This is a genomic window from Pseudomonas sp. 5Vm1k (assembly GCF_056161485.1).
Window position 1 is genome coordinate 226,331 of the sequence record NZ_JBSPCZ010000006.1, and the last position, 57,671, is coordinate 284,001.

Annotated in this window: 38 protein-coding genes (2 of these 38 running past the window's edge); 17 read left to right on the top strand and 21 right to left on the bottom strand. The window is 60.4% G+C overall.

Annotated features, from left to right (window positions below; all coding sequences use genetic code 11):
- From ACWIKB_RS14500 to ACWIKB_RS14515, 4 genes are all read right to left on the bottom strand, one after another.
- Positions 1-2,832, bottom strand: partial view of an Ig-like domain-containing protein gene (locus tag ACWIKB_RS14500; protein WP_475267635.1) — the 5' portion only. Its footprint begins 1,485 nt before the window's first position; only the first 2,832 of its 4,317 coding nucleotides appear in the window; the start codon lies at positions 2,830-2,832; the stop codon falls past the left edge of the window.
- Positions 2,825-6,916, bottom strand: coding sequence for a Tc toxin subunit A-related protein (locus ACWIKB_RS14505; RefSeq protein WP_475267637.1), 4,092 nt, complete (start codon positions 6,914-6,916; stop codon positions 2,825-2,827). Before ACWIKB_RS14505 ends, ACWIKB_RS14500 begins: the two co-directional genes overlap by 8 nt.
- A 48-nt stretch (positions 6,917-6,964) precedes the next feature.
- Complete coding sequence (locus ACWIKB_RS14510; protein WP_475267638.1) at positions 6,965-10,567, bottom strand: Tc toxin subunit A; 3,603 nt, start codon at positions 10,565-10,567, stop codon at positions 6,965-6,967.
- 138 nt (positions 10,568-10,705) lie between these two features.
- The gene (locus tag ACWIKB_RS14515) at positions 10,706-13,849 is read right to left on the bottom strand and encodes an Ig-like domain-containing protein (RefSeq protein ID WP_475267639.1); all 3,144 of its coding nucleotides are present in this window, start codon (positions 13,847-13,849) and stop codon (positions 10,706-10,708) included.
- A gap of 457 nt (positions 13,850-14,306) precedes the next feature.
- On the opposite strand from ACWIKB_RS14515, the gene ACWIKB_RS14520 reads away from it, so the two are divergent.
- Positions 14,307-14,672: a DUF6124 family protein gene (locus tag ACWIKB_RS14520; protein ID WP_475267641.1), complete on the top strand. Its 366-nt coding sequence runs from the start codon at positions 14,307-14,309 to the stop codon at positions 14,670-14,672.
- A gap of 114 nt (positions 14,673-14,786) precedes the next feature.
- Here the strand turns inward: ACWIKB_RS14520 and ACWIKB_RS14525 are convergent, their stop codons facing one another.
- Together ACWIKB_RS14525 and ACWIKB_RS14530 are read right to left on the bottom strand one after the other, a co-directional pair.
- On the bottom strand, positions 14,787-15,146 hold the full coding sequence (locus ACWIKB_RS14525) for a PilZ domain-containing protein (RefSeq protein ID WP_475267642.1): 360 nt from the start codon (positions 15,144-15,146) through the stop codon (positions 14,787-14,789).
- 249 nt (positions 15,147-15,395) lie between these two features.
- Positions 15,396-15,782 (bottom strand): tetratricopeptide repeat protein, encoded by a 387-nt coding sequence (locus ACWIKB_RS14530; protein ID WP_475267644.1) that lies wholly within the window; start codon positions 15,780-15,782, stop codon positions 15,396-15,398.
- 157 nt (positions 15,783-15,939) lie between these two features.
- On the opposite strand from ACWIKB_RS14530, the gene pyk reads away from it, so the two are divergent.
- On the top strand, positions 15,940-17,391 hold the full coding sequence (gene pyk, locus ACWIKB_RS14535; RefSeq protein WP_054045066.1) for a pyruvate kinase: 1,452 nt from the start codon (positions 15,940-15,942) through the stop codon (positions 17,389-17,391).
- 192 nt (positions 17,392-17,583) lie between these two features.
- Here the strand turns inward: pyk and ACWIKB_RS14540 are convergent, their stop codons facing one another.
- The 3 genes from ACWIKB_RS14540 to ACWIKB_RS14550 are packed head-to-tail and all read right to left on the bottom strand — an operon-like array spanning position 17,584 to position 20,399.
- Positions 17,584-18,333 carry an enoyl-CoA hydratase-related protein gene (locus ACWIKB_RS14540; protein WP_475267645.1) on the bottom strand — a complete coding sequence of 250 codons (750 nt, stop codon included), beginning with the start codon at positions 18,331-18,333 and terminating at the stop codon, positions 17,584-17,586.
- Positions 18,334-18,364: 31 nt separating this feature from the next.
- Complete coding sequence (locus ACWIKB_RS14545; protein WP_475267646.1) at positions 18,365-19,300, bottom strand: iron-sulfur-binding ferredoxin reductase; 936 nt, start codon at positions 19,298-19,300, stop codon at positions 18,365-18,367.
- Positions 19,293-20,399 carry a GGDEF domain-containing protein gene (locus ACWIKB_RS14550; RefSeq protein WP_475267647.1) on the bottom strand — a complete coding sequence of 369 codons (1,107 nt, stop codon included), beginning with the start codon at positions 20,397-20,399 and terminating at the stop codon, positions 19,293-19,295. Before ACWIKB_RS14550 ends, ACWIKB_RS14545 begins: the two co-directional genes overlap by 8 nt.
- 471 nt (positions 20,400-20,870) lie before the next feature.
- Here ACWIKB_RS14550 and ACWIKB_RS14555 point away from each other — a divergent pair, with 471 nt between their 5' ends.
- The 7 genes from ACWIKB_RS14555 (at position 20,871) to ACWIKB_RS14585 (ending at position 37,706) form a co-directional block, all read left to right on the top strand.
- The gene (locus tag ACWIKB_RS14555) at positions 20,871-22,394 is read left to right on the top strand and encodes a fumarate hydratase (protein ID WP_003214142.1); all 1,524 of its coding nucleotides are present in this window, start codon (positions 20,871-20,873) and stop codon (positions 22,392-22,394) included.
- A 341-nt stretch (positions 22,395-22,735) separates the two neighbouring features.
- A complete protein-coding gene (locus ACWIKB_RS14560; RefSeq protein WP_475267648.1) occupies positions 22,736-27,196 on the top strand; it encodes a SpvB/TcaC N-terminal domain-containing protein in 4,461 nt (1,486 codons plus the stop codon).
- Complete coding sequence (locus ACWIKB_RS14565) at positions 27,193-30,039, top strand: RHS repeat-associated core domain-containing protein (RefSeq protein ID WP_475267649.1); 2,847 nt, start codon at positions 27,193-27,195, stop codon at positions 30,037-30,039. Before ACWIKB_RS14560 ends, ACWIKB_RS14565 begins: the two co-directional genes overlap by 4 nt.
- Before the next feature lie 112 nt (positions 30,040-30,151).
- The gene (locus ACWIKB_RS14570; protein WP_475267864.1) at positions 30,152-32,905 is read left to right on the top strand and encodes an RHS repeat domain-containing protein; all 2,754 of its coding nucleotides are present in this window, start codon (positions 30,152-30,154) and stop codon (positions 32,903-32,905) included.
- An 85-nt stretch (positions 32,906-32,990) separates the two neighbouring features.
- Positions 32,991-34,757 (top strand): sensor histidine kinase, encoded by a 1,767-nt coding sequence (locus ACWIKB_RS14575; protein WP_475267865.1) that lies wholly within the window; start codon positions 32,991-32,993, stop codon positions 34,755-34,757.
- Positions 34,751-36,085, top strand: a complete 1,335-nt coding sequence (locus ACWIKB_RS14580; protein WP_475267650.1) for a sigma-54-dependent transcriptional regulator — start codon at positions 34,751-34,753, stop codon at positions 36,083-36,085. Before ACWIKB_RS14575 ends, ACWIKB_RS14580 begins: the two co-directional genes overlap by 7 nt.
- Positions 36,086-36,383: 298 nt before the next feature.
- Positions 36,384-37,706, top strand: coding sequence for an MFS transporter (locus ACWIKB_RS14585; RefSeq protein ID WP_475267651.1), 1,323 nt, complete (start codon positions 36,384-36,386; stop codon positions 37,704-37,706).
- Positions 37,707-37,841: 135 nt separating this feature from the next.
- Here the strand turns inward: ACWIKB_RS14585 and ACWIKB_RS14590 are convergent, their stop codons facing one another.
- A complete protein-coding gene (locus ACWIKB_RS14590) occupies positions 37,842-38,597 on the bottom strand; it encodes a COG4705 family protein (protein WP_475267652.1) in 756 nt (251 codons plus the stop codon).
- A gap of 346 nt (positions 38,598-38,943) precedes the next feature.
- Here ACWIKB_RS14590 and ACWIKB_RS14595 point away from each other — a divergent pair, with 346 nt between their 5' ends.
- Both ACWIKB_RS14595 and ACWIKB_RS14600 read left to right on the top strand, forming a co-directional pair.
- Positions 38,944-39,198 carry a hypothetical protein gene (locus ACWIKB_RS14595; RefSeq protein WP_475267653.1) on the top strand — a complete coding sequence of 85 codons (255 nt, stop codon included), beginning with the start codon at positions 38,944-38,946 and terminating at the stop codon, positions 39,196-39,198.
- Positions 39,199-39,460: 262 nt separating this feature from the next.
- A complete protein-coding gene (locus tag ACWIKB_RS14600) occupies positions 39,461-40,090 on the top strand; it encodes a flavin reductase family protein (protein WP_475267654.1) in 630 nt (209 codons plus the stop codon).
- 1 nt (position 40,091) lies between these two features.
- On the opposite strand, the gene ACWIKB_RS14605 is transcribed toward ACWIKB_RS14600, so the two are convergent.
- Positions 40,092-40,322 (bottom strand): hypothetical protein, encoded by a 231-nt coding sequence (locus tag ACWIKB_RS14605; RefSeq protein WP_083375873.1) that lies wholly within the window; start codon positions 40,320-40,322, stop codon positions 40,092-40,094.
- Positions 40,323-40,363: 41 nt separating this feature from the next.
- Positions 40,364-40,717 (bottom strand): putative quinol monooxygenase, encoded by a 354-nt coding sequence (locus ACWIKB_RS14610; protein WP_475267655.1) that lies wholly within the window; start codon positions 40,715-40,717, stop codon positions 40,364-40,366.
- A gap of 336 nt (positions 40,718-41,053) precedes the next feature.
- Between ACWIKB_RS14610 and ACWIKB_RS14615 the strand changes: the two genes are divergently transcribed.
- Positions 41,054-41,983, top strand: a complete 930-nt coding sequence (locus ACWIKB_RS14615; RefSeq protein WP_475267657.1) for an AraC family transcriptional regulator — start codon at positions 41,054-41,056, stop codon at positions 41,981-41,983.
- 210 nt (positions 41,984-42,193) lie between these two features.
- On the opposite strand, the gene ACWIKB_RS14620 is transcribed toward ACWIKB_RS14615, so the two are convergent.
- From ACWIKB_RS14620 to ACWIKB_RS14645, 6 genes are all read right to left on the bottom strand, one after another.
- Positions 42,194-43,249 carry an ABC transporter ATP-binding protein gene (locus ACWIKB_RS14620; RefSeq protein ID WP_054045096.1) on the bottom strand — a complete coding sequence of 352 codons (1,056 nt, stop codon included), beginning with the start codon at positions 43,247-43,249 and terminating at the stop codon, positions 42,194-42,196.
- A gap of 15 nt (positions 43,250-43,264) precedes the next feature.
- Positions 43,265-44,113: an ABC transporter permease gene (locus ACWIKB_RS14625; RefSeq protein WP_054045098.1), complete on the bottom strand. Its 849-nt coding sequence runs from the start codon at positions 44,111-44,113 to the stop codon at positions 43,265-43,267.
- Positions 44,110-45,021 (bottom strand): ABC transporter permease, encoded by a 912-nt coding sequence (locus ACWIKB_RS14630; RefSeq protein WP_403019777.1) that lies wholly within the window; start codon positions 45,019-45,021, stop codon positions 44,110-44,112. Before ACWIKB_RS14630 ends, ACWIKB_RS14625 begins: the two co-directional genes overlap by 4 nt.
- Positions 45,022-45,209: 188 nt before the next feature.
- Complete coding sequence (locus tag ACWIKB_RS14635) at positions 45,210-46,313, bottom strand: ABC transporter substrate-binding protein (protein ID WP_475267659.1); 1,104 nt, start codon at positions 46,311-46,313, stop codon at positions 45,210-45,212.
- 218 nt (positions 46,314-46,531) lie between these two features.
- Positions 46,532-47,980 (bottom strand): aldehyde dehydrogenase family protein, encoded by a 1,449-nt coding sequence (locus ACWIKB_RS14640; RefSeq protein ID WP_475267660.1) that lies wholly within the window; start codon positions 47,978-47,980, stop codon positions 46,532-46,534.
- Positions 47,977-49,614: a 5-guanidino-2-oxopentanoate decarboxylase gene (locus ACWIKB_RS14645; RefSeq protein WP_475267661.1), complete on the bottom strand. Its 1,638-nt coding sequence runs from the start codon at positions 49,612-49,614 to the stop codon at positions 47,977-47,979. The genes ACWIKB_RS14640 and ACWIKB_RS14645 overlap by 4 nt, the downstream gene beginning before the upstream one ends.
- A gap of 159 nt (positions 49,615-49,773) precedes the next feature.
- Between ACWIKB_RS14645 and ACWIKB_RS14650 the strand changes: the two genes are divergently transcribed.
- The gene (locus ACWIKB_RS14650) at positions 49,774-50,655 is read left to right on the top strand and encodes a LysR substrate-binding domain-containing protein (RefSeq protein WP_475267662.1); all 882 of its coding nucleotides are present in this window, start codon (positions 49,774-49,776) and stop codon (positions 50,653-50,655) included.
- Positions 50,656-50,849: 194 nt separating this feature from the next.
- Here the strand turns inward: ACWIKB_RS14650 and ACWIKB_RS14655 are convergent, their stop codons facing one another.
- Both ACWIKB_RS14655 and ACWIKB_RS14660 read right to left on the bottom strand, forming a co-directional pair.
- Complete coding sequence (locus ACWIKB_RS14655) at positions 50,850-51,464, bottom strand: NAD(P)-dependent oxidoreductase (protein ID WP_475267663.1); 615 nt, start codon at positions 51,462-51,464, stop codon at positions 50,850-50,852.
- A 180-nt stretch (positions 51,465-51,644) separates the two neighbouring features.
- A complete protein-coding gene (locus ACWIKB_RS14660; protein WP_475267664.1) occupies positions 51,645-52,526 on the bottom strand; it encodes an MBL fold metallo-hydrolase in 882 nt (293 codons plus the stop codon).
- A gap of 340 nt (positions 52,527-52,866) precedes the next feature.
- Here ACWIKB_RS14660 and ACWIKB_RS14665 point away from each other — a divergent pair, with 340 nt between their 5' ends.
- The gene (locus tag ACWIKB_RS14665) at positions 52,867-53,772 is read left to right on the top strand and encodes a LysR family transcriptional regulator (RefSeq protein ID WP_475267665.1); all 906 of its coding nucleotides are present in this window, start codon (positions 52,867-52,869) and stop codon (positions 53,770-53,772) included.
- A 355-nt stretch (positions 53,773-54,127) separates the two neighbouring features.
- The gene (locus ACWIKB_RS14670) at positions 54,128-54,304 is read left to right on the top strand and encodes a hypothetical protein (protein ID WP_475267666.1); all 177 of its coding nucleotides are present in this window, start codon (positions 54,128-54,130) and stop codon (positions 54,302-54,304) included.
- A 9-nt stretch (positions 54,305-54,313) separates the two neighbouring features.
- Here the strand turns inward: ACWIKB_RS14670 and ACWIKB_RS14675 are convergent, their stop codons facing one another.
- Complete coding sequence (locus ACWIKB_RS14675) at positions 54,314-55,210, bottom strand: helix-turn-helix domain-containing protein (protein ID WP_475267667.1); 897 nt, start codon at positions 55,208-55,210, stop codon at positions 54,314-54,316.
- A gap of 188 nt (positions 55,211-55,398) precedes the next feature.
- Between ACWIKB_RS14675 and pobA the strand changes: the two genes are divergently transcribed.
- Both pobA and ACWIKB_RS14685 read left to right on the top strand, forming a co-directional pair.
- Positions 55,399-56,583, top strand: coding sequence for a 4-hydroxybenzoate 3-monooxygenase (gene pobA, locus ACWIKB_RS14680; protein ID WP_475267866.1), 1,185 nt, complete (start codon positions 55,399-55,401; stop codon positions 56,581-56,583).
- A 79-nt stretch (positions 56,584-56,662) separates the two neighbouring features.
- Positions 56,663-57,671 carry the 5' portion of an MDR family MFS transporter gene (locus tag ACWIKB_RS14685; RefSeq protein ID WP_475267668.1) on the top strand. It continues 509 nt past the right edge of the window, so only the first 1,009 of its 1,518 coding nucleotides appear in the window; the start codon lies at positions 56,663-56,665; the stop codon falls past the right edge of the window.

The following is a 57,671-nucleotide window of genomic DNA, read 5'->3' on the forward strand; positions in this document are numbered from 1 at the left end:
CCCCTCCCACGGATCGCTCGCCAGCACAGTGACCATCATCGAGCGTTTGTCTTCGTAACCGTCGTAAGGGCTGACGAGCACAGCCTCTATCGGCTGCTGCCGCACGACCGTGGGCGCGAAGGCGAAACCGGACCAACCTTCAGCGTCGGTTTTCACCTCAACGGATTGCTCGCCGGCAAGCCATTTCACGCTGACCTGTTCAACCGCGCGCTCGGTGAAATGGGAAAAAGCCCGGATCCACGTCCAGGCTGGCTCCTGGCCTACCACCGGGTCCACTGCCGCCTCACGCCAAGCCTCAATCCTGACTTTGTTGTGCGCCAGGATCATTGAGTTGGCTGCCGCTTTCAGTCCCAACTGCGGCAGTTCCAGCGCCAGGGCAAATGTGCCCGGCGCCGCACTGGCGGTGAAGTCCAGGAACCAGCGCGTGCCGCCGTCGCCGATCACCTGCGACTGCGTCAAAGGCGGATTGACGCTCGCACCCAATTGCTCAGGCGACGTTCCTGTCCATGACAGCGTCGTCGAAAGCCCCACCAGCGGACTCAACGCATGGGGCAAAAGACTGAAACGGTGCACGGCCCCCAGACACGGATAGAGCGCCTGATCACCAGGCACCGCTGAGACCTGATCCAGTGTCAGACTCGCATCCTCGGCAAGATCGGGAGCGATCAGACGCCCGAACAAATCCCGATCCGAGGCCAATCGCGCACTGCTCAATGTCAGCTCAAAAAGACTGCTGAGACTGGTTGGAAGCGAAGACGTCAACGTCCACTCCAGCCCCGTGGCGGTCAGTGTTCTGGGCGTTCCGATGTCGTTCGCCACCAACCCGATGGTCGGTGGCGTACCGCGCCAGTTCAGTGTTACAGCCTGGCCAATCAAGGTACTGCCCGCCAACGGCTCGATTTTCAATTGATGAGAGCGACCACGCCAGCAGAGCATGCCCAGCACCACCCGATCGACTTCCACGTTATCCAGCAGGATCCTGACCTCACTCTTCCATGGATTGGAGGCCAAGGCTTTGACATTAAAGACATGCTCAACCGCCACGGCCTCTTCATGCGCACGGACACGGGCGATGACGACCAGATCCCCGGCGTTCTTGGGCGAGTACTGCAAACTGGCCCAACCACCGGCCCCGGTGGTGACCGTCGGCATCCGGCCCTCAGGGGTTATCCAGTCGACCAGGGCATTGACGACCGGGTCGCCGTCGCCACTGACCAGCACATGCACCACCTGAATCCGCAGTAGCACGTTTTCGTTTTCATCCACCACCGGAAACTTGTTGGCCCCACGCCACTCGCCGATGCGCACCAGATTGCGTGCCAGCGACATGGTTTTTTTCGGCGACGGCAACAACAACTTCGAGCAGACCAGCGACAGTTCGAATCGGCCGTCGAGACGATCCTCGCTGGTCAGTGTCCAGAGCAGGTCGCGGCCATCGACCGGCACCGCCGATTCCAGCGCCGGGCTGACGGCTACGCCCAATTGTTCGGCGGAATCGCCACTCCAGCGCAGTCGCATCTCGCTACCCGACAACGAATGGTCGGCCGGCAGCCTCACCTGGAGCGGATAACCGGTGCCGCGATTGGGGTAGCCGGTCTTGTCCTCCCAGCGTGTCTCGATGCCTTCGATAACAGACAGCAACGTCTTCCACGGATCGGTCGCCAACACCCGCACCGGCAGAGTTGTTGAAACAACACCGGTGGCGTAATAGGGACTGGCGACCGTCGCTTCGATGGCGAAATCCCCCGCAGCCGTCGGCACATACTCGAAGTACGCCCAGCCATCCTCGTCCGTCAGGGAGGCAGCTTTGACACCCTGTCCGGCCACCGTCCAGCTCACCGTGCGCGCGTCGAGTGTCTGGCCTGTGTAAAACGACGCCACCTGAACCCCCAGGCGCACGGTTTGCCCGTACTCCAACACCGGGTAATAAGCAGCCTCCAGCTCAGTTCGGAACACCAGACGGTGGTGCCCCAGCGACACCGCGATAGGGAAAGGCTCGGCGGTGTACTGGTTGACCAACTGCATCTTGAACAGATGCGGGCCTTGATCATCGAGCCACGGCGTTTCAAGCGTCCACGCTGATTCCAGCGGATGATCGACTCCCCAGTCCGGATCCGAACGAACGGCCTCCTGCGGGTTGTCCTCAATGGTCAAGGCCGCTTGGGTGCCTAGCCAGGGATGGCCCGGCACCGGCACACACACCAGACGATGTGGCGAAATGATGGGCGCCCCCAGGCACAACGGAAGAACGCCAGTCGCCGGCAACAACTCGTCATCCAGCTTCAGCGTTTGCAGCACCATCGGCGGCAAATGCAGGGCCAGGTGTATACGGGTGATGCACACTGCCACATTGCCGATTTCACCGATCGGGCTGAACACCCTCACGCGAATCCGGTCCTGGCTTTGCAGCGGCAGATTCAGCGGCACTTCGTACTCGATCGGCAAAAACTCCAGCGGTTGCCCGTCCAGCAGACATGCCCGGTCGTCTTCCTCACTGCGCGCCTGACCCACCCGCAAAGCAATTTCCTGATTTTTCTCGGGCTGGTCGACCATCTCGATCAACACCCGGCCCACCCCGATGTACCGCACCTCGCACAGAAAGCTGAGCACATATCGGACATCGGAACCCAGTGCCTTGGGAGCCACGATCACCTGACTGACCGAAGCGCCGTTACCGATCCGCAGGAAACGGGTCATCTGCCCCTGATAGAGCTCCTCGGCCAAACCGACCTCTCGCGTATTGGCCGGATGCTTCGTCCAGTTGTCGACGGCCTGGCTGAAATCACCATTGACCACCAGGTTCTGATTAGCCTGAACGACGGGATCACGCATGACCGCTTTCTCCTCTGCCTACACGTTTCAGTTCGGGCGTTTCAGCCATGTTCACGAGGTTTTCGACGGCGAGCCTGAAGCTCGGCTCGCCGCCCTTGGCTGTGTAGCGGATACGCACAATCACATCGGTCAAAGAGCTCAGCATCGCGCTTTGCGGTTCTCTCTTCGGCCAGGGGAAATTCAGCTGCCAGCGCGACACAGCCCCCGTGTTCTCAAACGGATTGAGCAAGCCTTCATCAGGTTTGATGGCCGTCATGCCGTTGTCGGCAATGCCCACCGACAACGCGATCTGTTGCCCGCTGCGCAGGTTGAACAGCACGTCGGCCGGAGCCACCGCATCATCAGGCCAGAGCAAGTATTCGACCGAATGCGCTGACGCTTTGGTGGCGGTCATGCTGCCAATCTGCTGCAAGTTAGCGCGCACATCCTCGTAAGGTCCGACCAGCACCGGCAGATCGACCTCGACTGAATTGATCAGCCGGCAGTAGTCGCCGGGGTGCTCGCGATCAAACAGCAACTGCGTCAGCTTGAACTCCAGAACGCCGGTGTCTTGCAACTTCGCCAGTGCCGCACTCCAGTCGACATGCACCGATTGTGGATCGCTGGCGTCGTCGAACAACCTCCGCAGGGAAACGGTCTTGACCCGTTCCAGCCGACGCTCATGACTTTGTAAATGCCTGCGTTCCATGCGCAACAGGTATTCGCGCAATTGTTCACCGGCCGTCAATCCATAACGGTTGTCGAGCCACACCTGGGGCATGGCAGGGGCTGAGTCGTAATCGCCGGTTTCAGCGCTCAGCGAAGCCTGGGCACTGAGGCAAAGGCTGACCACCGCGTCGTAAGCCTGGTAGTGCAAGGCCTTGAGCTGCCCCAGCAGCCAGCCGAACAGTTCAGCATTGGTCGCGCGTTTTTGCAGGAAGTTGTACACCGTCAGCGCCTGAGCAGTGCTTCGCAGCGTCTGATCGAGGCTCGCCCCGGCCGCGTCTACCGCGATCCGCTGCGCGGTAATCTGCTCATCGATGGCCAGCGTCTCCGCCAGGGCCTGATTGCGTTGCAACTCCCATTCGCGACGGCGCAGGCGATAGCTTTCAGTGACGGCTTGCTTGTCGGCATCTATTTGCACCGCTGCCGAAGCGAGTTCCAGGCCATAACCCACGGCGTAGGCAATGGAGCCAGGGCGGTGGCCGCCATTGGCCATGCCAAAAATGTTCGGAATGGCGTCGATCGCCGCCCCCACGGTCTGAAGCGCCGTCGACGCCACGTGCAGTTTTTTGGCCGTGTGCAGACTTTCCATGACCTCGTATTCCACCGCGCTGACGTTTTCGTCATACCAGCGGGCATAGGTGTCGGCACGCTCCTGCACCGCGGCGCGGCTTTGGCGCAACGCCGTCACATTTGCCTCCAGTTGGGCAATGCTCTGCTCCTGGACCGTGCGCGCATAATCCCCCAGTTCCACCAGGTGGCTCTGTTGCATCTCCTCCTGCTCGGCCCGGTCCCGTTGTTCAAGCAGGCGCAACACTTGGTTGCCGTAGTCTTGCAATGCCTGCACAGCGCGTACCGCAACCTCGAATGTCACACGCCAATGAAAGGCGCCCACCACCAGACGTCCGCCCATCGGGCGTGGTCCGCCGACGCCACCGGCCGCCAGGTCCCGTAACAATTGGTTCGGATCGGTCGGCGGGCTGAACAGTGGAATATTCAGCGGTTTGCCATCAAGGGTCAGGTTGTTGCGCAGGTTATTCAAACGCCGGCCCGGCAGGTCGAACATATCGAGCAACTGCTCGTTGATCGGCAGTTTGAACGGTTCGTTGGCCAGCAGGCCGAGCAGGGGTGCCGCCGACGCCGAAGGCGGAATATCGGCCAGGGAAACATCGAGGGTTTTCTCGAACTGCTCCAGCGTCGGGCGCGTGCTGGTGGAGGTCAGCAACTGTTCGACCGTTATTGTTTCCCAACTCGTTACCGTCCGCGCCACCGGTGGTTTGCCCATGAGAAATTCGGCCTGCACATAGCACAGCTTGGCCGCCACCAGACTGTCCCGGGTGAGTTGGCGGTAATACCAGTCGCCCCACGCAATCAGGTTTTTCACGTACTCGATGAACACCAGAATCCGCAGATGCCGGGGCGCCGAGTAGCCGATGGCATCCGGGTCGACCGGCAACTGGGTTTCACAGCCCAGGTTACCGTCGCTGACCAGAGGCCGACAGCGCCAATAACCCGGTTTGTCAGAGGTTTTCGGCGGATTGGATGCCGCGTCTGCCGGGGCACGCGGGTCGAACAGGTAATGCAACCAGTTCTGCGCTTCCTGATATCGATCCTCGGCGCGCAAACGCGTGGCGACCAGATGCGGCAGGTGAAACGACAGTTCCCAGAAGTACAAACCGTTGGCACCGTTGTAGGCACCGTTCGGCTCGTCGAGGGCGGCGGAATCAGGCGGCGGCTCCACAAGGAACTGCGTGTCCCAGTCCAGCACCGCATCCACCGAGATATTGGCGCGCTGCACCAGTTCCGGGCCGAACAATGAATTGAGGCGGGCATGGGCCAGCGTACCGGGCTGTTTGAAGGCGATGAATTGCGCGGCGTTGGCGGTGTTTTTTTCCAGGGTTGGTGGAATGAACCGGGGAAGGCCGCTCATTGCCAGGGCAAATCTCGTGGTGCCATAGGCCGTGGTGCCACTCAATGTGAACTGTACATTGGCGGTAAAACCACCCGCTGTCCGTTCGAGCACCATCCAGGGCGTCGCCCAACCGCCGGCACTCGAAGCGGTCAGGTTGACCGGGCTCGGATCACCGGTGGCTCCATTGAGCAACGTCAACGTGAATTGGGCGGGAGCAGGGGTCAGCGAAGTGGGCCTGCACACCCCTCTGACCACCAACCGATCCTTGTCGCTGCCGCTGATAAACAACACCTGCAAACCGTAATAGCTTGTCAATGAGCCCGCATTAGTGACTTCAGCGCTGACATTCGGCTGGTTCTGCGCGAACAGCGGGTGCTGCACGGTCAAGGCATCGGTAAAGCGATAAAGCCCCAGGTAAGTCAGCCAGGTACCGTCGTCTTCCGGCACGGGACGCATCAGCACGTCGCGCGTCACGCGGACGTCTGAGTTGCTGTCTTGGCACATCAGCATGACGCCCAGCGTGCCTTTGGGCTGACGCCCATCGACTGCGATCGTGGCGATCAACCGGCACTTGCCGGACAAATTCTGCGAAGGCTCGCCTGTATGCAGATTCAGCGGTGCCGACCACTGGCCGTTCTGGGTCATGAAGGCCAGATTGATCTCCAGCTTGTACGGCAAGCGCACGATTGGCTGGTTGTCGATCACCTCGACAATCCAGTCTCGCCACTGCGCCCACACCACACACAAGCGCCCGCTCCAAAACACCGGGCGAATGTCCAGCACCGTATCGCCCGTGCCGATCTCCACCGGTTGCCACTCCCCCCACGCCACCGGGTTGATGGCTTTGCAGCCAGGCACCAATTCGATCTCGGCCTTGCGCCAGAAGTACTGGAACGGTGGCACACGCTGACGGCCGATAAAGTAATAATCGGCGCGACTGGGCGTGGCGCCGTCCATGTAACTGCTGAGCACGTCCAGGTTGCAGGTTTGCTCGAAGGCTTGCAGGTAATTTTGCAAGGCCCGTTGCACCGAGTCGCTGTTGAGGCGCGTCTGGTTCAGATCGTTTTCCAGCGCCTTGAACAGGCCGGTCTTGCGCTGGCGCACAAACGGGTTGATGAAGTTCTCCGGGTAGACCCCGATTTGTGTCACCGCCGCCCAGTCCGGGTAGTTGCTGTACAGCTCCCAGAGTGTGAGATCTTGCGGGTTGAACACTTCCTCGTCATACCCGGGCTCCAGCTTGCGATAGGCCGCATGGATGAATTGTTGGGCGCAACTGGTCGCCTCGGCCACCCAGGAACTCTGTACCGGATAACTGTCCAGCGGATCCAGGCGCAGGAGTTCGAACAGATCCCCCGGCGTCCTCAGGAAGTTGAACTTGCCATCGCCGGTTTTGCCGACTTGTCCGATGCAATACTCGACCAGTGCCGAACGACGCTTTTCAAGCAGACCGCTGATGTTGTGCTGTGTCATGTGCCTTGCTCCTGTGCCCGTCGGGCGCAAACCGTCGTCCAGCCGTCGTCATTCGACGCCTGGGCCGGCAAATCTGATGGGGTCGAACACCACGGAAGCCTCTGCGCTTTCGATCAGCACCTTGACGGTGAAACGTCCACCGTCGGCGCTGGAGACAAAGGCCCGCGCCAGGCCCTCCTGATTGCTGCGCCCCTGTGCCGGTCGGATTGTCGCGGAGCCTGTCGTACCGCTGAACGGCTCCACAGACCAGCGCACCAACTGGTCTTTACCAAAGTTGTCGTAACGGTCCGTCAGGGTGCCGTAAAACTCGACTTCCCGGCCTGCCGGCACCGGCTCCGTCGGCACCAGAGACTTGGATGCCGACTGCATCGTCAGGGTGTTGACGTCGGCGATGACGCTGATGGTCGGGGCATACACGGGCTCCATCAGATCCAGCCAGAACAGCGGAGCCTCCGTCCCCATGACCTTGCCCGCATACGCGGCCTTGACCTGGCCTCTTTCGTCGGTCGCCTGCGTCGCCAACGTGCCGAGGCTGGCCTGCCAGTAAACATTCACATGCGGCACAGCGGTGCCGGCGGGGTCCCTGAGCGTCACGGTAAACATGATCGTGTCGCCCGGTTTGTTGGCGACCACCTCGGTCTTGTCCTCGGTGCAGGTCAGCGTGACAATGGGCTCGGGCACCTCGTCGTGGTAAGCCGCCACCGGAGCTCTGGTTTCGGTGAGGCTGAGCAAGGCACTTTCAGCGGCGAGCCGGTACGCCTCTTTATTGACCGTCTCATTGACCGTCAATGGCAGATTGCCCACCCGGAAGATCGTCAAGGCGTCCATGCCGGTGTGCCGGGACAGCACCCGGATGCGCATCAACAGATCCAGTTGGGTCAGGTTTTTCACCAGGCGCTTGTCGGGGTCGATATGCGTGACGCACGCCCGTACTTCCTCAACGCTCCAGTCGAAAAACACGGCCAGGCGAATCGAGGCCGCCTTCTGCGCAATCCCCAGTGCTTCTTCGGAAATCGGATCTGGAAGTGCGTTGACCTCGCGCAGGTAATCCAGCAGTTTTCCGGCCGGTTGCTCCCCGAGTTCAAACGCTCGGGTCAGCGCCGTCAGGTAGTAAAGGGTGCGCACCGAAAAAGCAATCCGGTCGTCCTGCCCCAGCCACGCCGTGTAGCCATATTGCAGATAGTCCTGCAGCAGCGTGGCACTCAAGTCGAGTTGCAATACGACGTTGCTGCGTCTGCGCACATCGGCCAGCAAGGTGAGCGCGGGATCCGGCTCGTCACTCAACGTGCCCGCCAACTCGCGCACGTCAGTTTTCTGCACCTGGCGCAGCAATTGGTAAACCGAGCTGTTGGCCCAGATCAGCACATGGGATACACACTCGGCATCAAGGCCGGTGTAGACCGCCAGCGACTCCTTGACCACCGACGCCTGGGCATCCCGGGCTTGCAACAGTACCGTGAGCATTCTTTGGACAATGACCGCACGCACCGAGGCGTCGTCTTCACCCAGGCCATCGCGAACCGCTTTATCCAGTTCTTCGCGGGCGAACGTCAGGTACTCGGCTTCAGTGCCGGCAAAATCCATCACCAGTCCCGAGGGGTCGATCAGTATCGTCAACAAGTCCAGCCAGTCGGAGCCCACCAGCGGCGGCACCCCCACCATCAGCAGCGAGGCGTTGGTCAGTAGTGCGGCCGGCAACAGATTGCCCGCCTGCTCGAACAACTGACGTTCCTTCTCGGAGGCCACAACCAAAGCCGCGGGTGGCGACACCTGTTGCAACATCCACAGCACCGGCAACTCGCGATCCCGGCACCAGCCCACGCACGAATGCAGGGCATAAATGAGGTTCAATACATCGGGAACGGTATCGCTGCCAGGGGTCGCCTTGATCGTCGGGATGCCAGCCAGGCCATGGACCCAGTTTTCGCCACCCAACAAGGTCAGCATCAGCACGCCTTCGACCGGAGTGATGCCCAATAGACGCGGCAACTTCACCAACCGGTAGAACGCGGAAATGATCGCCGGGCTGCGCAGCAACGTGGTGGTGCGGTTATGCGCCGGGGCAATTGCCAGGGCCAGGTATTGGTAGGTCTTCAGGTCAATGCCCAGGCCGTTGCATAGGCGGTTGATCGTCAGATCCACGGCCCCTGGCGCCGGGATGATCGGGAACTCGGCGTTATCCAGCATCAGCGGTTCGCGATAGCCGCCCTGGTTATTGAACACCTGGTCGAACTGCGACAAGCCATCGCCCCGTCCGTAGATCGCAATCTCATCGATGAACGCCGCGAAGTCCTGCGCGGTGCAACCGTAGCGCTCGCGCAATGACTGAAACAGGCCCAAGGCATGAACCGTGGAATCGCTGATCCACCAGGTGTGTGCGGTGCCACGCTTTTCGGCCTTTATCGCCGCCACCAGCAACGCATCTACCTGTTCGCTGGGCAACTCCAGCCATTGATCCAGGCGCAGCTTGCGGTTCATCCGATCATAGCGGGCAAATGCAGTAGCCGGATCCGCAGTCAAGCGATGGAATGCCCCGCCCGTTGCGCTGTAACTGATGGTGACCGCCGGGGCGGTGGCGGAGTTAAGGTAAACCGAACCTGAACGCTCGCTTTCGCCAGTCGTCGATGGCGGCTGATACACCGTGACATTGGCCGAGCGGGTCGGGGCGAAATCACGCACCGACAGCAGCGCCTCGACGCCCCGGGCATCGAGCTTGGTACGCTCACCAAAAAACTGCACCTGATTCAGGTTGTTCCAGGACACACCCGCAGCGCCGAAATCGCGCAGGTAAAAGGTGTCCCGCCCGGCCTGGACCACCGCCGGCTCAGTCAACAACTGCCGCTGGTAAGGCCCCAACCTCGAGGCGTGGGCCAATGCTCGAGCGGCATCGTTGTCCCAGGCCTGGGGCTGGAGGAAATAGGGAGAGGACAAATCCACCGCATGGGCAAAGTTACCCACCGACATACCGTGATGACGAGCGACCGCATCCAGCGTGACCCAGTGCTGGTAATACGGCAGCCCATTGGGGTACCGGGCCACGATCATGGCTTGTTCCAGATCGGGTGCCGCATTCTCGCCTTTGATGAAGGCCTCCAGCACCGAGACGATGATGTCCACCGCCGACACCGATTGGTGCACCGCGTTGAAATCGATGCGCAAAGGCTTCAGATCTTTGCGACGCTCATGCAAAGGCAACTTTTGGTCCGAGCCGAACGGTTCGATGCGGTCGCGAATCCAGCGCAACAACTCGACCAGGTACGCCACGGGCGAGGTCACGGATTCCAGGGCATCGGGCGGGCACAATTGGTCAAAGTTGGGAGAGAACAAACGCTCATAACTGGGCCCCGGAACCAGTGACAACAGCCCGCTCGACGGCGTGCCGGCATGCTCCCCGGAGCCCGTCAGGCTGTGCTCGATAAACTGGCGGCGCACATACGCGGCCAGGCTGTTGGCCCGGCGCAAGAACTGCTGCGCCTCCTCACGGCCCAATCCATAATCGCGCACCAGCCCCTGCACGCCTTGCTCTACCAGGGGAAAGATCGATCCTTCCTGCTCGATGTAAGTCGACAGGCTGGCGTAGGTGTCGCGTTGTTCCTCGTCGAACACCTGTTCAAACAATTGTTGGATAGGACGATTTCGGGAGTTCGCCATGGCCAGGTTCCTTGATGGGTATAAGCACCCGAACCGCTGTCGGGACATTCATCTTGTAGTGCCAATCTGCGCGTGCGGGCTGGCGCCGTCTACTGTCATAAATGACAGTAGAGGCGACCATTTATCAGATGATGACCGTCAACGCGAAGATGGATCGAGGACTTCAAAACGGCCACTCTCGTTCCAGTCGGAAATCGTCGAGGCATCCGCCCCATCGACGATGGTCTGCTTGAACCGGCACCAATTGCCTCCCGCCGGCAGCGCCCGCACCGCCAGCCCTTGCCAGCCTTGCGCACCGACAGAAAGGTTTGGCGCCCATGGCTGTTCGGGGTTGAACCAGCTCACCAACTGGCCGGTGCCCGGTCGGCCCTGACCGCTAAAGCTCACCGGATCACTAACCCAGCGTCCCGCCTGCGGCGAATCGATGTTGGGCACATAGCTGCCGAGCACTACGGGCCGTCGGGCAGAACGATCGGACTCAAACCCGTCAAGCGCGGCCACCACGACCAGCACTTGCGCGCCACCGGGTTGAGTGAGCGTCGCTGGCACCGACCAGGTGCGGTCCTCCAGCACCGGAGCGCTGCCGAGCCTGGTCTCGCCCAAGAGAATGGTGACCGTGTCCCCCGGCACACCGAACCCGGACACCACGGTCGAACGGCCGATGTGCCCATCCTGGACTGGCGTTTCAATGTAGGGTGCGGCGGGTACCACGTTGCACGTCAACAGCGGGCTGTCGTTGGAAACTTCCTGTCCGATGGCTTGCCTGGCCCGCAACTTCGTCACCCCAACGGGCAATGTCACCGGGCCTTCCCAGCGGCCATCGGCGTTCACCGAGACGCCCCGGAACAAAAAGTCATCTCGACCTTCCAGCCACACCTCGACCGTCGCACCGGGCATGCCCTCGCCAGCAATGATCGAAACACGCGGCAAATCACCGCCCGGTTGTGGCGTCGTGAAGACCGGAGGCATCAGCACCATATAAAAAGCTACGGGTTCACTGCGCTCGGAAGGCCGACCGTCGAGTGTCTGCTGCGCATCCAGGATGCGCCGGCCAAACGCCTGGCCCTTGAGTTCGATAGACCACTCGCCATCGCTGGTCAGTGGCTTGGCTGCCCCCGCATTGATGCCGTCGATACGAAGCTGCATCGACGCTCCGAGCGTGCCTAGCTGACCGCGCACGGTCAGGTCGCGCTCCACTTCTATCTCACTCGTGGGATAGGTGATGATGGGCTTGAGCAGCGTCCTACTTACCTCGAACGTTCGCGTGGTTGGCGGTGAGGTTTGCTGCGCGGCGACCTGGGTGACGGTCACTGTATGGGTCACGTTGGGGGCGAATGAGCCGGCACGTCGAAAGGTCCAGGTGCCCACCGTCACAGTCGCCGTTTCAACCTTACTCGGGCTATCGCTGAAGATCAGGTTGACCACCGCCCCCGACCTCCAGCAGGTGCCCGAGATCGTGGGCGATAACTCGTTGTCCTCCAGTCTGGTGATCGGCGGTGCCAGCGGCGGGATCTTCACCACAATCCGGACCCATCGCTCAGAGTCACGTCCATTGAGACGTTGCTTCAAGTCAACGTTCTGGCTGAACGTCGGTCCCCATTCTTGCCGCGACTGGCTCGACCAGCGATTGCCCGACACTGAAGCATCCGGTGCCGCCTCGACCCCACCCTCTTTCTTGATCAGCACGGTGGCGCCGTTCAAGCCTGCCCCGGTGAATGTAGGCATGTAGCTATATTCATTGGGCCGGTCGGGCACAGGATCGGGCACCGGCTCTAGCTCCGGCGGGAGGATGGTGAATGTAAAGCCAAAGTCCTGCGAAGGGATCCAGCCGCCGGCATTGTCGGAAACCTTCTGGATCGCCGAGTAGGTGTAGGCTCCGGACGTCCAGGCAGTGGAGTTCACCTGCCATACACCGTTAGTTACCTCCACCTCTGACAACTTTTTGTCCGCCGGCCCACTGACGTAGGTGAGCGCGACGGTGGCTTCGCTGTAGCCCGCGCCGGAAAATCTTACGGCCTGGTTGGGCAACGGTTCCACGTTGACTTGGGTCAGTTTGGGTGGTCGGATTTTGAAGGCCCGCGGGACGCTGCGATCCGAGGTGTACGTGGAGTGTTTTTGCAGCACCGTCAGGCTTCGGGTACCAGGGATCAAACCGCTGATGGCAACGCTCCAACTGCCATTTGCCATTACTTTACTGGTGCCCACCTGGGTGCTTGTCAGATCCAGATATACAACAACGTCTGCATTGGCCAACCCGCCGGTGCCGCTCAGCAAAAAGGCAGTGTCTTGGTCAGCCGTGGTGCCGGTGATCGTCAAGGGGTACAGGCCAAAGGCAGAAATCACGGTGGCCCAGGTACGTGTCTTGCCATCCTTACGCTGTTTGGCCGTCAGCTGGAAAGCCCCCTGAGGCAAGTCCCGGGTGAGTGTTACTTTCCAGGTGTTATTCGCCAGTACGCTCGCCGTGCCGTAGACGGTTGTCCCATCTCCGCCCTTGTGAATATCGACCTGAGCGCCGGCAACGCCTGTGCCTGAAATCTCGGGTCTGGGGACTTTGACGAAACCATTGCCTGGCAGAGGGGTGATGATGGCGTTGGCGAGCAAGTAATAAATGAAAGGGGTGGAAGCATCGCTGGATTCCACGCCAGCCGGAAGCCACATTCTGATGATGATTTCGTTATTACCGTCGACCAGATCCTGCGTTAAAGGCAACGTCCAGGCGAGGTTGCTGTCGACAGCTCCCACATTGCTTAAAAAGATGGTCGACGACGGCGATACTTGCTTTACAGCCCTTACCAGCAAACCCGACAGGCCAGGGGCAGTGCCTGAGAGCACAGGCCTGACAACGTCCTGTGTCTGGCCCGAAACATGCGACTTGATGTAGGGCGGTGTTGCAATTTCAAACCAATCGGAATCGTACCAGTCAGACTCGGCGCCACCTTTGAGCTTGAACCGATAGAGCAAATAAGCCCTTGCACGATCCGGCACCCATGCGGGCATCGACATTGTAAATTGAGTAACAAATGGCACGACATTGGGTGTCAACCAAAGCAACTTTTCTCCGACAAAACGATTGGAGCCCTGACTGAAGACGTAGAGGTGCAACTTGACGGTTTCATCGTTCGGACTGTGATAGTTCGGCCCTATGACGGTGAAGTTGTTCCTTTCGACAAGAGCCCCCGGCCGTGGCGCATTGAGGGGCCGAATGTCGGCCTGGATGCCGGGAGTGTCGTTGGTGGTGTCGTTGCTATCAGTGGGCTCTGTCAGTTCGGTTGGGTCCGACATGTTTAAATCCTCCAACGTCAGGCATCAGGGGCCTGCGCATTGAAGTCATTTAAAGCCGAACAGGGTTTGCTCCGACACCTGTAATAACTGACAGTCCCGACGAATGGTCCTACGGACTTTTCCCACGCTTTTTGATGCCTACGAAGCCTTGCGCCTTTGCCTACAGCTACGCCAGAATCGGCCGGCTTGTGCACTTTTGGCCTGCCCCGTAATTTGATCCGTGTCGCTGATTGGCAGCGATCGGGTTTAGTCGCCCGGAAGGTTCCACGAATGTGCAAAGCAGGCCAGACGGTCGGGATGTCCCTATCCCACTTCCTGAACGTTATGGTGGCTGTGCACAGGGCGCCCTCGGGCGCGCCGGTTTTTCGTGGTCCTTCCGGTCGACTAACCTGTGCACAGCCGCCACCCCTTCGTTTAGTCGCGATTCGGTGGCAGCTTCATCAAAGGTAAAAAGACCATGTTCAAAGCCACACCCAATCCGCCGAAAACGGACTCGCTTTCGGCCACCCTCGATGCAAAAAAACTCCGCGAGGCCGCCGACCGCGCCCTCGACCACTACCTCAAGCCCAATGCCCACCACCTGCGCGCGCCAAAGGATCGAGCCATGAAAATGTTCGCCGTCGCCCCCCAAGCCAACGCCCAGGCCATCACCATCCAGACCTACGAAACCTTTTCTTCGGTCAGCATTTTGCTGCTCGACCTGGCCGAAAGCCTGGACAACAAGCCACGGCACCTGGCGATGGCGATTTATCAGTTGAGTGAGCTGGGGTTGTTGCTGGTAGAGAAGACACTTGAGAATGAGCCGGCGGTGAGTGCGACTTAGAGCAATATCAAAAAATCGCAGCCTTCGGCAGCTCCTACACAGACTGTGCTCACCACAATATGGTGGGGAACACCGATCCTGTAGGAGCTGCCGCAGGCTGCGATCTTTTGCTGTTCAGGCCGAAGCAGGCAACGGCTGAAAACTGAAGTACTGGCGCAACGCACTCACCAGTTGCCCGTATTCCGGCGGGGCCCGTTGCAGGCTGAAACCGGCGTCATAGTGGTGAGGGGTCGCGTCTTCATGGCACCACAAACAACTCGCCCGCAAATCGATGATCTGCATGCAGCCTTCGCTGGCGGGGATTTTCAGGCGTAAGTCAAAGTCAGCGCCAATCATCAGTGGCAACTGACTGATGAGCATCATCCCGTCTTCTGAAACATTGCCCAGAAAGCCAATGGGTTTGTCGGTGACGCTGTTGAACACTTTCAGAAAATACGGCAGCTGATGCCGCTCGATCCGGCGGTCGGTAAACATGCTGAATTCGCTACGCAAGGCCCTTAAGCAGAGCCGCACTAATGCTTCGGAACGGGCCTTCTTCTGTTCTATAAAAATAGAAAAGACACGCTCTCCCCGCTTCCGGTGTGACAGCCCATCCTAACGGCTGCCAACTTTTACTACTGCCCGTCGCAGGTGTTACCTCAGTTTAGAGGCAAGGCTCTAAACCGGTTTATTCGACTATAGCTCACCCTATACAACCGGCGAGACTTTGTATGAGGTCTATCATCAGAAGCGGGTCGGCCGCACCACAGCCGCTGCGCTGCGGGTCGGATAGTGGCCCAGTGACTCCAGGGTTTCCAGCCGCGCACGGGCACGGTAGGCATATTCACTGTCCGGGTACGACGCGATGATGTACTGGTAGGTTTGCGCAGCGTCGATAAACAGCTTCTGACGCTCCAGACACTGGCCACGCATCATCGACACTTCCGGCTGCACGTAACGGCGGGCGCGGCTGGCGCGGTCGACCTTGGACAGCTCGAGCATCACCTGCTCGCAATTGCCCCGGTCATAGGCGCTGTAGGCATTATTCAAATGATGGTTCATCGACCAACGGGTGCAGCCCGTGACACTAAGGGCACTGATGGCAAGGGCGGCAATGATCACGAATCGCATGAGGGTTCTCCTGTCTTGAGCTCTGTATCGACCCGTTGGCGGAAATCTTCAGGAATGTTCGTTTAAAGAAAGAAACGAATAAGTAGTGCACATGAACAATGACTACAACCAGAGAGCATAGTAGCCTCACTCAGCGCTTGAACTCAGGAGTCTATGCATGTCCGTCCGTCGCACCAAAATCGTCGCTACCCTTGGCCCGGCCAGTAACTCGCCGGAAGTTCTCGAACAGCTGATTCTGGCTGGCCTGGACGTCGCCCGCCTGAACTTCTCCCACGGCACCCCCGACGAGCACAAGGCTCGCGCGAAGCTGGTGCGTGACCTCGCCGCCAAGCACGGCCGCTTCGTCGCCCTGCTGGGCGACCTGCAAGGCCCGAAAATCCGTATCGCCAAATTCGCCGGCAAGAAGATCGAGCTGAAGATCGGTGACCAGTTCACCTTCTCCACCAGCCATCCGCTGACCGAAGGCAACCAGCAAGTGGTCGGCATCGACTACCCGGACCTGGTCAAGGACTGCGGCGTGGGCGACGAGCTGCTGCTCGACGACGGCCGCGTGGTGATGCGTGTCGATACCGCCACCGCCACCGAACTGAACTGCACCGTGCTGATCGGCGGTCCGCTGTCGGACCACAAAGGCATCAACCGTCGCGGCGGTGGCCTGACCGCTCCAGCCCTGACTGAAAAAGACAAGGCCGACATCAAGCTCGCCGCCGAGATGGAAGTCGACTACCTCGCCGTGTCCTTCCCGCGTGACGCCGCCGACATGGAATACGCCCGTCAACTGCGCGACGAGGCCGGCGGTACTGCCTGGCTGGTGGCGAAGATCGAACGCGCCGAAGCCGTGGCCGACGACGACACCCTCGATGCGCTGATCAAGGCGTCCGACGCGGTGATGGTTGCCCGTGGTGACCTGGGCGTGGAAATCGGCGACGCCGAGCTGGTGGGCATTCAGAAGAAAATCATTCTGCATGCACGCCGCCACAACAAGGCTGTGATCGTCGCGACCCAGATGATGGAGTCGATGATCCAGAACCCGATGCCGACCCGCGCCGAAGTGTCCGACGTGGCCAACGCCGTGCTCGACTACACCGACGCCGTGATGCTCTCGGCCGAAAGTGCTGCAGGCTTGTACCCGCTGGAAGCCGTGCAAGCGATGGCGCGCATCTGCGTCGGCGCTGAAAAGCACCCGACCAGCAAGACCTCCAGCCACCGCATCGGCAAGGTCTTCGAAAGCTGCGACCAGTCCATCGCTCTGGCGGCCATGTACACCGCCAACCACTTCCCGGGCGTAAAGGCGATCATCGCCCTGACCGAAAGTGGCTACACGCCGCTGATCATGTCGCGCATCCGCTCCTCGGTGCCGATCTACGCGTTCTCCCCGCACCGCGAAACCCAGGCCCGCGCGGCCATGTTCCGTGGCGTCTACACCGTACCGTTCGACCCGGCATCGCTGCCGCCTGAGCAAGTCAGCCAGGCTGCCGTAGACGAGTTGCTCAAGCGCGGCGTAGTCGAGCAAGGCGACTGGGTCATCCTGACCAAGGGCGACAGCTACCACACCATCGGCGGCACCAACGGGATGAAAATCCTGCACGTTGGCGATCCAATGGTCTGAGTGACCGGTTGTTGAAAGTCAAAAGCCCCGCCATGTGAATGGCGGGGCTTTTTGGTTTTTGATTCAGGGGATGTGTTGCCTAGGCTGCCGCCTTCGCGGGCAAGCCTCGCTCCTACAATGGATCTTCAACGTTCACAAAACCCTGTAGGAGCGAGGCTTGCCCGCGAAGAGGCCAACCGCATCACCGCACATTCAATGCCGATTGATAAACCCCGACAACGCCGCCATTGCTTCCGGCGAGCGCAGCCGTTGGGTGAACAACGCGCCCTCCTCCTCGATCACCCTGCGGATCAATTCCCGATCCGGGGCTTTCATCAATTGCTTGCTGATGCGCACCGCTTCGGTCGGCAACGATTCAAACTTCAACGCCATCTCCCGCGCCTTGGCCAATGCCGCTTCGCCACTGCCCAACGCCTCGGTTGCAATCCCCCACGCGGCGGCTTGTTCACCACTGAAACTTTCGCCGAGCAACAGCAACTCCGCCGCTTTCGCGTGCCCGAGTAACCGCGGCAGGATCAGGCTGGAGCCAAATTCCGGGCATAACCCAAGATTGACGAACGGCATGCGCAACCGAGCATCGCGGCTCACGTAGACCAGATCGCAATGCAGCAGCAGGGTCGTACCAATGCCCACCGCCGCCCCGGCCACGGCAGCGATCACCGGTTTGCGGCATTCGAGCAGGTTGAGCATGAAGTGAAACACCGGGCTGTCGAGGCTGCTCGGTGGTTGCTGGATGAAGTCGGCGATGTCGTTGCCGGCGGTGAAGCATTCGCTGCTGCCGGTGATCAGCACGGCGTTGATTTCCGGATCACTGTCGGCCTGTTTCAGTGCTTCGGCCAGGCGACTGTACATGGCACGAGTCAGGGCGTTTTTCTTGTCCGGGCGATTGAGGCGCAAAGTCAGCAGACCGCGCTCGCGTTCAAGGTGGATGGCATCGGTCATGGCGAGTCTCGCGTCGTTAAACGATCAGCGCTCAACCACGAGGCAGGAAGACGTCGGCCAGTAGTTGATTGCGCGGCAATCCCGCCAGGTACAGGCGCCGGGCGAAGGCGTCGACACTGTCGGGGGCACCGCAGAGTAAGGCCAGGGTTTGCCGGGAAACAAGCCGCAGTTGCGCCAACGCTTGCGGCAACTCGGCCGGGGTCCACAGTTCGACCGTGAGGTTTTCACGGCCAACGGCCATGGCTTGCAGGGGTTTGGCCAGGTAATGCTCATCGGCATCATGGGCCAGATGAATAACGCGGATGGCGCCCTGATGATCCTGACGCAACGCTTCGCGCAACACGCCGAACAACGGGCCCAGACCGGTGCCGGCGGCTAATAGCCACAGCGGCCGGGTGTGCCAGTCCGGGTCGTAATGCAGGGCACCGCCGCGCAGTTCGCCGAGGCGGATTGAATCGCCGATCTGCAACTGTCGGGCTGCGTCGCTGAATTCGCCGGGCTGGCGGCAATCGAGGTGAAACTCCAGGAAGCGGTCTTCATCCGGCAGACTGGCCAGGGAGTACGGCCGCGCCACGTTGCCCGCCCACAACACCAAATGCTGGCCGGCGCCGTAGCGTAACGGGCGTTGAGTGATCAGGCGCAACCGCAGCACGTTGGCGCTGAGCCAATCGGCGGCGGCAACCTCGGCCGGACTCCCGTCCTGTTGCGGGTCGAAGGTGTGAACCTGCAAGTCCTCAACCACCGAACACTGACAGGCCAGGCGCCAGCCTTGTTGGCGCTGGTCGGCGCTCAAGGCATCGGGACGGCTGTCGCTGGGCAGGCCCTGCACACATTGAACGAGGCACGCATGGCAACTGCCGGCGCGGCAACTGTAAGGCACCGACACGCCGTTTTGATTCAAGGCATCAAGCAGGTTGCAGCCCGTCGCTACCGACCACTGGCGTTCACCGACCCGTAACTCAGGCATCGACGTTCTCCCAGGCCGCCGCGCAACGGTTGCGGCCGTCGCGTTTGGCGCGGTACAGCGCCTGGTCGGCGCGTTGCAAGGCGTCGTCGAGGTCGTCGCCCAGCTCCAGCAGGGTCATGCCGGCGGACAGGCTGAGGTTGCTCACGCTCAGGCCGAACAATTCGACATCGGTAAAGGCAATGCGCAGTCGCTCGCAACATGAGGTCAGGCGTTCGGCATCACAGTAGGGCAACAACACCACGAATTCTTCGCCACCGTAACGCGCCAGCACATCACCCTCGCGCAGGCAGGCCGTGGCTACCCCAGCGAAGGCTTGCAGTACTTGATCGCCAGCGGCATGACCATGCACATCGTTGATGCGTTTGAAGTGGTCGAGGTCGATCAGCGCCAGACCGTGCACCACGCCAGGTTCCATGGCGTTGAGCTCGCGAGAGGCCAGGCGCAGGAAGTGGCGGCGGTTGAACAGCCCGGTGAGTTCGTCGGTGGCGACCAGGTCTTCGAGCTGGCGCATCATCCCGCGCAGCGTGTCCTGATGCGCCTGCAAGGCGAAACGTCGTTGGCGCATAAGCTGGCGCGAGGCCTGGACGTAACGGGCATACAGCACCAGCCACACCAGCACGATAAACAGCACACACACCTGCAATAACGCCAGGGCCGGGTCGGATAGCTGGAAGTGGTAGCCCTCCCACAGCGTGATGGCACTGAAACTGAAGAACACCAGCAACGCACACCGCACAAAGGCCCGGCGTGACAGATGGAACAGGCCGAACAGCAGAATCAATACGTAGAACACCAGAAACGCGCCGCGGGCTTCGTCCAGGTGTGAAATCAGCCAGGTTTGCCAGCCCAGGCCCAGTAACACCTGCACTTCGGTCAGGCTGGGGTCGGCAAAACGCAGGTTGCAGCCGCTGTAGAACACCGCGAACAGCGCCGCCTGACTGATGACTACCAACGCACTGCCGATGGCGACTCCGGCCAGGGGCACATCGTAGTGACCGGTGAAAAACGCCAGCCACAGGAGCAGCAATGCCAGGGCATAGGTGCCGGCCGCGAGGGCAAAACGTTTGAGCAACAGTCGCTGGATGGCGTTATGGGTCAATCGTTGACTCACCGAAGAAAAAGAGGCTGAAAGAGTGTCCTACTCTACAGGCCGATTGCCACTTTAGTGGCGCGACCGATAAATGACCATTCAATTTTGGGAGCGGAAAAATGGCGTCAGAACGCTGACAAAATCCCCCCGTAGAACCTGCGTAGGAGCTGTCGAGAGAAACGAGGCTGCGATCTTTTGATCTTAAAAAATCAAATCAAAATCAAAAGATCGCAGCCTCGTTTCACTCGTCAGCTCCTACATAGACCCTACACAACTCCTACAAGAAGCAAGCTCCGGGTATGCGACCAACGATTGACTGTCGGCGGGTGTGCCCGGAACCGAGGCGCGTTATACTGCCGCGCCTTTTTAGCGTCGCGCCAGCTGCCCCGGCGTGCCTTGTAAAGGTGCTTGCAACCGACCGATGCACCCAAGCTGCAAGCGCCTTATTGAATGTTCCCGTCTTTTAGAGGAGCGCGACTCATGACCGTGATCAAGCAAGACGACCTGATTCAGAGCGTTGCCGACGCCCTGCAGTTCATTTCTTATTACCACCCCGTGGATTTCATCCAGGCGATGCACGAAGCCTACCTGCGCGAAGAATCGCCAGCGGCCCGTGACTCGATGGCGCAGATCCTGATCAACTCGCGCATGTGCGCCACCGGCCACCGCCCGATCTGCCAGGACACCGGCATCGTCACCGTGTTTGTCCGTGTGGGCATGGACGTGCGCTGGGATGGCGCCACCATGAGCCTGGACGACATGATCAACCAAGGCGTGCGCCAGGCTTACAACCTGCCGGAAAACGTCCTGCGTGCCTCGATCCTCGCCGACCCGGCGGGCGCTCGTAAAAACACCAAGGACAACACCCCGGCGGTCATCCACTACTCCATCGTTCCGGGTAACACCGTGGAAGTGGACGTGGCGGCCAAGGGCGGCGGTTCCGAGAACAAGTCGAAAATGGCCATGCTCAACCCGTCCGACTCGATAGTCGACTGGGTGCTGAAGACCGTTCCGACCATGGGCGCCGGCTGGTGCCCACCGGGCATGCTCGGCATCGGCATCGGCGGCACCGCCGAGAAAGCCGCGGTCATGGCCAAGGAAGTGTTGATGGAGTCCATCGACATCCACGAGCTGAAAAAGCGCGGCCCGTCCAACCGTATCGAAGAGATGCGCCTGGAGCTGTTCGAGAAGGTCAACCAACTGGGCATCGGCGCCCAGGGCCTGGGTGGCCTGACCACCGTGCTTGACGTGAAGATCATGGATTACCCGACCCACGCCGCTTCGTTGCCGGTGTGCATGATCCCGAACTGCGCCGCCACCCGTCACGCGCACTTCGTGCTCGACGGTTCCGGCCCGGCTTCGCTGGAAGCGCCACCGCTGGACGCCTACCCGGAAATCGTCTGGGAAGCCGGCCCGTCGGCCCGTCGCGTCAACCTCGACACCCTGACCCCGGAAGACGTGCAGAGCTGGAAGCCGGGCGAAACCGTCCTGCTCAACGGCAAGATGCTCACCGGTCGCGACGCCGCGCACAAGCGCATGGTCGAGATGCTGAACAAGGGTGAAACCCTGCCGGTAGACCTCAAGGGTCGCTTCATCTACTACGTCGGCCCGGTTGATCCGGTGCGCGAAGAAGTGGTTGGCCCTGCCGGTCCGACCACCGCGACGCGGATGGACAAGTTCACCCGTCAGATCCTCGAGCAAACCGGCCTGCTGGGCATGATCGGCAAATCCGAGCGCGGCCCGACCGCGATCGAAGCGATCAAGGACCACAAAGCCGTGTACCTGATGGCAGTGGGCGGCGCGGCTTACCTGGTGGCGCAAGCGATCAAGAAATCCCGCGTTGTGGCGTTCGCCGAACTGGGGATGGAAGCCATCTACGAGTTCGACGTCAAAGACATGCCGGTCACCGTTGCGGTAGACAGCAAAGGTGAGTCGGTACACATCACCGGTCCTGCCATCTGGCAGAAAAAGATCAGTGAAAGCCTGGCGGTAGAAGTGCAGTAAGCGCTTCGCCTTCCAGATACGGCCGGGTCGTCTCCCCAGATGACCCGGCCGTTTTTTTTGCCGATTAATTATTGAAACACCACAAAACCCTGTGGGAGCGGGCTTGCTCGCGAAGGCGGTGTGTCAGTCAACATCATTGCTAAATGACACACCGCCTTCGCGAGCAAGCTCGCTCCCACGTTGGATCGGCGTCGATTGTTATAAACCACCCCGCCGTGCACCCCATTCGGTCTAAAAAACCCGTCCCCACCTGTCAGATATGACAGGTTACGCAGCACCGCCATCTTGATAGCGTTGGTCCACCGCGAAACCTTTTACCGGGCCGAGACAGGATCAGCAAAATGGAAGATCAAGCGTCGCTGAGCATCACCACGCCCTCCATTTCCAGAAGTGCCTCGATTGCCATGGTGAGCAAAAGTGGCACGGTCGGTTTCACCGGCAGTGCCTCGTTTGAGCTGACGCTGCCGATTTCCCCTGGGCGTGGTTTCGACCCCGGCCTGGCATTGAGCTACAACAGCCAGGCCGGCAACGGCCCCTTCGGGATCGGCTGGGGAGTGAACAACGCTGCCATTTCCCGCCAGACCAACAAGGGTGTGCCGCGCTACGGCGACGACGATGTGATGATCGGCCACGATGGCCAGCAGTGGCGCCCCGAACGTGATGCTCAAGGGGCGATCAAGTCGCGAATCGAAACCCAATACCGCGGTTCCATGATTGGCCCGCACAGCGTGGTGAGTTATTTCCCTCGTGTCGAAACAAGCTTTGAGCTGATCGAGTTCTGGCACTCTGGCGTCAACCCTCAAGGGTTCTGGCTGGTGCACGGTGGCGATGGCAGCCTGCATCTTTTTGGCAAAGCCGAAGCCGCCCGCATCACCGACCCGCAAGACCCTCAACACGTGGCTTCCTGGTTATTGCAGGAAAGCCTGAACACCCGTGGCGAGCACATCGGTTACGAATACAAAGCCGAGGACGCGTCTCTAGACCCCGGCCAGCCCCACGACTATCGGGCCCAGCGCTACTTGCATCGCGTGCTCTATGGCAACGTCGAGGCCAGCGGTCATTTGTATGGCTGGGATGCCCAGGCATCGCCGTCGTGGCACTTTCAACTGGTGTTCGACTACGGCGAACGCACCCTGGATCGGGAACAGCAGCCGCCGTTCGATGCTCCGGGCGAGTGGCCGGTTCGCAGCGATCCGTTTCACACCTACGGTGATGGCTTCGAAGTCGGCACCCGACGCCTGTGTCATCAGGTGTTGATGTTTCATTACTTCCCCGAGGAGCTGGGGGCAGAACCGGCGCTGGTTCGACGTTTGTTGCTGGAATATCGCCCCACTTCGCTGGGCTACAGCCAATTGGTAGCCGCGCACTATCAGGCGTATGACGCCAGCGGCGCGGTGGAAAACCTGCCACCGGTGGAATTCGATTACTCGGTGTTCGAACTCAATACCCAACCGGCGGCCTTCTTTGCGTTCGACAACATGCCCGGTCTTGAAGACGGACAACGCTATCAGTGCGTCGATCTGTTCGGCGAGGGCCTGCCGGGGTTTCTGTGCCGCTACGACCAGGCCTGGTATTACCGCGAACCGTTGCGCGCCAGGGCCGACAGTGATGATGTCGCCTATGGCCCGTGGACGCTGCTGAGCACACTACCGCGCGCCGATCGCAACAAACCGGTGCTTCAGACCCTGACCGATCTGACCGGTGACGGGCGCCTGGACTGGATCATCGCCCAACCGGGCGCGAGCGGTTTCCACACCCTCAACCCGGATCGCAGTTGGTCAGGGTTTATCCCGTTCGAGGCGTTTCCGGTGGAGTTTTTCCATACGTTGGCGCAGATGGGCGATTTGTCCGGCGACGGTCTGAGTTCCCTCGCGCTGATCGGTCCCAAGAGCGTGCGCCTGTATGCCAACCGCCGCGAACACGGGTTTGCCAAAGGTGAAGACGTTCCCCATGACGGGAATGACGACCACCTGCCGCTGTTCAGCAACTTGCCTACGGAACTGGTATTTCTCGGCAATATGCTCGGCAGCGACATGAGCGAGTTGTGCCGCATTCGCCACAATGAAATCAAATGCTGGCCGAACCTGGGCCACGGGCGGTTTGGTCGGGGTTTTGTGATGAGCGCCCTGCCCTTCACCTACGCCGAATTCGATGCCGCGCGGGTGCGCATTGCTGACCTGGATGGCTGCGGCGCGCCGTCGCTGATTTACCTCAACAGCGACGGTTTCGATATCTACTACAACCGCGGCGGCAATGGTCTGGAGCAAACCCCGCTGAAGGTGTCCTGGCCCGAAGGGGTGCGTTACGACAACCTGTGCCAAGTCACCCTCGCCGACCTGCAAGGCCTGGGTTGCGCGAGCCTGATCCTGACGGTGCCGCACATCAAGCCACGGCACTGGCGCTATGATTTTGTCCACGCCAGGCCTTACCTGCTGAGCACCAGCAATAACAATATGGGTTGCAGCACCCATGTGCGGTATCGCAGCTCGGCTCAAGAATGGCTGGATGAAAAGGATCAGTTGCTCAAACGTAAAATGCTCCCGGTGTCGTACCTGCCGTTTCCGGTTCAGGTGACCAAGGAACAATCCCGCAAGGACGAAATCACCGGCGGCGAGCTCACCCAATCGATCCGTTTTACCCAGGCCTACTACGACGGTTTCGAACGGGAGTTCCGTGGCTTCGGCCTCGTGTGCCAGACCGACAGCGAAGCCAACCAGGATGAAAGCGACAAGGGTTATACCGCACCGGCGCTGGTCTGCACCTGGTTCCATACGGGACTGGACGTGAACACGTCCCGCGAAGGCGCTTTCAAGAATGATCCTGAGGCTTGGCCGCTGGGCGATACGCTGTTCTGCCGCTATCACGCCAGCGACGGTTTCGATGAGCCCGTCACGCCAGCGGACGAGGCGACCCGCCGTGAAATCGCCCGGGCCCTCGCCGGTTCGGTGCTGCGCACGGAAACCTATGCGCTGAATGACGACCGGCCCTATCAGGTGACGGAGTACCGCTACAAGGTCCGGGAACTGCGGGCCAAAGACGCGTATTCACCCTACGGAACCCTGTTGCCTTCGTTGCTGGAAACCCTCAGCTACCAGTACGAACGCGTTATCGACGACCCGCTTTGCCAACATGACATCACCCTGGCCATGGATGAATTCGGTCTGCCGGTGCACACCCTCACCGTCCATTACGCCCGGCGCCGGACCGAAGCCGACACACCGCCCTTCGACGATCCGGATGAGCAAGCCTGGTGGCGTGACGCCCATGACCCGGCGCAGCAGTTTTATTACCTGAGCGAAACCCGCGCCCAATTCATTCACCTGACCGAACCCCAGGCCTGGCGTCTGGGGCTGCCGTATCGGCAACGCAGTAACGCCTTGATGTTGCCCAAAGGTGCATGGCCGTCGGGACTCGCCCCCGAACATATCAGCTACGAGTTGATGCTCGAACATCACAACAGCGCGGTCTGGAACACCGCGCGGGTACTGACCGCGCAGTCGGTGCAGCGTTATCTGAAAACCAGTGATCGCAGCACATTGCTCCCGGATGGCTCTGCGGATTTCGAAGCGTTGGCCGCGCCCCGGGAAATCGCACAACTGGATGCAACCGCGCTCAGCGCGTACGACGTGCTGCCGCCGCCATTCGACATCCGGGCAGAACTGGCGCTGAACCATTACGCCCCGATGCCGTTGTTTCTTGAGCCGGACCCGGCAGAAGACCAGAAGAAAAACCTGTGGTCCGCGCTTTACACGTTTGCCAGGTATGGCGGCCCGGCGGACTTCTACAGCGTGCGCGAATACAAGGAAACCGAGAGCCACGAATTCACCCAGGCCGAATACGATGCCTACTGCCTGGCGGTCATTCGGGTCGTGCTCCCGGATGGCTGCACCACCCGCGTCGACTACGATTACCACGCGTTGCAACCGCTGCGCATCACCGATGCCAACGACAACATTCAGGAAGCACTTTACGAACCGTCCGGCCAACCGCTCGCCATCAGCTTCTACGGCACAGAAGACGGCGCGCCTGTCGGGTTCAGGCCTTTGAGCGAATACGTTCGCCCGGATTCACCGCTGCCGGACCCGGCCATCGACAACCCGCCGGCCGCGCTGCAAAAAGCCGCCAGCGTATTGCGCAAGGACCTGTTCAGCTGGATGGGCCAGCTCGACGCAGACGTGCGGCAAACACCTGACTGGCTGGCCGGCTGGATCGCCGAAGGCTACGTGTTGCCGAGCCTGCACGTCCGCGCCAGCGCCCGGATACGCCTGTCCCGGCTCAAGTCCCGGACCTCGGCGCAACAGACGCTGCGGGAACTGATCCGCGCCACGCCCCGCGAGCCGGTACACAGCGTGGTGCTGACCGCCGACCGCTATCCCGATGACCCGTTGCAGCAGATCCAGATCATCAAGTCCTGCGTGGATGGCTTCGGCCGGGCGTTGCAAACCCAGCAAAAAGTCGAACCGGGAATGGCCTACAGCGTCGATGAAAACCTCGAACTGGAACTGGTGGACGGCCAACCGCTGGAAAAACTGGCGAACCCACGCTGGCGGATCAGCGAGCGCGTTGAGTACAACAACAAAGGTGCGGTGACGCGGGTGTTTCGCCCCTATTTCTGCAATGCCCATGGCTATGTGCGCGACCAGTCCTTCCGCCAGTTCGGCTATCACGACCAGCAGTTCTACGACCCGTTGGGCCGCCCGGTCAAAGTGGTCAGCGCCAAGGGCTACGAGTCTTTCGACACCCTGCATCCGTGGTATCGCGCCAGTCATGACTTCAACGACACCGAGGCACTTGAGCCATGAACACGCTGAATTGGCGCACCCCTTCGCTGGTGGTCAATGACAGTCGCGGCCTGCCGGTTCGCCAGGTGGCGTACCTGCGCACCGAGGCAGGTACAGCGGCACAATCGCTCATCACCCGCCAGCATCATGACGTGCCCGGTCGTCCCGTCGAGCAATGGGACCCAAGGCTTTTCGGCACCGCGCCGAAACCCAATCTGTCCACACGCTATCGTCTGAACGGCGAAGCCGTGCAGGTGGACGGCGTTGACGGCGGCTGGCGCTTGAGCCTGAGCGGTGTGGGCGGTGAAGTGCTGCAACGCTGGGACCAGCGGGGCAGTCACTGGCGCATGACCTATGACGAGCAATTGCGCGTCACCGCCGTCGAGGAAAACGCCCAGCCGAATGTCGAGCGTTTCACCTATGCCAACGCTGCGGCGGATGCCGGACACAACCTGCGCGGTCAGATGAACGAGCAGGTTGACCCTTCCGGTCGCCTGACTCTGGACAGCTATGGCCTGCTGGGCCAGGCATTGCGTGACACCCGCACGTTCGCCGATGGCAAGGCGTACCTGAGCAGCCGAACCTTCAGCCCGCTCGGCGCGGTGCTGGATCAGACCGATGCCGGCGGTCATCGACAGCAGCTGCGCTATGACATCGCCGGGCAGCTCACGCAGGTCGGTTTGCAGGTCGCCACGGCCACTGTGGTGAAAGACATCCTCACGGACGTGCGGTACAACGCCAACGCGCAGATCATCGAACAGCGCGCGGGCAACGGTGTGATCAGCACTTGGACTTATGACCGGGCCGATGGGCGCCTCTTTCGGCTTAAAGCGCAAAAGAACACCGAACAGCCGCTGCAAGACTTCGAATATTTCCATGACCGTGTGGGCAACGTTACCCGCATTGATGACCATGTCTTCACCGAGGTCTATTTCGCCAACCAGCGTGTCGACGGTCATCGCGCTTTCACGTATGACTCGCTGTATCAACTGACCAGCGCCAGTGGTTTCGAGGCCGATATTCCCCATTTGCGCCCAGGTTTGCCCGACATGGTGACGCCTGTCGATACGGGCCGCCTCTATAACTATGTCCAGCACTATGAATACGATACGGGTAGCAACCTGACCCTCCTGCGTCATGTACGCGAGGGCAACAATCACACTCAACTGACACGCATCGCCCCCGGCAGTAATCGCGGTGTGCGCTGGAAAGAAGGCGAGCCCGAGCCGGTGTTCGACGAGCTGTTTGATGCCCACGGTAACCTTCGGTCCTTGCAACAAGGTCAGCCGTTGACCTGGAACAGCCGCGATCAACTAACCGTGGCCCGGCTGGTCGAACGCGACGACAGGCCCCATGACGAGGAAACCTACGTCTATAGCCAGGGCGTGCGGGTCAGCAAGCGGCTGGTAACTCAGGCGCAATCTGCGTCCCATGTTCGGCAAGTACGCTACTTGCCGAAGTTGGAAATCCGCACGGTGGACGACGCCGAAGAGCTGCATATCATCACCCTGGGTAATGTCCGTTGCCTGCACTGGGTCAAGGGAAAACCGGCGGCCATCGAGCAGGATCAATTGCGCTATAGCCTCGACGACCTCCTGGGTTCCAGCACTGTTGAACTGGACCGTAACGGCGAAAAGATCAGCCACGAAATCTACTACCCCTTCGGCGGTACAGCCTGGTGGGCGGCGACGTCACAGGTGCAGGCCGATTACAAAACCATTCGTTATTCGGGCAAGGAAATGGATGTCAGCGGGTTGTATTACTACGGCGCGCGGTACTACGCACCGTGGTTGCAGCGGTGGGTCAGTGCCGATCCCGGCGGCGCCGTGGATGGGCTGAACCTGTATGGATTTGTTGGGAATAATCCGTTGCGCTATGTGGATCCTGAAGGTGGAGCCAAAGCGGAAAGCGTGATCACACTTTACGCGGGCTTCCTTTCCATTCTCGGTGACGTTACCGCGAGGACACGCGGCCAGCTCCATGACGTCTACCGACAAAAGAACATCAAGCGCAATCTGCTGATGAATACCGTCAACGTGGTGGCCTTCGGGACACTAGGCTATGAGGCGGGCAACATCGGCGGTACGCAAGTCGGCCATCTCATTCCGGATGCCTCACACGCGACCCGCGTCGGCAGGATGTCAAGATTGCCGTACATTGAGGCAGCAACGGGCGGTAATTTTGGCGGAGATATTGCCGGTTCAATGACAGACGCGGTGTCCGGGCTGGGCGGCGCACTGGCAGACAACGCTCAACTTTTTGGCGGTCGCGCAGCAAACTTTTCGGAAAACATGGGACGGGTCGGCCCGCTCATTCCACAAACCTCGGCGATGTCTGTGGCCGCGATCGATAGCGCGTTGGGTATCCCGGATGCCGCCAACGAAATACAGCCCAACTGGAACAGCATCAACGATGAGTTGATTGATCCGGCGCTCAACTCAATCCTCAATCCGGATTTCGCCGTCGGTCGTGCGCTGGGCGCGTGGATATCGATTCTCCCCGGCGCACTTAATCTGTTTCAACGGGCGGTAGAAGCCGAGGACATCAAGAACCGGCTCGACCCGATCAAGATCGCAAAAATCGAAGGCATGTTTGCTGACTGGGAAAGCACTACCTTGCAACGCAGCGCCTGGATGGAAGCCGCTTTCGATTCGCTGGGCACCAACGTTGTCCATCTGGATCCCGGCCCCAACGGCGCGCGAGCACCGATTACGCGGGCGGGACTGCAACAGGCAACGACAGAAACGCTTCATAGCATCCGTCACCTTAAAGGGGGGCTTGCTGCGTATAAGGAGGCTGGCAGCACGGATAACCAGTTTTTGGCGAAGCAAAGAACGGCCTCCGCAAGGGCTTCGCGAAGATGAGTGGCGCACGGGGTAACAATTTATGAACAGATCGGTGCATCGGCACACGCCGTCCCTGTCAGTTCATGACCCTCGAACGTTGCCGGCAAGGCAGGTCGCCTATTTGCGTAAAATGGCTGACGGTCCCGTTGAACGGCTCATCACCCGGCAACACCACGACGGCGCCGGGCGACTGGTCGCCCAATGGGATCCGCGCCTGTTCGACACCGCCCCCAAATCCAACCTCGCCAGCGTCTACAGCCTGACCGGCGAACCGCTCACCGTGGACAGCGTCGATGCTGGTTGGCGCGTGAGCCTGGTGGGGCTGGCCGGGGAAGTGTTGCAGCTGTGGGACGCGCGGGGCGGTCATTGGCGCAGTATTTACGATGAGCAACTACGGGTGGTCTGCGTCGAAGAAAACGCACAACCGGTCGACCGCTTCACCTATGCCGACCACTCGGCATCGCCCGGTCACAACCTGCGCGGTCAGTTGCTCACGCAGGTCGATCCCGCAGGCCTCCTTGCCGTCAGCAGTTACAGCCTGCAAGGGCAGCCGTTGAACGAAATACGGACCTTTGCCGATGGCTCCCCTTACCTCAGCCATCGGACCTGGTCGCCCCTGGGCGTTGTACTTTTCCAGACCGATGCCGGAGAACATCACCAGGACCTGCGCTACGACATCGCCGGACAGCTCAAGCAGCTGCTTTTACAACTCAAGACCGACAGCCAGCCGCAGATGATCCTGCGAGATGCGCAATACAACGCCGCCGGCCAGATCGAGCAACAGACCGCGGGTAACGAGGTGATCAGCACCTGGACTTATGACCCGGCCGACGGCCTGCTGAAGATCCTCAAATCCGGTAAACCCGGCCAGGCCTTGCAGCAACACTTCAACTACAGCTACGACCGCATGGGCAATGTGTTGCGTATCGAGGACCCGACCGTGGAAACGGTGTACTTCGCCAATCAACGGGTAGACAGCGACCGGGAGTTTACCTACGACTCCCTCTACCGCCTGACCAGTGCCAGTGGTTTCGAAGCCGAGGTGCCCAATCTTCGTCCAGGCTTGCCCGAGCTGATCAGCCCTATCGATCCCGGCCGCCGTTACAACTACGTCGAGCACTACGAATACGACGCGGGCAACAACCTTGACGAGCTGCGTCATGTGCGCAGCAACAACACCTACACCAGCCGGATGCGTATCGATGGGGCCAGCAACCTTGGCGTGCGCTGGAAGGAAGGTGACCCGGAGCCGGACTTCAGCCAGTTGTTCGACCGTCACGGCAACCAGATGGCGCTGCAACCGGGTCAGCCTCTGACCTGGAACGCCCGGGACCAGTTGAGCAAAGTCACCCTGCTGAGCCACAGCAATGGCTTACCCGACGATGAGGAAACCTATCTCTACAGTCAGGGCGATCGCGTACTCAAGTGCCACACCACCCACACCCTCTCAATGACTCACCGCCATGAAGTGCGTTACCTGCCGGGGCTGGAGATCATCAGCAAAAGTACTGGCGAACTATTACAGGTCCTGACTCTGCCCCTGGCGTCTGGCACCGCGCGCTGTCTGCATTGGGTCGCTGGTCAACCGACAGGTGTCGAGTCTGATCAGTTGCGGTACAGCTACGACGATCAACTGGGTACCAGCAGCCTTGAGCTGGATCGCCAGGGTTTGAAAATCAGCCAGGAAATTTTCTACCCTTACGGTGGCACAGCCTGGTGGGCCGCACGTTCGAAGGTTGAAGCCGACTACAAGACCCTTCGCTACTCGGGTAGGGAAATGGACTTGAGCGGACTGTATTTTTACGGTGCCCGCTACTACGCCCCCTGGATACAGCGCTGGATCAGTGCCGATCCGGGCGGTGATGTGGATGGACTCAACCTGTATGCGATGGTGGGGAACAATCCGATCAACTTCACCGATATCAATGGCGAAATGGGATGGCCAAAAACGTTAGTAGCCGGGGTGGACAGGCTGATTGCCTCGCAACAGAACAGCTATGCCAACAGCAGGCAAAGACTCGCAACGGATCGGGTGAAACGGCAACTGAACAAGCAAGTCATTCGCCAGATAGAAATACTGGGGATCACCAAACGCCGGGTACGTGACGCCAGCGGGCAGTTGGGCAGGATGGGTTCAGGCTCGGAGGTCGCGGTGGCAGCGGCACGCAGGACAATGGTGTTGGTGGCGGGCAAAGCCATCAGTTACGGCATCGGGATTGCTATCGGTGTCGGCGGCCAGGCGCTAGGCGTGGCAGCCCCGGGGATCGGTAACGTGGTGGCGGCAGGATTAGGGTTTGCTGCAAAAGCCACCGTCAGCGGCCTGGTGGACTACGTGGCCGAAAGAAGCGGCTTAAGCGCCTCGGTCAATCTGAAAACGAAAAAACTGACGGCGGATAAAATCATACGAAAAGCTGAATACAAGCACATGGACCCGGTTGAATACATCAAAGCCAAATATCAGAACATGAACCTGGGCTCGCACAACTCGCAGCTGAAATTGGCCAAAGAAGCCACTGCCATTGCCTCCAGTGAGCTATTGAAGACCACTCTGACCGGGCTGCCCTCGGAAGCGGTGAGCGCAGTCAGTAGCGGTGTCAGCGTAATACTGGGCCTGCCGGAAATAATTGACGAAACCATCGGGGCCAGCAGGGAGAAATCCAGCGACAAAATGGACCGCTTCGAAAGAGAAATTTTGGGTCTCGCCCAAGCGATTGAATCGAGCATGGAAACGGTTCACGAGTTTGCCAACGCACTTTCCGTCAACAGCGTCGGCGGGATTGATATCCAGAGCCTGCAGGAGGAAACGAACACAATCACCAGCGGCCTGTACGATTTCGTGAACACTATTCGCAACCACAGGAACAACCGTCAAGCGGCCGCTTGAGCGGACGAGTTTCACGCTGCCAACGCAGCTCACACACAGGGGCATGTTATGGTGCGCGCCCGTATTGCTGACTGTTTACGACGCCATGCCTGCGACTTCCCGTACCCTGCGCCTGACGCTTTACACCCTGCTGATCGTTGCCGGTGCGGTTCTGGCGGCGGGTCTGGCCATGCGCCACGCCGAACGCCAGGCCCTGGAAGACGACGCCGCCCGCGCCAACCAGCAACTGGCGCTGTACGCCAATTCCCTGCACACCCTGATCGACCGCTATCGCGCCCTGCCCGCCGTGCTGGCGCTGGACCCGGAACTGCGGTCGGCCCTCGATGGCGCGGTGAGTCCTGAACAGCAGGACCTACTCAACCGCAAACTGGAAAAGATCAACGGCGCCGCGCAATCCTCGACCCTGGAGCTGCTCGATCACACCGGCCTGGCCGTAGCCGCCAGCAATTGGCGGATGCCCAGCAGTTACGTCGGCCACAACTACGGCTTCCGCCCTTACTTCAGCCAGACTCGCACCCAAGGCACCGGGCGTTTTTATGCGGTCGGGGTCACCAGTGGGATTCCCGGTTACTTCCTGTCCAGCGCGGTGACCCGCGACAACGGCGAGTTCCTCGGCGCCATGGTGGTGAAACTCGAATTCCCCGAACTTGAGCGCGAGTGGAGCCAGGGCACCGACACCCTGCTGGTCAGCGATGCGCGCGGGATCATCTTCATCGCCAATCAGCCGGGCTGGCGTTATCGCCAATTGAAACCGTTGAGCGACAGCGATCACGCCGAACTCAAGACCACCCGCCAATACGACAAACAGCCGCTGACGCCGTTGAAGTATCAATCGGTGCGGCGCTTCGACGATAACAGCGATCTGGCGCGGGTCGATGGCCCCGACGGCACCGCGGATTACCTGTGGGAATCCCTGCCGCTGCCCGCCGAAGGCTGGACCTTGCACCTGCTGCGTCGCCCGCAAATCGCCTTCGAAGACAGCCGCAATGCCGGCCTCGCCGCCGCCGGATCGTGGCTGGCGCTGGTGTTTCTGCTGTTGTTCCTCAACCAGCGCTGGCGCCTGGCGAAAATGCGCCAGCGCAGCCGCGAGGAACTCGAACAATTGGTCGAAGAACGCACCCGCGACCTGCGCACCGCCCAGGACGGTCTGGTGCAATCGGCCAAACTCGCGGCACTCGGGCAGATGTCGGCGGCGCTGGCCCATGAAATCAATCAACCGCTGACCGCGCAACGCATGCAGCTTGCAACGCTGCGGCTGTTGCTCGATCACGGCCGGGTCGATGACGCCTACAAGGCGCTGAAACCGGTGGACGACATGCTGACGCGCATGGCGGCGCTGACCGGCCACCTGAAAACCTTCGCCCGCAAAAGCCCCAGTGGCCTGCGCGAACGCCTGGACCTGGCGGCGGTGGTCGATCAATCCTTGCAGTTGCTCGACGCACGGCTGCGGGATGAAAACGTCAGCACCGTGTTGCACCTGACGCGCCCGGCGTGGGTCCGTGGCGATGCGATTCGCCTGGAACAAGTGCTGATCAACCTACTGCGCAACGCCCTCGACGCGGTGCACGACAAACCCTGCAAACGCCTGGAAATCCGCCTCGAAGCCGATGAGCAACTATGGCGTCTGAGCGTTTCCGACAATGGCGGCGGGATTGCCGAAGAACACCTGCCGAACGTGTTCGATCCGTTCTTCACCACCAAACCGGTGGGCGATGGTTTAGGCCTGGGGCTGGCGGTCTCGTTTGCCATCGCGCACGAATCCGGCGGACGCCTGTCGGCTGACAACCAAGACAATGGCGCGGTGTTCACCCTGACCTTGCCGATTGATCTGGAGGTGCCCGTCTCATGCTGAATTCGGTGATGGTGGTCGACGACGAAAGCAGCATTCGCAGCGCCGTCGAACAGTGGCTGAGCCTGTCAGGCTTCGAAGTGCAGTTGTTCAGCCGCGCCGATGAATGCCTGGCGCAGTTGCCGGCGCATTTCCCCGGGGTGATCCTCAGCGATGTGCGCATGCCCGGCATAACCGGCCTGGAACTGTTGGCCGAAGTGCAGCGGCGCGATGCCGACTTGCCGGTGATTTTGCTCACGGGTCACGGCGATGTGCCGATGGCCGTCGAAGCGATGCGCGATGGCGCCTACGACTTCCTCGAAAAACCTTTCAGCCCGGAAACCCTGCTCGGTAGCCTGCGCCGGGCGCTGGAAAAGCGTCGGCTGGTCCTGGAAAACCGTGCCCTGCATGTTCAGGCCGACAACCGCGCCAAACTCGACGCCACGCTACTCGGCGTGTCCCGTGGCTTGCAGACGTTGCGCCGGCAAGTGCTGGACTTGGCGACGTTGCCGGTCAACGTGTTGATCCGTGGCGAAACCGGCAGCGGCAAAGAGCTGGTCGCCCGTTGCCTGCACGACTTCGGCCCGCGTGCGGACAAGCCGTTCGTGGCGCTGAACTGCGCGGCGATTCCCGAGCAGTTGTTCGAGGCCGAGCTATTCGGGCACGAGAGCGGCGCGTTCACCGGTGCCTCGGGCAAGCGCATCGGCAAGCTTGAATACGCCGACGGCGGCACGCTGTTCCTCGATGAAATCGAAAGCATGCCCCTGGCCCAGCAGGTCAAGCTGTTGCGGGTGTTGCAGGAGCAAAAGCTTGAGCGGCTGGGGTCGAACCAGAGCATTCGCGTGGACTTGCGGATCATCGCCGCGACCAAACCCGACCTACTGGACGAAGCCCGGGCCGGGCGCTTTCGCGAGGATTTGGCCTATCGCTTGAACGTCGCCGAATTGCGCCTGCCGCCGTTGCGCGAGCGCCGTGAAGACATTCCGTTGTTGTTCGAAACCTTTGCGCAGAATGCCGCCGAACGCCTGGGCCGGACCTTCCCACCCTTGAGCGGCCCGCAATTGAGTCATCTGCTGAGCCACGACTGGCCGGGCAATGTGCGGGAACTGGCGAACGTGGCGGAGCGTCAGGTGTTGGGGCTGGGTGAGCCAGAGCCGGTGGGGATTGATTCTGGCCAATCGCTGGCGGCGCAGCAGGAAGCGTTCGAAGCTCATTGCTTGCGCGCAGCATTGACGCGGCACAAGGGTGATGTGAAAGCGGTGCTTGAAGAGCTGCAACTGCCGCGGCGCACATTCAATGAAAAGCTGCAGCGGCATGGGTTGAGTCGGGAGATGTTCATTTCCGACACATAACCTGTGGCGAGGGGGCTTGCCCCCGTTCGGCTGCGAAGCAGTCGTAAAATCTGCAGATGTGATGTGTCTGAAAAAATGCCGGGGAGTGCTTCGCGCTCCAACGGGGGCAAGCCCCCTCGCCACAATTGATCGGCGGAAATCCGCTCACTCTCATGCACACCTTGAGCGGCTATCCGCTCAACAAAACCTCCCTCCCCCTCTAAACCGGCCCTCCTCCCCTTGGCACACCTCCTGCTATAGCCCTTGCAGGCTGCGTTTACTCGCGCTCCACAAAAACAATTAAACGAAGGATCCTTCAATGGATAACTCCAACGCCCTGCCCCTCGGGTCGGCCGTCGCGCCTGCCAAAGAAAGAACCACCGCCAGCCGGATCAAATCGATCTTCAGCGGCTCGGTCGGCAACATGGTCGAGTGGTACGACTGGTACGTCTACGCCGCGTTCTCCCTGTACTTCGCCAAATCGTTTTTCCCTGCTGGCTCCTCCACCGCGCAACTGATGAACACCGCCGCGATCTTCGCCGTGGGCTTCTTGATGCGTCCGATCGGTGGCTGGTTGATGGGCCTCTACGCCGACCGCGCCGGTCGTAAACGTGCGTTGATGGCCTCGGTGTACCTGATGTGCTTCGGCTCGCTGCTGATCGCCCTGAGCCCCAACTATGAAACCATCGGTATCGGTGCGCCGATCCTGCTGGTGTTCGCGCGTTTGCTGCAGGGCCTGTCGGTGGGTGGCGAGTACGGCACCTCCGCCACGTACCTCAGCGAGATGGCGACCAAGGAACGTCGCGGCTTCTATTCCAGCTTCCAGTACGTGACCCTGATCTCCGGCCAGCTCATCGCGTTGGCGGTGCTGATCGTGCTGCAACAAGTGCTGACCACCGAACAGCTGTACGCCTGGGGCTGGCGCATCCCGTTCGCCATCGGCGCGCTGTGTGCGGTCGTGGCGTTGTACCTGCGTCGTGGCATGGAAGAGACCGAGTCGTTCAACAAGGTCAAGAAAGAGAAGAAAGAAAGCGCCATGCGCACTTTGATGCGCCACCCAAAAGAGCTGATGACCGTGGTCGGCCTGACCATGGGCGGCACCCTGGCGTTCTACACCTACACCACCTACATGCAGAAATACCTGGTGAACACCGTCGGCATGAGCATCACCGACTCCACCAGCATTTCGGCGGCCACGCTGTTCCTGTTCATGTGCCTGCAACCGATCATCGGCGGGTTGTCGGATAAGGTCGGTCGTCGGCCGATCCTGATCGCCTTCGGCGTACTGGGCACATTGTTCACCGTTCCGATCCTGACCACCCTGCACACCATCCAGAGTTGGTGGGGTGCGTTCTTCCTGATCATGGCGGCGCTGATCATCGTCAGCGGCTATACCTCGATCAACGCGGTGGTCAAAGCCGAACTGTTCCCGACCGAGATTCGTGCACTGGGCGTTGGCCTGCCGTATGCGCTGACCGTGTCGATCTTCGGCGGCACCGCGGAATACATCGCGCTGTGGTTCAAAAGCATCGGCATGGAAACCGGTTACTACTGGTACGTCACGGCGTGTATCGCAGTGTCGTTGCTGGTGTACGTAACGATGAAAGACACCCGCAAGCATTCGCGGATCGAGACGGACTGACCGCTGCATATGTAGTGGCTGTATTGGCCTCTTCGCGGGCAAGCCTCGCTCCTACGGTTTTACATCGTTCACACATGTTGTGAACGACTCATGCCTGTAGGAGCGAGACTTGCCCGCGAAGGGTACGACTCGGCTTTAAGTCAACTCGGCAACCACGCGCTTGCCGTACTTGTTCTGCGCGTAAGACGCACCCGCGATCATCACCACCAGAATCCCCGCCAACACCAGCGACGAGCCGATGGTGCCGAAATCCAGGCCGCCCTTTTCATGGGGTTTGGTCAGGAAGTCGCCCAAGGTTGCGCCGAATGGCCGCGTCAGCACGAATGCCACCCAAAACAGCAAAACCGACGAAATCTTCGTCAGGTATTTGAGCAGCACCACCACTGCAATGGTCGAGCCGATCAACAGTGCGCCGCCTGCAAAGCCCAGACCCGAGTCATCGGCCAGGTAATCGCCGAGCGCGGTGCCTAAGGTGTTGGAAAACAGAATCGCCATCCAGTAGAACATCTCGCCGCGAAAGCTCTGAACCTTGCTGACGTTCAGTGAATCGCCACTCAAACGCCAGGCAGCGAAGATCCCCGCCAGAATCGCAATCAGGATCATCGACCCCGTGGCGTAGCCCAACCCGAGGGTGCGGTCCATGAAATCGGACATGGTGGTGCCTGCCGTGCTGGTGGACAGAATCACGATCCAGTACAGCACCGGTTTGTAGGTTTTGGACATCAACTGCGTGATCAGGGTCAGCACGAACACGCTGATCAGAATCAGCGAGCTGATCGCATAACCGACATTAAGGGTCATCGACAGCAAATCACCGGCGGTTTCCCCCAGGGTCGTCGCGCAGATTTTCATCACCCAGAACGCCAGGGTGATTTGAGGCAGCTTATTCATTACGGATAGAACTCCAGTGCTCATGACGGCCGTTTCTTAGGGTTATGGCCGACCGGCAGACTGGAGGCGAGGCGGTGAAAAATAGGTAACTGCTGTATGAAAAATCTGTCACGTAAGCCACCGAACGGATTAATCACCGGTTAATGCTCGGAATGCATCCTGCCCCTGTCTGATCGATTCATTGCGATGTGCTCACTCGAACCTTGAAAGCGAGAACGCCTCACGGCCTTAACATCAATTTAATCGATAGCTAGTAGCATTAATTTGCGCTTTTTAATCAATTTATCGAGCGTAAAATGAGTTCCATACCAAGGCACAAAACGCCAACGAACCTGGAGTAACCGCCATGAAAACCAAATTGATCCTCGCCCTGACCCTTTCCGTACTGGCCGGTAGCGCCTTCGCCGCCGACGGCTATGACCGCACCGGCTCCGCTGTTGCCGCTGACGGTTACGACCGCACTGGCTCGGCCACCGTTGCTGCTGATGGCTACGACAAAACCGGCTCCGCCACGTTCGCCGCTGACGGCTACGACAAAACCGGCTCCGCCACATTCGCCGCTGACGGTTACGATCACACTGGCTCGGCCACCATCAGCTAACACCCAAACGCGGCATCACAGCCCGGCTTCGGCCGGGCTTAGTCGTTTCTGGGGGAAAGTAAAATGCCAGAATCACAGGAGGACCTGTGGGAGCGAGCCTGCTCGCGAAGACGGCCGCACATTCGACATCAAATCGACAGACGGACAGCCTTCGCGAGCAAGCTCGCTCCCACCGGGATCCGCGTCTGACTGGAAATTACCTGTGTACGCTTGCACTATGGCCCTCAAGCCAAATGCCTCTATTTCCAGGAAATCCAGCGCCATGCCCGACGACATCCACTATTACGAACCCGCCAACGGCCACGGCCTGCCCCATGACCCGTTCAACGCCATCGTCGGTCCGCGCCCCATCGGCTGGATTTCCTCGCAAGACGCCAACGGCCACCTGAACCTGGCGCCTTATAGCTTCTTCAACGCGTTCAACTACATTCCGCCGATCATTGGATTTTCCAGCGTCGGGCGCAAAGACAGCCTGAATAACATCGAACAAACCGGCGAGTTCGCCTGGAACCTGGCGACCCGGCCATTGGCCGAGCGGATGAACCAGAGCAGCGCGATGGTCCCGCCCGACACCAACGAATTCGAACTGGCCGGGTTGACGCCGGCAGCCTCGACAATCATTCAGGTGCCACGGGTGGCCGAAAGCCCGGTGTCCTTCGAATGCAAGGTCACGCAGATCATTCAGTTGCAGCGCGCGGATGGGAATGTGGTGCCGAGCTGGCTGATTCTCGGCGAAGTGGTCGCCGTGCATATCGCCAAGTGGCTGTTGAAGGATGGGGTGTACGACACCGCCGCGGCAGAACCGATTCTGCGCGGCGGCGGGCCGGCGGATTACTTTCAGCTGGGGCCAGAGGCATTGTTCAAGATGTATCGCCCAGGGGCGAAAAAATAACTTACCAGAGCAGATCAGCGTCTTCTTTGACGTCTTTGAGGCGGGTCAGCTCTTTGGCGGCGGCCAGATCGGCTTCGTTGGCCGTCTTGAAGATTTGCCCTTCAAGCACTTTGTGAAAACGTGGCGCACCGGTGCCACCGATGGCTTTGACGGCGATTGCGGCATGGTAACCACCCTCGCCCGGTACTACAGCGGAAACAGCTTCGAAATGATCAAAGGCTTTGCGTGCCATGTCGCGCATCCTGGCTAATTGAGAATGGTGCCATTAAACCCTCAACCGACCAGTTTGTGCACCTGTGCTTTGGTTTGCCCCAGGGCCTGGGCCGCCGAAACATCCTTGAACGTATGGAAATCCAGGCTATTGACCATCAGGTCCTGCACCAGCTCGGCGAAAATCTGCATGGCGGGGGTGCTGAAATACGCGGTCATGGCCTGCTGATGGGTCCAGAAACCGGACACCAGCCACAGGTCGGGATCGCATTGCGAGTGTTGCAGGGCAAAGCTCAGGCAACCGCTGGCTGAGCGCGATGGCTCGATCAACGCGCTCAGACGCGCACCGAGTTCCACCGAATGCCCGGCGCGGGCACGAACGAAGGCCATATGGCTGACGGGAATCTGCGTAGACATGTTCAACCCTCCCAAGGAGTTGCGAGGCAGCCAGGGACGGGCTGCGACAGGATCCAAGGTTAGGCGTCGCGACGGCGTGGCCGTTAGTCGATTCCTGCCAGCTTGTTGCACGATCCTGCGAGGATGCAGCAATCACCCGCAAATGCCGCTCCAGACATGTCTCACCGATGACACAGCGGTTTCAAGCAAGTTTCAGCCCGCCGACACTGCTAGAGCAACGCCGCGAAACAACCCAGTGCAGAATCAGGCAAGCATCAGGCAGGATGTGTCTACCGCTGTCGATTGCACAAACTTAAGCTCTGCCCCATCAACAACGCCTCACCGAGGAGTCCCCGCATGTCGTCGTTCGATCACTTTGAAGCCCCGCTGGACGCCGACATGGAGAAACAGCGCGAGGAACTGGCCGCGATCATCCGCCGCAATACGACGGAGGATGGCAATTATGCGACTGCCGTCGGCTCGTTGTTCATGTCCCGCTACAGCCAGACCCACCAGTTTTCTCCGGGGCTGGCGCAACCGGCGCTGTGCATCATGGCCCAAGGGCGCAAGGAAGTTCGGCTGGTCGACGAGGTCTTTACCTACGACCCACTCAATTACCTGGTGGTTTCGGTGTCGATGCCGGTGAGCGGTCGCGTGGTAACCATCACCTCCGAAGAACCGATCCTGGCCGTACGCCTGGACATCGACCCGGCAGAAATCACCGCACTCATCGCCGACGCCGGGCCCATGGGCGTGCCCACTCGGCCCACCGGGCGCGGCTTGTACGTTGAACGGCTGGACGCAGCGATGCTCGATGCCGTGCTGCGCCTGGCCCGCTTGATCGACACCCCGAAAGACATCGCCATGCTCGCGCCGTTGATTCGCCGGGAGATTCTTTATCGCCTGTTGCGCAGCCAGCAGGGCCATCGTCTGTATGAAATTGCCATCGCCAACAGCCAGAGCCATCGCATCAGCCAAGCGATCAAATGGCTTAACGGCCACTATGAACAGCCGCTGCGCATCGATGATCTGGCGAAGGAAGTGAACCTCAGCGTGTCGACCCTGCATCACCGCTTCAAGGCGATGACGGCGATGAGTCCGTTGCAGTATCAGAAGCAGCTGCGTTTGCAGGAAGCCCGGCGCTTGATGCTGGCCGAAGGGCTGGAAGCGTCGGCGGCGGGGTATCGGGTGGGGTATGAAAGTCCGTCGCAGTTCAGCCGGGAATACAGCCGGCTGTTCGGGGCACCACCGTTAAGGGATTTGGCGCGGTTGCGGTTGACGGTGTGAGTTTTGGGTTGGTATCAAGAGCCACTCCTCACCCCAGCCCTCTCCCCAGAGGGGAGAGGGGGAAAGGGAGCAGATCTTCATGCTTTTCAAGACCTGAGTTCGACTCGACTTTTCAGGTCGATGTAGCTCCAAGAACAACTCGGTCAGCCCCCTCGCCCCTCTGGGGAGAGGGTTGGGGTGAGGGGTGGATCGAAAGGCAGAAACCCGATATCAGGCGCTCAGGACTCGGCATGCCTCCGCCGGCAATGTCACCGAAACCGGATTCCCAATGCTCAACCCAAACCCCTGACACGGAGTGCTCAACGCGGTAAACGACACCCCGGAACACTCCACCGTCGTCTCAATCGTCGCGCCGATATCCCGAACAAACGTCACCTTGCCCAGCAAGCGATTCCCCGCCGTGGCCTGCGGATGCGAGAGTTGCAGGTCTTCAGGGCGAATCAGCATCTTGATCTTCTCCCCGACCACAATGCTGCTGCAGATCGGCACTTCCAGCGCATCGCCACCCGGCAACCCAACCTTGCCATTGCCCAGCGCGGTGGCCGGAAAGATGTTGCCCGAACCGATAAAGTCCGCGACAAATTCATTGGCCGGGTGCCGGTAGATTTCAATCGGCGTGCCCACTTGCTGCACCTTGTGCTCACCCAACACGACCACGATATCGGCCATGGTCATGGCCTCGCGCTGATCGTGGGTCACCATGATGGTGGTGATGTTCAGGCGCTGTTGCAGCTGACGAATTTCCACCTGCATCGACTCGCGCAGCTTGGCGTCCAGCGCCGACAGCGGTTCGTCCAGCAGCAGGATCTTCGGCCGCGAGGCAATCGCCCGGGCAATCGCCACGCGCTGACGTTGACCACCGGACAGTTTGGCCACCGGGCGATCAATCATTTCTTTCAGCTGAATCAGTTCCAGCAACTCCACCACCCGCGCCTGCTGATCAGCCTTGCTCACGCCGCGCAGCTTCAATGGGTAAGCGATGTTCTCCCCCACCGTCATGTGCGGAAACAACGCCAGGGACTGGAACACCATGCCGAAATTACGCAAGTGCGCCGGGGTGTGGCCGATGTCCTCACCGTCCAGGCGAATCTCGCCGCCGGACAGGGTTTCGAGCCCCGCGATCATCCGCAGCAGCGTGGTTTTGCCGCAGCCCGACGGGCCGAGAAAACACACCAGTTTGCCCTCGGGCAAATGCAGGTTTACATCCTTTACCGCGCAGGCCGAGCCGTAGTGTTTCTCGACGTTTTCCAGAATCAGACCAGTCATGTTGCACCTCAAGAATCAGAACGAAACGCCACCTTCACCAACCAGCTTCTCCAACGCCCAAATCAGGACGAAGTCGATCAGCACGATCAGCACGGCAAACGAGAAAACAGTAGGGTCGAGCGAAGACACGGTGCGGCTGTACATCCAGATCGGCACGGTCATGACATCGATGGTGTAGAGGAAATAGGTCACGGTGAATTCGTTGAACGAGACGATGAACGCCAGCAGCATCCCCGCCAGAATCCCCGATTTCATCAGCGGCACCACCACATCGACAATCGCCCGGGTCGGCGACGCGCCGAGCATTTGCGCGGCTTCTTCGACTTCACTACCGATGGAGAGCATCGCCGCCGTGCAGTTTTTCACCACGAACGGTAACGCCAGGATCACGTGGGCAATCACCAGCCGCGACGTGGTGATCTGGAACGGCAGGCTGTCGAACACCAGCAGCAGCGCCAGGCCCAACACCACCATCGGGAACACCAGCGGCAACGACATCAATTGCAGGGCCACGGCTTTGCCACGGAACTCGCAACGGGTCAGTGCGTAAGCCGCCGGCACTGCGATGATCGTGGCGAAGACCATGGTCAGGCACGCCACCATCAGGCTGGTGGTCATGGCTTTGCCGAGGCTCAGCACATCGCTGGCGTCCGGCGAGACAAAGGTGTGCCAGGCCGCGCGATACCATTGCAGGCTGTAGCTGCTGGGCGGGAAGTCGAGGTTCGACGCGCCGCTGAACGACATCACGATCATCGTCAGGATCGGCAACACCGCCAGCAGCAGGATAAAGCCCGACAGGATGCCGGCGAATTTGCCGGTTTCGCCCGGCAGCAAGCCATAACGTTTCTTGGTCAACGTACTCATTGCGAAGCCTCCAGCATGCGCCGACGACGGCCCGTGATGTATTCGGACAAGGTCATGATCGCCAGCGTCGTGACAATCAACACCACACCGGCAGCGGACGCGGCGGGCCAGTTCATCAGCGGGGCGATCTGGTCATGCACCATCACCGCCAGCATCGGCACCCGACGGCCACCGAGCAGCAAAGGCACGACGAAGCTGCTGGCGTTGTAGGCGAACACCAACGTCGCGCCGGTGATGATCCCCGGCAAGCTCATCGGCAACACCACTTGACGGAACACCTGGAAGCGACTGGCACCGAGGGTCGCGGCGGCTTCTTCATAGGTCCGCGCAACACCGCGCATGGCGCTGGCAATTGGCAACACGGCCAACGGGAACGCGGTTTGCACCAGGCCCATCAACACGCCGTTCTGGTTGTACAGCAGCATGATCGGGCGCTTGATCAGCCCCAGGCCCAGCAGTGCCTGATTGAGCATCCCGGCCGGGCCGAGAATCACCAGCCAGCCGTAGCTTTGCAGCAGCAGGTTGACCAGCAACGGCAGCAACACCGCCGCGAGGAAAATCCGCCGTACAAACGGCGAGGTCAGGCGCGACATGGTGTAAGCCACCGGGATCGCCAACAGCACCGCGATCACCGCGCTGAACAACGCCAGGCGCAGGGTCAGCATCAGGGATTTGAGGTAGTAGGGTTCGAGCAACTGCGCGTAACTGGCCAGGCTGAACCCGGTCCACTCCGCGCCTTTGGTGCCGACGCTCATGCGCAGCACCAGCAGGCTCGCGGCAATCAGCACGCCGAGAAACAGCATCGACGGCGACAGGAATAACCAGGCGCGGGTGGTCGGCGACACACCCCGGCGCGAAGGCGCTGGCGCGGCGGCGACCGGATGAGTCAGATGGGGTTGGTGTTCCATAGCAAGGGTCTCGTCAATGGAAGATCAATTGCGCAACGATGCCGAAGTGCTAACCCGATCCCTGTAGGAGCTGCCGAAGGCTGCGATCTTTTGATCCTGATCTTTTCCAAGCCATATCAAGATCAAAAGATCGCAGCCTTCGGCAGCTCCTACAGGGGGATTCGGTGCCGCTTCAGACCTTGCGCAGATCAGGAAGAAAAGATTTCCGTGTAGCGACGAATCCATTGGTCATGCACGGTGGCCAGGAAGGCGTTGTCGTGCATGATCGCCTTGTCGGCAATCTGCTCTGGCGTAAGGATGTACGGGCTCTTGCGCGCTTCGGCGGAGATGATTGCCTTGGCGTTGACCGGGCCGTTGTAGATGTCTTCGGCCATCTTGCCCTGCACCAGTGGGTCCAGGGAGTGGTTGATGAAGGCGTAGGCCAGGTCGGTGTCGCCCGGACGATTCTTCGGCATTACCGAGAGCATCAGGTCGGTGTAGAAGCCTTCCTTCATGCCGAACGTGGCGCCGAGGCCGTAGTTCGGATCGCGGATCTGTTTCGGGAAAAACGCCGGGGCGTAGAGGCCGCCCATGTCCAGGGAACCGGTGCGGAACAGCTCGGCAATCTGGTTCGGGTTTTCACCCAACGTGACAACGCGATCCTTCAACTCGGCGAGTTTCTTGAAGCCCGGCTCGATGTTGTGTTCGTCACCACCGGCCAGTTTGGCGGCGATGATGATCAGGTCCATCGCTTCGGTCCAGTTCGGCGGCGGCAGGAAAATGTTCGGGGCCAGTTCGGCATCCCACAGCGCGGCATAGCTGGTTGGCGCTTCGGTCTGGGTGCGGGTGCTGTAGACCAGGCTGTTGCACCACAACAGGTAACCGATGCCATGACCGTTGGCGCCAGTGCGGTATTTCTCCGGCACGTCCACCAGGTTCGGGATGCGGTTGAGGTCGGGTTTTTCCAGCAAGTCGGCGGCGGCCAAGCCTTCGGCGCCGACACCAGCGAGGGTGATGATGTCGTACTGCGGACGATCACCGCCGGCCTTGAGTTTGGCGACCATTTCCGAGGTGCTGCCGGTACGGTCAGCGATGACCTTGCAGCCGTACTTGGCTTCGAAGGTCGCCGCGATGTTGCGCAGCGCCGCCAGCCCGGTGTCATCGGACCAGGTCAGCAAACGCAGGGTCTTGCCCTGGAAACGGGTGTCGCTGGCATTGGCACGGATGAAGGGCATGCTCATGGCCGCCGCTGCAACCGAAGCCACGCCCACGGTTTTGATGAATTGACGTCTGTTCAGATCATGCTGGCCCATGAAGGACTCCCTTTGTTTTTGTAAGTATGAGGTTGGTCGCAACCGTTGCATCCGCGCGGTCAGATCTGCGTCAACCCCCCGTATTCAAGGGGTTTGAGCTGAGCCGACGGGTTCATCCTGAGGTCGTGCAAAACACCTGACTATCGATAAAAACTCATTGAAGCCATGACGCCAGCGCATGCCTCATCGGGAGGCATGCGCTCACCTTTTTCGAGCGTCTACACCGCTCGAATCACGTGTTTGATTTCCTGGAAAGCCTGCAAACCCCACGGCCCCAACTCGCGGCCGATGCTGCTCTGTTTGTAGCCACCCCAAGCGGTCTGCGGAAAGATCACTTGCGGCGCGTTGATCCACACGAGGCCCGCCTGCAGGGCGTTAGCGACCCGATCTGCCGCTTCGGTGTCACGGCTGACCACGCTGGCCACCAGGCCGAACTGACTGTCGTTGGCCAAGGCAATCGCCTCGGCTTCGGAAGCAAAACTGCGCACGCAAATCACTGGCCCGAAAATCTCTTCACACCACAACGCACTGTCGAGGGGCACTTCGGTGAAGATCGTCGGCTGCAAAAAATATCCGCGCGGCAAGTCGGCCGGACGGTTGCCGCCGCAAATCAGCTTGGCGCCACTGCTCAAGCCACGATCGATGTGACCAAGCACACGCTGGTATTGCGCCTGATTGACCAGTGCGCCCATTTCCACGTTCGGGTCGAACGGGTCAGCCACCCGAATCGCTTCGGCGCGGGCCTGCAAGCGAATGAGGAATTCATCCGCCAGTTCATCGGCGACCAGCACACGGCTGGTGGCAGAACACATCTGCCCGGCGTTGAAGAAACCACCGCCGCAAGCGACTTCAACGGCCAGTTCGATGTCGGCGTCCTTGAGCACCAGCAGCGAGGATTTACCGCCCAGTTCCAGGCTTACGCCCTTCACGGTTTCGGCGGCGCGCTGCATCACCTGGACACCCACTGCGTTACTGCCGGTGAAGGAAATCTTGGCGATGCGCGGGTCCGACGACAGAGGCGCACCGACCGCCAGGCCTGTACCGCAGACCAGGTTGAATACACCCTTGGGTAAGCCAGCCTCGGCGATGATCGCGGCCAGTTCCAGCTCTGGCAACGGCGTGACTTCCGACGGTTTGAGCACCACGCAGCACCCGGCAGCCAGAGCCGGGGCGAGTTTCCAGGCGGTGGTGACCATCGGGAAATTCCACGGCACGATCAGGCCCACGACACCGCAGGGTTCACGGCGCAGGCGTGCGCTGAAGTCGTCGCTTGGCAATTCGACACTGCTGTCCTGCTTGGCATCCAGCCCTTCGGCCAGACCGGCGTAGTACTCGAACGTGGCGATCACGTCGTCGACGTCGATGGCCGCTTCGAACAGTGGCTTGCCGTTGTTGCTCGATTGCAAATGCATCAGTTGTTCGCGACCCGCCGCCACGCCAGCGGCGATGCGGCGCAGGATCGCGCCGCGTTCGCTGCCGGTGGTTTTCGACCAGTCCTTGAAGGCAAGGGTCGCGGCGTTGACGGCTTGATCGACAGCTTTTTCATCGCCGCCATTTACGGTGGTCAACAGGGCTTCGGTGGCCGGGTTGATCACGCGCAAGTGTTCTTGACCAGCGGACCATTGGCCGTCGATGTACAGGCCGTCGAGGGTGGTTGGAAAACTCATTTCGACACCGCCTTCATCCACTGGGTCTGGTCGATTTCGATCAGGGTCGGACCTTGACGATCCGTGGCGGCGCGCAGGGCACTGCGCAGTTGCTCGACACCGTTGACGGCTTCGGCGGCGCAGCCCAAGGCCTTGGCCACACCGATGAAGTCCGGGGTGTAGATGTCCACGCCCACCGGTTCGATGGCGCGGTTGACCATGTACTTTTTGATTTCTTCGTAGCCCTGGTTATTCCACAGCAGGACGATCACCGGCGTGCGTGCTTCCACGGCGCTGGCCAGTTCCGGCAGGGTGAATTGCAGGCCACCGTCGCCGATCAGGCACACAACAGGAGGACGCGAACCGCCCTCGACGCTGCCGCCGAGCCAGGCACCAATTGCTGCCGGCAAGGCGTAACCGAGGGTGCCGTAACCGGTGGACGAGTTGAACCAGCGGCGCGGACGCTCCGGGTTGAACGTCAGGTTGCCGGTGTACACCGGTTGGGTTGAATCGCCGACGAACACGGCGTTGGGTAATTCGTGGAGAACGGTTTCGAGGAAACGGGTCTGGGCCAATGTTGGCGCATCCCAGGTCGCGGCCAATTCTTCACGCAAGCGCGCGGCACGCACCTGGCCCCAATCATTGCGGCGCTCAGCCAGAGACTTGTGGGACAAGGCACTGAGCAAGGCTTGGGCGGCGTTACGCGAGTCGGACACCAGCGCCACGTGCGGCGGGTAGTTGCGCACGGTCTGGTCCGGGTCGATGTCGACGCGCAGCAGTTTGCCAGGGATTTCGAAGCCGCCGGCGAAGGTCACGTCGTAATCGGTTTCGGCCAGTTCGGTGCCGATGGCCAGCACCACGTCGGCCTCGGCCACCAGGGCACGGGTGGCGACCAGGCTTTGGGTCGAACCGATCAGCAGTGGGTGATTAGATTCCAGCATGCCTTTGGCGTTGATGGTCAGCGCGACCGGCGCGTCGAGCAGTTCAGCCAGTTCAGTCAGTTCGGCGGCAGCCTCGATGGCGCCGCCACCGGCCAGGATCAGCGGGCGTTTGGCGCTGGCCAGCAATTCGGTCATGCGCGAAACGGCAGCCGGCGCGGCACCGGCACGGTCGATGTTGACCGGGACGCTGGCGAGCAGGTCGTCGGCATCTTCCACCAACACGTCCAACGGAATTTCGATATGCACCGGGCGCGGACGACCAGCCTGGAACAGCGCGAACGCACGGGCCAACACGCCCGGCAATTCCGACGCAGACATCAGGGTGTGGGAGAACGCCGCCACGCCACCGACCAGTGCGCTTTGGTTCGGCAGCTCATGCAGCTTGCCGCGACCGCCGCCCAACTGGTTGCGAGTCTGTACGCTGGAGATCACCAGCATCGGGATCGAATCGGCATACGCCTGTCCCATCGCCGTGGTGATGTTGGTCATGCCTGGGCCGGTGATGATGAAGCACACACCCGGTTTGCCGCTGGTGCGTGCGTAGCCGTCGGCCATGAAACCGGCGCCCTGTTCGTGACGCGGAGTGACGTGGTTGATGCTCGAACGGGCCAGCCCGCGATACAACTCAACGGTATGCACCCCCGGAATGCCGAACACCTGCTCGACCCCGTAGTCTTCGAGTAACTTGACCAATACTTCGCCGCACGTCGCCATGTCTTTGCCCTTCTTGTTCGTTTGAGACGCCGGGCCTGCGCAGTGTTTATGATGCGAAGGCAAGCCCAGGGATGGCCTCATTGGAACGGGCGACACGTAGCCGCAACAATGGATAAAAAGTCATACTAGCCATGTCCTCACGTCATACCTTGGGTCCTCATGAAACGACTGCCTCCCCTGCCCGCCCTGCACACTTTTCTGATCACGGCGCAGTGCTGCAACTTCACCCGGGCCGCCGAGCAGTTGCACATCACCCAGGGCGCGGTGAGCCGACAGATCGCCGGGCTGGAAGATCATCTGGGTTATGAGTTGTTCATTCGACAGGCCCGCGGCCTCGATTTAACCGCTGAAGGACGCGAGTGGCTGCCACGGGTGCAGCAGATTTTCGGCTTGATCGGCGAGGCGGTGGAACAGATCGGCGCCAAGCGTGAAACCCTGCAACTCAAGGCCCCGACCTGTGTCATGCGCTGGTTGTTGCCACGCCTGATGCAATGGCAGAAGGAACGCCCGGACGTGCCGGTGGAACTGACCACGACGGTGCGCCACGGCGTGGATTTTCATCGCGAGCAGTTCGATGCGGCGGTGATCTATGGCGTACCACCGGAGACGTCACTGGCGTCCCATCGGCTGTTCGACGAGCAACTGACGCCGGTGTGTTCCAAGCCGTATCTCGAAGGACCGGTGCCGTTGCAGGCGCCGGAAGATCTGGAACAACACATGCTGCTGCACCCGACCCGCGACGAACGGGACTGGAAAGCGTGGCTGGCCAGCGCCGATGTGCACTTGAACAATGTCAGCAAGGGTCAGCACTTTGAAACGCTGGATCTGGCGATGTCGATGGCGTCCCAGGGCACGGGTGTGGCGATTGGCGATTGGTCGTTGATCGGCGACGATTTGAGCGCCGGGCGACTGGTCATGCCGTTTGAATTGAAGGTGAAAACCGGGTTGGGGTATTACCTGGTACTGCCGCAGAAGCCGACACCTTCGCCGAAGTTGCAGGAATTGTTGGGGTGGTTGGTGGAGCAGGCCGCCATACGCTGATCGTTCCCACGCTCCGCGTGGGAATGCAGCCCGGGACGCTCCGCGTCCCATCAACAGCCGAACGCAGAGCGTCCGAAGAGGCATTCCCACGCAGAGCGTGGGAACGATCAAGCTTCGCGAGCAGGCTCGCTTCCACAGGGAAATGCATTCCAATGTGGGAGCGAGCCTGCTCGCGAATGATTTCAGCCGCGCTATCAATACCCCACAGCAAACCGCTGCCGCGAATGCTTCGGCGCTTCCACTTCATCCAGCAGCGCAATCGCATAATCGGCAAAGGTAATCCAGCTGCGCCCTTGCGCACTCACCAGCAAATCATCCTTGCCGATCCGAAACTTGCCGGTGCGCTCACCTTCAACAAACTCCGCCGACGGCGACACAAACGTCCAGTCCAGTTCCTGCTCCTGACGCAGATTCTCCAGGAACACAGCACCGGCACTGGCCTCAGCCTTGTACGCCTGCGGGAAACCTTCGCTGTCGATCACGCGACCGCCATTGGGCAGCAACAACGAACCGGCACCACCTACCACCAGCAACCGTTTGACCCCGGCCTTTTTCACCGGCCCGATCACGGCGCTGGCCGGCAGGGTCGAGAAATGCGCGGCGCTGATCACCACGTCATGACCGGCAACGGCGGCCTGCAGTGCTTCGGCATCCAATGCATCGACATTCTTGCTGACCACACCGACACGCTGGCCGATTTTCGAGGTGTCGCGGGCGATGGCGGTAACGCTATGACCGCGACGCAGGGCTTCTTCCAACAGTTGGCTACCGGCACGACCGGTGGCACCGATGATTGCGATTTTGCTCATGACGTTCTCCAGTTGGGTAGGTGTGTCAGTTTCGCTTAACTTGCTCACGAACACGGTCCTGTAGGAGCTGCCGCAGGCTGCGATCTTTTGATCTTGATCTTCTCCAAACAACATCAAGATCAAAAGATCGCAGCCTGCGGCAGCTCCTACGGGATCAAGTGCGTTCTGTGAAGCTGCGGGTTACCACTTCATCTCGCCCTTCGCGACTTTGGCGCTCAGCTCCAGCGAGCTTTCTTCGCCCAGGGTCGGGTAGCGCTTCTTCATCGCCGCAATCAGTTCAGCAGAATTTTTCGCCTTGGCAGTTTCTTCGTCGAAGGCCTTGATGTACTCGGCGGTGAACTGCACAGCCGCCAGAGACCGAGCGCTCTCACCCAGGTAGTGACCCGGCACGATGGTTTTCGGTTTCAGGGTTTCGATCGAATGCAGCGTCGTCAGCCAATCGGCATGGGACTGCGCGGTCTGTGTGTCCGCCATCCACACATGGATGTTTTCCGCGACAACCACACCACCGACCACAGCCTTGATCGACGGAATCCACACGAAGCTGCGATCCGGCTGCTTGCCGTCCAGGCCGATCACCTGCAATTTCTGCCCTTCGAGCACCAGGCTGTCGCCCTTCAGCACGCCCGGCACGATGGTTTTGGCCGGCACGTCAGCGCCCATTTTCGGGCCCCAGAACGCCAGTTTGCCGTCGACTGTTTGCTTGATGTGGTCCACGGTCGGCTGCGAGGCCAGCACTTTGGCGTTCGGGAACGCAGCGGTCAGGGTGTCGAGGCCGAAGTAGTAATCCGGATCACCGTGGCTGATGTAGATGGTGGTCAGTTGCTTGCCGCTGGCGCGGATCTTCTGCACCACTTGCTCGGCCTGGGATTTGCCGAACTGTGCGTCCACCAGGATCGCGTCTTTCTCGCCGCTGACCAGTACCGACGTCACCGGGAAAATCGCCTTGTCGCCTGGGTTGTAGACATCCAGGGTCAGGGTCGAAGCGGCTGCGGCGTGGGCCGCGAAACCGAGGGTGGCGGTTGCCAGGAGAATGCGCTTGATTGCGGTGAAACCGATCATCTATAGCTCCGTTATCGATGGCCAGGATTGGCCGATGGCTCTGTCCCTGTAGGAGTTCTGCAGGAGCTGTGTAGGAGCTGTGTAGGAGCTGTCGAGTGAAACGAGGCTGCGATCTTTCCAGGTTCACTTGAGCCTCAAGCGAAAGATCAAAAGATCGCAGCCTCGTTTCACTCGACAGCTCCTACAAGTCCTACAAGTCCTACAAGTCCTACAAGTCCTACAAGTCTTACAAGTCCTACGAGGTTCTACCGAGTGCCTACAGGGGATAGAGCTTAGTTGCCAAACTCAGTACAAAAAATGCGATGCTTGAACATAGTTTGTTTCTAAAAGTGGGCAAATCATGGATCGGCTTCAAGCAATGCAAGTGTTTGTCGCGGTGGTGGACCTGGGCAGCCAGTCGGCGGCGGCCGATCACCTGGACCTGTCGCGGCCCGTGGTGTCGCGCTATCTGGCGGAGCTGGAGGATTGGGTCGGCGCCCGGCTGATGCACCGCACCACGCGCAAGCTGAGCCTGACGGCGGCAGGCAGCGAAATCCTGCCGCGCTGCCGGCAGATGCTCGATCTGTCCACGGACATGCAAGCCGCCATCAGCGAACCGGACGAGGCGCCCCGTGGTCTGCTGCGGATCAGCGTCAGCACTTCGTTCGGCCAGGCACAACTGGCGGACGCCATGGCCGCTTACGTCAAGCGTTACCCCGGCGTCAGCATCGACATGCAGATGATCGACCGCACGGTGAACCTGGTGGACGAACGCATCGACCTGGCGATCCGCACCAGCAACGACCTCGACCCGAACCTGATCGCCCGCCGTCTGACGGTGTGCCGCTCGGTGATCTGCGCCTCCCCGGCTTACCTGGAAGAACACCCGACGCCGCAACGGGTCGAGGACTTGAGTCAGCACAACTGCCTGACCCACTCCTACTTCGGCAAAAGCCTCTGGCATTTCGAGCAGGACGGCGAGCAGGTGTCGGTGCCAGTGCAGGGCAACATCAGCGCCAACGAGGCCAGCACCCTGCTACGCGCGACCATGGCCGGTGCCGGCGTGGCAATGCTGCCCAGCTACCAGGCCGGCGTGCACATCCACAGCGGCGAACTGATCCGCCTGTTGCCCCACGCCGAACCCCGGCAGATGAACATGTACGCGGTCTACGCCTCCCGCAAGCACATGCCGTCGACGATGCGCAGCATGCTGGACTTCCTGGTGCTCAGATTCCCCGAAGAACCTGCCTGGGATATCGGACTATAAGAAGATCAATGTGGGAGCGAGCCTGCTCGCGAAAGCGGTGGATCAGTCAACATCAGTGTTGAATGAATAATCGCCTTCGCGAGCAGGCTCGCTCCCACAATGGGCTGGCGGAATGAATGCCATCCCCCTAAACCCAAAAATCCCCCTGTGGGAGCGGGCTTGCTCGCGAAGGCGTAGTGTCAGTCGATATCAATTTTGTCTGACACACCGCTTTCGCGAGCAAGCCCGCTCCCACATGGGGGATATCAGTGTTCTGAATATCGGGTTACATCCATGACCCGACTGGCTGGCAACTCATGAGCGCTGACCTATGCTGAAAGAAGTACCCCCGGGTATTCGTTCAGAGGTCAACGCCATGAACATCAGAACAAGAAGATACCTCGCCATTTTCCTCACCTGCGCGGCGACGCTGGCGCTGTACGGCACCGCGGCCTGGCGGGTCGAGCAACTGCGAAACCTGCCCCGTGAGTTTGCGAGCTGCAACTACGAACGCTGCATTCCCCACAGCGCGACCCTCAACGCCCTTCGCTAACGAAGCGCGTCAGGCCTCGCTGTCCTGATCGGCCTTCAAACGGTCGCGGAAGGCCTTGGGCGAGATCCCCACCCGGCGTCGGAACAGACGCGTGAAGTTGGTCGGATCGGAAAACCCCAACACGTCGGACATTTCATAAATGGTCATGCTGGTATAGGTCAGCAGGCGCTTGGCTTCCAGCAACTGCCGCTCGTGCATGATCTGCAACGCCGGTTGCCCCGCCAGTTCACGGCACGTGCCGTTGAGGTGGGACACGGAAATCCCCAGCCGATGAGCCAGGTCCTCGACCTTGACGTGCTGGCGATAGGTCTCTTCCACCAGTTGAATAAAGCCGTTGAGGTATTCCCTGGCGCGCTGCGGCCGCTGGCTGGCGCTACGGCGCTGGATCACCTGGCGGCTGACCCAGACCATGATCACGCTGACCAGTGAATGCATGAGCATTTCCCGGGCAGGTTGATGGCCGGTGTATTCGTTTTGCAGCGCCGCAAACAGACTGTTTAGGTACTCGCTGTCCTTACCCGCCGGATAGCTTTCGGCCTGCGCCAGGGCGTTCACCGAGTTACCCAGTTGTGACTGCAAATGCGCCACCAGCGGCGCGGCGAGGGTCACGACGAAACCTTCAACGTCCTCGGAAAAGCGATAACCATGCACCGACAGCGGCGGCAGGATCAGCATCGCCGGATCGGTCAGTTGCGTGCGTTTACCTTCGATTTCAAGCTCTGCCTGACCTTTGAAGACGAAGAGTAACTGGCACAAATCAGCATGGCGGTGGGGTTTGATTTCCCATTGATGTTCGCGGCTGCGTTTGGAAATGGTTTCACAGTGCAACAAGTCGGGGGTCGGCCAGTCCAGGCTTTCACCGTAGAGCTTGAACACCGGAATCGAAGGCAGGTCAGGCTTGTTCATCACTTCAATCCAGGCCTCGAGGTAGACGGGGCGATAATCGCACCGATTGGCGAAATGTACAGGTATCGGCTCAGTTTTCACCTTCAATTGACAGACTCGCGAGGGAAAAATGCAAGCACTCGATCCATAAAAATTATTCACCGGCCCTGGTCGCGTGAAGCTTGCGAGTCATAAAAACAATGAAAACGCTGAAAACCCAAATCGCCATCATTGGCGCCGGTCCGTCCGGTTTATTGCTCGGCCAATTGCTGCACAACGCCGGAATCGACACCGTCATTCTCGAACGCCAGACACCCGATTATGTACTCGGCCGAATCCGCGCCGGCGTCCTCGAACAAGGCATGGTAGAGCTGCTGCGCCAGGCCGGCGTGGGTCAGCGCATGGACGCCGAAGGGTTGGTGCATGGCGGCTTCGACCTGGCCCTCGATGGCCGCCAGGTGCACATCGATCTGCAGGCCCTGACCGGCGGCAAAACCGTGATGATCTACGGCCAGACCGAAGTCACCCGCGACCTGATGGCCGCCCGTCGGGACGCTGGCGCACGGACGATTTATCAAGCGAGCAACGTCGTCCCCCACGGCATGAAAACCGATGAAACCTTTGTCACCTTCGACAAGGACGGTGAGACCTATCGCCTCGATTGCGATTACATCGCCGGCTGCGACGGTTTCCACGGCGTGGCACGCCAGTCGATTCCCGCCGAGTGCCTGAAGGTGTTCGAGCGGGTTTATCCGTTCGGCTGGCTGGGGATTCTGGCCGATACCCCGCCGGTCCACGAGGAGCTGGTCTACGCTCGCCACGAACGCGGTTTCGCCCTGTGCAGCATGCGTTCGGCCACTCGCACCCGCTATTACCTCCAGGTGCCGGCCGAGGAGAAGGTCGAGGATTGGTCCGATCAGCGTTTCTGGGATGAACTCAAATCGCGCCTGCCCCAGGCGTTGGCGGACAAACTGGTCATCGGGCCGTCCATCGAAAAAAGCATCGCGCCGCTGCGCAGCTTTGTGGTTGAGCCAATGCAATACGGGCGAATGTTCCTGGTCGGCGACGCCGCACACATCGTCCCGCCCACCGGCGCCAAAGGCCTGAACCTGGCCGCCAGCGACGTCAGCACACTGTTCAATATTCTGCTGAAGGTTTATCGCGAGGGGCGTGTGGACTTGCTGGAGAAATACTCCGACATCTGCCTGCGCCGGGTCTGGAAAGCCGAGCGATTTTCCTGGTGGATGACCTCGATGCTGCATCGCTTCGACGAGCACGATGCCTTCACCCAGCGCATCAGCGCCTCGGAGCTGGACTACTTCGTCAACTCCGAAGCGGGCCGAAAAACCATTGCAGAAAATTACGTCGGCCTTCCGTATGAGGCTATCGAATAGCTTGCTATCGACTTACACTGGCGAGCATTCCCGTCCGTAGTGTTCCTGGCGGGTCAATCACTGCCCGCAGGTTTTACCCGTGACCAATCTGAACCAGCCTGACACGCCAAAACCGGCCATCCGCAGTGTGTTGATCGCCCTGATGCTGGCGATCTTTCTCGGTGCGCTGGACCAGACCATCGTCGCCGTGTCGATGCCGGCCATTTCCGCGCAGTTCAAGGATGTCAGCCTGTTGGCCTGGGTGATTTCCGGCTACATGGTGGCGATGACCGTGGCGGTGCCGATCTACGGCAAGCTCGGCGATCTGTACGGTCGGCGCAAGTTGATGCTGTTCGGCATGGGGCTGTTCACCATTGCCTCGTTCTTTTGCGGCATGGCCCAGAGCATGGAGCAATTGGTGCTGGCGCGGATCATTCAGGGCATCGGCGCCGGCGGGATGATTTCGGTCAGCCAGGCGATCATTGGCGACATCGTCCCGCCCCGGGAGCGCGGCCGTTATCAGGGCTATTTCAGCAGCATGTATGCGGTGGCCAGCGTCGCCGGCCCGGTGCTCGGCGGGTACATGACCGAGTACCTGTCGTGGCGCTGGGTGTTCCTGATCAACCTGCCGCTGGGTCTGGGCGCGTGGCTGGTGGCCAATCGAACGTTGGTGGGGCTGCCAGTGCCGCAGCGCAAACCGATCATCGATTACCTCGGCACGGTGCTGATGATCATTGGCTTGACCGCGCTGTTACTCGGCATCACTCAGGTCGGCCAGGGTCACTCGTGGCGCAGTGCCGAAGTGCTCGGTTTGCTCGGCTGCGCGGTGTTGGTGTTGGCGGTGTTCGTCTGGCATGAGCGGCGGGCGCGGGAGCCGTTGCTGCCGATGCACTTGTTCGCCAATCGCAATGCGATCTTTTGCTGGTGCACGATCTTCTTTACCAGTTTCCAGGCGATTTCCCTGATCGTGCTGATGCCGCTGCGCTTCCAGAGCGTCACCGGCGCCGGGGCCGACAGCGCTGCGTTGCACCTGTTGCCACTGGCGATTGGTTTGCCGATTGGCGCCTATTTCGCCGGGCGCCGGACATCGGTGACCGGGCGCTACAAGC

What these genes read in the sequence shown, in the direction of transcription:
- ACWIKB_RS14505 (WP_475267637.1), bottom strand. Translation starts at nt 6,916, where the DNA reads ATGACACAGCACAACATCAGCGGTCTGCTTGAAAAGCGTCGTTCGGCA.
- ACWIKB_RS14510 (WP_475267638.1), bottom strand. Translation starts at nt 10,567, where the DNA reads ATGGCGAACTCCCGAAATCGTCCTATCCAACAATTGTTTGAACAGGTG.
- ACWIKB_RS14515 (WP_475267639.1), bottom strand. Translation starts at nt 13,849, where the DNA reads ATGTCGGACCCAACCGAACTGACAGAGCCCACTGATAGCAACGACACC.
- ACWIKB_RS14520 (WP_475267641.1), top strand. Translation starts at nt 14,307, where the DNA reads ATGTTCAAAGCCACACCCAATCCGCCGAAAACGGACTCGCTTTCGGCC.
- ACWIKB_RS14525 (WP_475267642.1), bottom strand. Translation starts at nt 15,146, where the DNA reads ATGTTTACCGACCGCCGGATCGAGCGGCATCAGCTGCCGTATTTTCTG.
- ACWIKB_RS14530 (WP_475267644.1), bottom strand. Translation starts at nt 15,782, where the DNA reads ATGCGATTCGTGATCATTGCCGCCCTTGCCATCAGTGCCCTTAGTGTC.
- pyk (WP_054045066.1), top strand. Translation starts at nt 15,940, where the DNA reads ATGTCCGTCCGTCGCACCAAAATCGTCGCTACCCTTGGCCCGGCCAGT.
- ACWIKB_RS14540 (WP_475267645.1), bottom strand. Translation starts at nt 18,333, where the DNA reads ATGACCGATGCCATCCACCTTGAACGCGAGCGCGGTCTGCTGACTTTG.
- ACWIKB_RS14545 (WP_475267646.1), bottom strand. Translation starts at nt 19,300, where the DNA reads ATGCCTGAGTTACGGGTCGGTGAACGCCAGTGGTCGGTAGCGACGGGC.
- ACWIKB_RS14555 (WP_003214142.1), top strand. Translation starts at nt 20,871, where the DNA reads ATGACCGTGATCAAGCAAGACGACCTGATTCAGAGCGTTGCCGACGCC.
- ACWIKB_RS14560 (WP_475267648.1), top strand. Translation starts at nt 22,736, where the DNA reads ATGGAAGATCAAGCGTCGCTGAGCATCACCACGCCCTCCATTTCCAGA.
- ACWIKB_RS14565 (WP_475267649.1), top strand. Translation starts at nt 27,193, where the DNA reads ATGAACACGCTGAATTGGCGCACCCCTTCGCTGGTGGTCAATGACAGT.
- ACWIKB_RS14570 (WP_475267864.1), top strand. Translation starts at nt 30,152, where the DNA reads ATGGCTGACGGTCCCGTTGAACGGCTCATCACCCGGCAACACCACGAC.
- ACWIKB_RS14575 (WP_475267865.1), top strand. Translation starts at nt 32,991, where the DNA reads ATGCCTGCGACTTCCCGTACCCTGCGCCTGACGCTTTACACCCTGCTG.
- ACWIKB_RS14580 (WP_475267650.1), top strand. Translation starts at nt 34,751, where the DNA reads ATGCTGAATTCGGTGATGGTGGTCGACGACGAAAGCAGCATTCGCAGC.
- ACWIKB_RS14585 (WP_475267651.1), top strand. Translation starts at nt 36,384, where the DNA reads ATGGATAACTCCAACGCCCTGCCCCTCGGGTCGGCCGTCGCGCCTGCC.
- ACWIKB_RS14590 (WP_475267652.1), bottom strand. Translation starts at nt 38,597, where the DNA reads ATGAATAAGCTGCCTCAAATCACCCTGGCGTTCTGGGTGATGAAAATC.
- ACWIKB_RS14595 (WP_475267653.1), top strand. Translation starts at nt 38,944, where the DNA reads ATGAAAACCAAATTGATCCTCGCCCTGACCCTTTCCGTACTGGCCGGT.
- ACWIKB_RS14600 (WP_475267654.1), top strand. Translation starts at nt 39,461, where the DNA reads ATGCCCGACGACATCCACTATTACGAACCCGCCAACGGCCACGGCCTG.
- ACWIKB_RS14605 (WP_083375873.1), bottom strand. Translation starts at nt 40,322, where the DNA reads ATGGCACGCAAAGCCTTTGATCATTTCGAAGCTGTTTCCGCTGTAGTA.
- ACWIKB_RS14610 (WP_475267655.1), bottom strand. Translation starts at nt 40,717, where the DNA reads ATGTCTACGCAGATTCCCGTCAGCCATATGGCCTTCGTTCGTGCCCGC.
- ACWIKB_RS14615 (WP_475267657.1), top strand. Translation starts at nt 41,054, where the DNA reads ATGTCGTCGTTCGATCACTTTGAAGCCCCGCTGGACGCCGACATGGAG.
- ACWIKB_RS14620 (WP_054045096.1), bottom strand. Translation starts at nt 43,249, where the DNA reads ATGACTGGTCTGATTCTGGAAAACGTCGAGAAACACTACGGCTCGGCC.
- ACWIKB_RS14625 (WP_054045098.1), bottom strand. Translation starts at nt 44,113, where the DNA reads ATGAGTACGTTGACCAAGAAACGTTATGGCTTGCTGCCGGGCGAAACC.
- ACWIKB_RS14630 (WP_403019777.1), bottom strand. Translation starts at nt 45,021, where the DNA reads ATGGAACACCAACCCCATCTGACTCATCCGGTCGCCGCCGCGCCAGCG.
- ACWIKB_RS14635 (WP_475267659.1), bottom strand. Translation starts at nt 46,313, where the DNA reads ATGGGCCAGCATGATCTGAACAGACGTCAATTCATCAAAACCGTGGGC.
- ACWIKB_RS14640 (WP_475267660.1), bottom strand. Translation starts at nt 47,980, where the DNA reads ATGAGTTTTCCAACCACCCTCGACGGCCTGTACATCGACGGCCAATGG.
- ACWIKB_RS14645 (WP_475267661.1), bottom strand. Translation starts at nt 49,614, where the DNA reads ATGGCGACGTGCGGCGAAGTATTGGTCAAGTTACTCGAAGACTACGGG.
- ACWIKB_RS14650 (WP_475267662.1), top strand. Translation starts at nt 49,774, where the DNA reads ATGAAACGACTGCCTCCCCTGCCCGCCCTGCACACTTTTCTGATCACG.
- ACWIKB_RS14655 (WP_475267663.1), bottom strand. Translation starts at nt 51,464, where the DNA reads ATGAGCAAAATCGCAATCATCGGTGCCACCGGTCGTGCCGGTAGCCAA.
- ACWIKB_RS14660 (WP_475267664.1), bottom strand. Translation starts at nt 52,526, where the DNA reads ATGATCGGTTTCACCGCAATCAAGCGCATTCTCCTGGCAACCGCCACC.
- ACWIKB_RS14665 (WP_475267665.1), top strand. Translation starts at nt 52,867, where the DNA reads ATGGATCGGCTTCAAGCAATGCAAGTGTTTGTCGCGGTGGTGGACCTG.
- ACWIKB_RS14670 (WP_475267666.1), top strand. Translation starts at nt 54,128, where the DNA reads ATGAACATCAGAACAAGAAGATACCTCGCCATTTTCCTCACCTGCGCG.
- ACWIKB_RS14675 (WP_475267667.1), bottom strand. Translation starts at nt 55,210, where the DNA reads ATGAACAAGCCTGACCTGCCTTCGATTCCGGTGTTCAAGCTCTACGGT.